The organism is Nocardioides sp. NPDC000445 (assembly GCF_040300245.1).
Taxonomy (GTDB): Bacteria; Actinomycetota; Actinomycetes; order Propionibacteriales; family Nocardioidaceae; genus Nocardioides.
The window spans coordinates 1-56948 of record NZ_JBEPDH010000027.1 but is presented as its reverse complement, the minus strand read 5'-3'; the positions used below and the strand labels follow the sequence as shown (position 1 = coordinate 56948).

Below are 56948 nucleotides of genomic sequence, written 5' to 3'. Positions count from 1 at the left end.
ACCGCCGGTGGGTGCGGTGGCCGGCCTCGGGCCATCGGTGTCGCGTGGCTCCGTGCTGACGGACGTCACTGTGGGTCCCCCTAGGACTATGACCGGATCTCGATCTGTGGCTCTCAGGCTAACCGCAACGGCGCCCGAGAGTGAAACACGTTCCTCCGTGAGTCTAGACTTGTAACACGTTCTACATCAGTCTCTATTCCTGAAGGCCGCGGAACCAGGCGGAAATCGTAGTAGGAGGTCCCTGTGCCGATCGGCATCACCGACGAACACCAAGCCCTCAGCGAGAGCCTGCGGGACTGGGCCAAGGGGCTGGGTGGCATCGCGATCGCCCGCGCCGCCGAGGGCACCGCCTCCGCGGACTTCGACGAGGTGTGGCGAGGTGTCGAGGAGTACGGCGTCGCCGGCATCGCGGCGCCCGAGCCGAACGGTGGCGGCGGGACGCTGCTGGACGCGGCCGTGGCGCTCGAGGCCTGCGCCCATGAGCTGCTTCCCGGCCCGCTGCTCGGCAGCACGGTCGCCGCCTTCCACGCGGGAGCGGCCGGGCTCGGCGACGTGGTGGGCGCCGTCACCGCCGGCGGCTGCGGGATCGCGCTCGACCCGGATCTCGAGGTCGGCGACAGGCTCCGGGGAACGGTCCCGGTCGTCTACGACGGTGGCGGAGCCGCCCGGCTGCTGCTCGGTGCCCGCGGCGCCGACGGCGAGGAGCGCTGGTTCTTCCTGGCGGCGGAGCAGACGGACGTACGCCCTCAGGCGGGTCCCGATCTGACCAGGAGGGTCGCCGAGGTGCGGGTCGACATCGATGCCCGCGAGGCGGTCGAGGTCGCGGGCCTGCGTGCCGAGGCGGTGCGGCGTACGGCTCTCACGCTCGCTGCCGCGGAGGCGTCCGGGATCGCGCAGTGGTGCCTGACGACGGCCGTGGAGTACGCGAAGGTGCGCGAGCAGTTCGGGGCGCCGATCGGGTCGTTCCAGGCGATCAAGCACCTGTGCGCCCAGATGCTGGAGACCGCCGAGGCGGTGGCCGCTGCCGCGTGGGATGCGGCCGCATCGGCCGAGGGCGGCGACGTCGACCAGTGGGCCTTCGCAGCCGAGGTGGCCGGCGTCACCGCGCTGGACGGAGCGGTCCGGGCGGCCCAGGACTGCATCCAGGTCCTCGGTGGCATCGGCTTCACCTTCGAGCACGACGCCCATCTCTACCTGCGCCGCGCGGTCGCCCTACGGAGCCTTCTCGGCGGTGGCGACGCCCATGCGGTCGCGCTGGCGGAGCACGCCGTGGCCGGCATCCGGCGTTCGGTCCGTGTCGACCTCGACGGCAAGGACGACGCGATCCGTCCCCGAGTGCGAGAAGCCGTGGCCGCGATCGCGGCGCTTCCCGAGGCGGAGCGCCGGGACGCGCTCGTCGACGCGGCCCTTCTCGCGCCGCACTGGCCTGCTCCGTACGGGCTCGGTGCCGGTCCGGTCGAGCAGCTCGTCATCGACGAGGAGCTCGCCGCGGCCGGGGTGTCGCGCCCCGACATCAAGATCGCCGGGTGGGCGGTGCCGACCATCCTGAAGCACGGCACCGACGCCCAGCGCGAGCAGTTCGTCGACGCCTCGCTGCGCGGCCGGATCGTCTGGTGCCAGCTCTTCAGCGAGCCCGGCGCCGGCTCCGACCTGGCCTCGCTGGCGACCCGCGCCGAGCGGGTCGAGGGCGGCTGGCGGCTCACCGGCCAGAAGGTGTGGACCTCGCTCGCGGCCGACGCCGACTGGGCGATCTGTCTGGCGCGTACGAACCCCGACGTCCCCAAGCACAAGGGCATCACCTACTTCCTGGTGGACATGCGCAGCGAGGGGATCGACGTCCGCCCGCTGCGCGAGCTGACCGGTGACGCTCTCTTCAACGAGGTCTTCCTCGACGGCGTCTTCGTGCCCGACGAGCTCGTCGTCGGGGAGGTCGACGGCGGCTGGCGCCTGGCACGTACGACGCTGGCCAACGAGCGGGTCGCGATGGCCTCGACCAACCTCGGCGGCAGCGTCGAGCGCGCGGTGGTGCTCGCCGGCGGTCGCGGTGAGGCCGATCTCGCCAGGGTCGGCCATGCGGTCGCGCTCTCCACGGTCTGCGCGCTGCTCGGTGTCCGCTCCACGCTCAAGGCGCTCGCCGGGCGCGGACCGGGCGCGGAGTCCTCGGTGGCCAAGCTCTTGACCGTACGCAACCGCCAGGACGCCTCCGAGCTCGTCGTCGACCTCCTCGGCCCGCTGGCGCTCACCGACGACCCGCAGGTCCGCGAGGATCTGCACCAGTCCCAGCTCACCCGCTGCCTCTCCATCGCCGGCGGCACCACCCAGGTGCTTCGCAACGTGGTCGCCGAGCAGATCCTGGGACTGCCACGCTGAGCGGGCGGATTTCGCCTGACGGGTGGCGCTCGAGACGCTAGGTTGCTGTCGCCGATCTCGAGGACCCAGGAGCTCACGTGCCACACGACGGCGCAGCCGCAGCACCGAACGAGGCACCAACGATCGAACGGGAGAGCCACGGGCACAGCGCCGACGGCGGTGTCGCCTCGTCGCGCGCGATCCTGCGGCGTACGAAGGAGCAGGTCGGCCCCTATCACCAGGACGCGCGCGACGCCCGGTGGGCGCTCGCCCGGGCGACGCTGCTGGCGCCGCGGAGCGAGCTCGGCGGCGCGGACGCCGACGGGAGGCAGTTCCGGGCCGAGCGGTGCGCGCAGGTGTTCGTCGAACATCTCGACGAGGCGGTGGCCGCCCACGGAGCGCCGAGCTGGCAGGCCCGGAGCGCTCGGGCGGAGCTCTCCCGGGCCTACCGGCTCCTGCTCGAGGACCCGACCAGCCAGGTCCGGGTCTACGACGACCACCTCCGGGCAGTGCTGGCCGAGGGCACGTATCGGATGATCGACCAGGTCCGGGCGCGCCAGGACCTGGCCAACGCGTACGCAGACATCCACAAGTTCGACGAGGCGATCGCGCTCTACCAGGAGAACGTCGACAACCTCGAGCGTTCGGAGCGGTTCGGGGCGCACAGCCGCTACAGCGATCACGCCCGGCGGCTGCTCGACTGGGCGCAGCAGGCGCGCCGCGACGTGGGGGCCGACAGGATGCCGGTACGCCGCCCGCGGCTGCGGCCCTCCGCCCACCGCCACGCGGTGCCGCTCGAGGACGGGCCGGCGATGGCCGACCTGCTCGGTGTCGACGGCGACGTCGACGCCCTCGGCCGAATGATCGCGGCCAGGTCGACCCAGCCGCCGCTGGCGATCGCCCTGCTGGCGCCGTGGGGCGGCGGCAAGTCGACCTTCATGCGGCTGCTCAAGCACAAGGTGGAGGTGGAGCTCCCCGCCGAGGACCCGGCCACCTTCCACACCAGTGTCGACGTGGTCGAGTTCAACCCCTGGCACTACAGCGACACCCACGTCATGGTCGGAATGTCCCGCGCGATCTTCGAGTCGCTGACCCGCTATCTGGAGCGCCGCGTCGCCGAGGGTGGGTCGACCGAGACGTCCTGGCGTGAGCAGGTCGAGGAGCGCAAGGCGCTGACGGCGACGCGGAGCCGCCTGGAACGCACCCAGGACGCCTTGCGGACCAACTCCGTGGTGCAGCGCCCGCGCGCGGCGCTGATCGCGCTGCGTACGCTGCCCGACCTCGTCCTCGGCCGCAACCACAAGGTCATGCGCATCCTGGTGATGCTCAGCGCGGCGTCGTTCGTCCTCGCCCTGGCGGCGGTGCTCGGCTGGGAGGCATGGGGCATCGATGTCGGCGCCAGGGTGCGCGCGTGGGCGGACGTCGTGCTGCGCTCGGCACCGGCGCTGCTGGTGCTCTCCACGGTCTGGGCGACGATCCTGGAGGGTGTGCCGAAGGCGGCAGCCATCCACCGGAAGGTGCGCTCCGGCGCGTCCTGGCTGGTCGGCTTCGTGGCGGCGGGTGTCGATGCCGAGATCGGTCGCATCGACGAGCGGCTGAAGCGGACCGAGGCACGCCCGACCACGGCAGCCGTGGCCGATTTGGAGACGATTCTCAGCGACCCGGAGCGGGCCGCCGAGCGCGACGTGCAACGCGGTGTGGTCGGCGTGCTCCAGACCCAGTTCGAGGAGCTGGCCGAGGCGTACGGCCTGGGCCGCGACGGCGCGCTCGGCACCCAGGTCGCCGCCGACGACCTCCGGATTCGCCGGATCGTGCTGCACGTCGACGACCTCGACCGGTGCCGTCCGGAGCGTGTCGTCGAGGTCCTGCACACCCTCAACCTGCTGCAGGCGACGCGCCTCTTCGTCGCCGTGGTCAGCGTCGACCCGCGCTGGCTGCGGCGGTCGCTGCGAGAGCTCGACCCGACCCGCCCCGGGGATCCGGACGCCTCCGAGGTGAGCGGCCGGCTTCGGGACGAGATCGGCGACCCGCTGGACTTCCTCGACAAGATCATCCAGATCCCGTACGCCCTGCGGCCGATGAACGCCGCCAACGCCGAGGAGTACTTCAGCCGCCTGGTGCGCAGCCACGACCTGGACGATCCCCGGATCGAGGAGCCCGACCCGGAGGCCGCGGTCGGCGCGGGGACCGCGCCGCCGGCCGCGCCCGAGCACCTGGACCAGCGTCGCCCGGCCCTGCAGCTGACCGTGACGCCGCGGGAGTGGGACTACCTCCGACCGCTGGCCGCCGCGCAGGAGACGCCTCGGGCGGTGAAGCGGTTCCTCAATCTCTACCAGCTGCTGCGGCTGACCTCGGGGCTCGGGATGGAGGAGGAGGAAGGCATCCTCGGTGATGACGTCCATGCCGCGCGGCGGGCCGCCGCGACCCTGCTGGCCGTGCTGGTGGGTGCGCCGCGGCAGGGCTCCGAGCTCCTGGCCGAGATGCTGTCGGTCGATGCTCCTGAGCACACGCTGGACGCCCTGGTGGACGACCTGCAGAGCAGGCACCTGCACGACCCGAGCGGGCCGCACCTACGGCGGCGGAAGGCCGGCACGGGTCGCTGCGACGTGTGTGTGGGGTGGCGCCGGATCCGTGATGTCGTGCGTCCGCCGGGCTCTTCCGATGGGGAGGCCGGGTTGACTGACGACCGTCCGCGGGTCAGCGACTTCCGGCCCTGGGTGGGTGAGGTGGCCCGGTTCAGCTTCCACTCCGAGGCGATGGGGCTTGCCGGAGTCGTCGACCGCTCGTAGTGGCGTGTCGTGGGTGGGCGTCGCCGACGCCCACCTCGGGAGGGCATGAACCGCTAGGCTGCTCGTGGGTCGAACCTTTCAGTCAGGAGGCGCGGTTGTCGGTCAGGACGATGCGCGTGAAGGCCAAGGCGCGACGTGGCTATCCCACTATCCGGGCGGCGCTCGCGGAGGCCGCTCGATCGTTCGGGGAAGCCAGGATCTTTGATCGAGCCGGGGACCTACGACGAGCAGCTGATCGTGCGCGGAGACGTCTCGCTGGTTGCCCGGACACCCGGAACGGTGACGATCCGCGCAGCTGCGGGTCAGGTTCTCGACAGCGATGGCGCGGTGAGGCTGTCCGGGCTGCGGTTCGAGGCTGATGCCGGGGAGGTCATCGTGTGCCGGGGCGGGTCGCTCGTGGCACACGACATCGACGTCGAGACCCGCGGCCACATCACCCTCTGGGCCGCGCCGGGCACCCTCGTCGAGGCTCGGGACTCCACCTTCCGTGGCGGGCGGGTGCTCTTCGCAGGGGCTTCGGGGACCGTCGAGAGCTCGGAGCTGTTCGACTCTGCGGACAACGCGATCGCGGCGATCGAGGGCGCGCGACTCGATGTCCGCGACTGCCGCATCGAGCGTCCCCGGCACAGCGCGGTGCGGGTCGAGGCAGGCTCGTCCGTGACGATCCGTGCGGGCCACTTCGCATCGAGCCACGACACGATGGTCGCCGTGATCGGTGCTGCGGCGCGGGCCGAGATCGATGGCACGAGCATCGAGGACGCGGGCACGGCGATCGGCTTCGCCGAGGGCGCGACCGGAAGCGTACGCAACGTGACGGTGCGCCACGCCCGGCATGCGTTCTCGTCGCGCTCAGGGGCGAACCCGACGGTGAGCGACTCTGCCTTCCTGGACTGCGTCGAGACCGGGATCGACATCTCCGAGCGCGGCGCCGGCACCTTCAAGAACTGTGTCATCCGCGACACCGGATCCGTCGGTGTCAACATCGTGGGAGACGGCGCCGCGGTCGGCCAATGGGGCACCGTCGACGTCAGAGGCTGCACGATCGAGGGCGCTTCGGTGGGCATCGCTCTCCTCGGCGCTGAGGGCCGCTTCCGTGACTGCCGGCTCAGCCGGCTCCGCTTCGCCGGGGTCAGGCTCCTGGGTGCCTCGGCAGCGACCTTCGACGAGTTGACCCTCACTCAGACTCCGGTCGGACTCGACGTCCGCGGAACGTCGACGGGGACCTTCACAAGGGCGAAGCTCGGCGAATGCCGCCCTCTGGCCGTATCGGCTGCGGAGGAGGCGCGCATCGTGATCGCGGAGAGCGCCTTGACGGACTCCGGCGCCGGGGCGGGCATCCAGGGCTCGGCAAGTCTGGTGATGAAGGACTCCGAGCTTCGAGATCTGGAGTCGTTCGGGGTGGTTGTCATGGCCGCAGCCACGCTTGTGCTCGAAGACAGCCGGCTGCTGGGCCCCGGTGCCATCGGCGTCATCGGGATCCACGATGCGTTCGTCGACGTCAGAGACACGACGGTGAAGGACGCGGCAGACATCGGATTCCGTCTGCTCGACACGTGCAGCGGTCAGATCGTCGGATGCATCGTGACGGCAGCGGGCGGGCTCGCGGTGGCCAAGAACGACTACGTGCGTGTCGTCGGGCTGACCTCGTCGCTTCGGACGGTCACGGACAGCTCGGCGAGCGCGAAGGACGCGACGGTCCGGCAGGTGACGACCGTCTACGGTCCGTTCGTGTTGGGGGATGCCATCGGGCCGATGGCCTGGGGAAACGGGTCTGTGACGCAGACCCAGGAAACCGAGGAGAGATCGATGAGCAGTGCTGGCGGAGACGTGCCCCATGTCGGTGGGCCGGTCGTCCATGGAGGGGTCAGCGGGCAGATGGCTTGGGGCAACAAGGAGAGCACCCAACATCAGACTCGCTCGCAGCTGACGTGGAACGAGTCGAGCGACGTCGCAACGGTCGTCGCTCAGGTGCTGCAACAGCTCGGTGCCCTCGGGCTCCCCGAGGATGAGCTGAAAGACGCAGTGGCCGAAGGTCAGCTGGTGCTCGCCGAGGTGGCCAAGGAGGAGCCTGACCGCACGGTCGTACGCCGGGGCATCAACTATCTCAAGGGAGTGGTCGCCGCGATCGCGACCGGTGCGGTCGTCGGTGTGAACCAGGGCGCCGCCGAGATCGGTCAGCAGATCGTCAAGGATCTGGGCGGCCTCGTCATCTGAAATCCGTGATCGGCTCTCGCGCCTGGAAGTAGAACACGTTACAGTTTCGGTATGGGAGACGAGACGCTCGATGCCGTACGCAGTGTGGTGGCCGAGGTCCTCGCCCGGGAGTCCGACCGCAGTGACTGGTCGGCCTGGGCGAGCGCCGGCCTGACCGCACTGCCCGTGCCGGAAGCCCTGGGCGGCGAGGGGTTCGGCCTGACCGAGATCGCCGTCCTGCTGCGGGAGACCGGGCGCCATGCGGTGCGGGTGCCGGTCTGGGAGACCCTCGTGGTCGGCGCGCTGACGGTCGCCGGCCACGGGACGCCCGAGCAGCAGGACTCGATCCTGCCCAAGGTGGCGAGCGGCGAGACGCTGCTGACCCCGGCGTGGCTCGAGCCGGGACGACCCGAGACCCCGGCCGCGACCTTCCGTGACGGCACCGTGAGCGGCCGCAAGACCGGGGTGACGTACGCCGCCGAGAGCTCGCGCCTCCTGGTCACCGCGACTGCTACCGACACCGGAGAACCGGTCGTGGTGCTCGTCGACCCGAGAGGTCCGGGCATCACGCTGGCTCCCGCGAGCGCGTCGGGCGAGGTGCCCCAGCACACCGTCGTGCTCGAGGACGCCCCGGCAGAGCCGCTGGGCCCGGGGGCCTTCGGGGCTCTGACCGGTCTCGCGACCGCCGGGTTGGCGGTGAGCGCCGCGGGCGTGCTCTCCGGCGCCCGGGACCTGACCGCCGGCTACGTGAAGAACCGGCAGCAGTTCGGCCGTGCGCTCGCCGAGTTCCAGGCGGTCGCGCTGCAGCTGGCCGACATCTACGTCACCTCGCGCACGCTCGACCTCGCAGCCGACAATGCGATCGCCGCCATCGCGGACGGGCGAGCGGCCGCGGTCGACCTGAAGGTCGCCTCCTACTGGGCCAGCCAGGTCGCGCCGTACGCCTTCCGCACCTGCCACCATCTCCACGGCGGCATGGGGGTCGATGTGACCTACCCGCTGCTCGCGTACACGACCTGGGGCACCGACATCGCCCACCTGGTCGACACCCCGGCCGAGGCGGTCCCGGTCGAGACCCCCGAGGCCAAGAACCTCGAGCTCACCGAGGCGCAGCGTTCGCTGAAGGCCGAGGTCAGGGCCTACTTCGCCGGTCTCTCGCACGAAGGCGAGCCTGGCGACCCCGGCCCCGAGGGCTCCTGGGACCGGCACGGTCCGACCTACCAGAAGCTCATCAAGCAGCTCGGCGACGACGGCTGGATGGGCGTCGGCTGGCCCAAGGAGTACGGCGGTCACGGCCTCGGCGAGGTCGAGCAGACGATCTTCGCCAACGAGGCGCAGTACGCCGACGTGCACCTGCCGGCGGTCACCCTGCAGACGGTCGGCCCGACGCTGATCCGCTACGGCACCGACAAGCAGAAGAAGATGTTCCTCAACCGGATCCTCGCCGGTGAGGTGCACTTCGCGATCGGCTACTCCGAGCCCGAGGCCGGCACCGACCTGGCCTCGCTGCGCACCACGGCCAGGCTCGACGGCGACCACTACGTCGTCAACGGCCAGAAGCTGTGGACCACCGGCGGCCATGCCGCCGACTACATCTGGCTGGCCGTGCGCACCGACCCGGACGCTCCCAAGCACAAAGGCATCTCGATCCTCATCGTCGACACCACCGACCCCGGCTTCTCCTGGACCCCGATCATCACCGCGGACGGCTCCCACCACGTCAACGCGACGTACTTCAACGACGTCCGCGTCCCCGCCGACATGCTGGTGGGGGAGGAGAACAAGGGTTGGAAGCTGATCACGACCCAGCTCAACCATGAGCGCGTCATGCTCGGCCCGGCCGGCCGGATCGAGGGTCTGCGCGACCGCGTCTTCGGCTGGGCACGGTCCCAGGGCATCACCGAGCGCCCGGACGTACGCGCGCTGATCGGGAAGACCACCGCCGTCTTCCGGGTCAACGAGCTGCTCAACTGGGAGGTTGCGCGCGCGGCCGAGAGCGGCGAGATCGAGGTCGCCGACGCGTCCTCATCGAAGGTCTTCGCCGCCGACCAGATCCAGCACCTGCTCGCCGACTTGATCGCACTCGTCCATCGCCATGGCGACCCCGGGGATCCCGCCACGAAGAGCCTGCTCGACTATCTCGACGCCCAGGCGAAGCGGAACCTCGTGCTCACCTTCGGCGGCGGCGTCCAGGAGGTCCAGCGCGAGCTGATCGCCATGTTCGGGCTCGGGATGCCGAGGGTGCCGCGATGACCGAGCGCGAGAAGCAGACGCTGGTGGACGAGGCCGTCCACGAGAAGATCATGGCCGCCGCCGAGGAGATCACGGCATGGGGCGAGGCCGCCGAGCGCGACGCCCGCGACCTGGTCAACCAGCCCACGATCAACAACTGGCTCGAGGCGATGGGCCTGGAGTCCGAGCGGTTCCACCAGGGCGAGGCGCCGCCGTCGATGGCGCAGGTGTGGACGATGTACGGGCAGGGTGGTCGTCATCCCGACCGTGATCCGCTGCATGCGATGATGAACGTGCTCACCGACGCCGGATTCCACGGCGTCCTCGGCACCAACTCCGAGCAGAGCTACGACCGCTACCTCCGCGTGGGCGAGCAGGTTCGCGTCACCACCGCGCTCGACTCCGTCGTCGGTCCGAAACAGACCGGGATGGGCGTGGGCTACTTCGTCACTTCGAAGAGCACCTGGTACGTCGGCGAGGAGCGGGTCGCCACCATGCTGTTCCGTGTCCTCAAGTTCATCCCCAAGGCGACGGCATGAGCGGCCCCGTGCGGCCGGTGATTGGCCGGGACAACGCGTACTTCTTCGAGGGCACCGCCAAGCAGGAGCTCCGCATCCAGAGCTGCAACGCCTGCGGCACCCTGCGGCACCCGCCCGGCCCAGCATGCCTGGCGTGCGACGCCTACGACCGTGGCTACGTCGTCGCGAGCGGCGAGGGGACGGTCTACTCGTTCACCGTCGTCCATGCCCCGAAGCTGCCCGGCAAAGAGCTGCCGCTGGTGGTCGCCCTGCTGGACCTGCCCGAGGGCGTACGCCTCGTGGCGGAGGTGACCGGCGTGCCACCTGAGGGCGAGGAGAGCCTGAGGATCGGCGAACGCCTGGTCGTGGACTGGAACATCATCGACGAGGAGCTGACGCTCCCGATCTGGAGGCGACCGTGACGCTGCGGACCGGAGAGAAGCTGCCCGCCTGGGAGCTCCCGATCACCCCGACCCTGGTCGTCTCGACCGCGCTCGCGACCCGGGACTTCCAGGACGTGCACCACGACCGCGACCGTGCCCAGGCGGCCGGCTCGAAGGACATCTTCATGAACATCCTGACCTCGACGGCGCTGTGCGAGCGCTACGTCACCGACTGGGCGGGCACCGACGTCCAGATCAAGGGCATCGCGATCCGGCTGGGCGCCCCGGCCTACCCCTACGACACGCTGTCGTTCTCCGGCGAGGTCACCGAGGTGGCGGACGGTGTCGCCACCATCAAGGTCACCGGATCGGTCTCCCTCGGTGCCCATGTGACCGGGACCGTGAGGGTCGCCGCATGAGCCTGAGCGGGAAGGCGGCGATCGTCGGTATCGGGGCGACCGAGTTCTCCAAGAAGTCCGGGCGATCCGAGCTGCAGCTGAGCGTCGAGGCGACCAGGGCCGCGCTCGCGGACGCCGGCCTCACGCCTGCGGACGTCGACGGGCTGACCACGTTCACCATGGACACCAGCTCCGAGATCGCGCTGGCCCGCGAGCTCGGGATGAGCGACCTGAGGTTCTTCTCGCGGATCAACTACGGCGGCGGAGCGGCCTGCGCGACGATCCAGCAGGCCGCGATGGCGGTCGCGACCGGCGTCGCCGACGTCGTGGTCGCCTACCGTGGCTTCAACGAGCGCTCGGGCCAGCGGTTCGGCCAGGTGCAGCCCTGGGCTGCCCAGCAGGTCAACACGAACGGCATCGACAACGCCTGGACCTACCCGCTCGGTCTCTCGACCCCTGCGGCGACGGTCGCCATGCAGGCGCGCCGCTACATGCACGACTACGGCGTGACCAGCGAAGACTTCGGCGCCGTGGCCGTCGCCGACCGGCGCCACGCCGCGACCAACCCCGCCGCGTTCTTCTACCAGAAGCCGATCACCCTCGAGGACCACCAGGCCTCCCGGATGATCGCCGACCCGCTCCACCTGCTCGACTGCTGCCAGGAGTCCGACGGCGCCGTCGCGATCGTCGTCACCAGCCCCGAGCGGGCCCGCGACCTGCCGAACCCGCCGGTCACCATCGCCGCGGCCGCCCAGGGCAGCGCCGCCGACCAGTACGTGATGACGTCCTACTACCGCGACGAGATCGGCATCCCCGAGATGGGCGTGGTCGCCAAGGATCTCTGGCGCCAGTCCGGCGTCACTCCGGCCGACATCGACACCGCGGTGCTCTACGACCACTTCACCCCCTACGTCCTCATGCAGCTCGAGGAGCTCGGCTTCTGCGGCAGGGGAGAGGCGAAGGACTTCGTACGCGACGGAGCCATCGAGCTCGGCGGACGGCTCCCCGTCAACACTCACGGCGGTCAGCTCGGCGAGGCCTACCTGCACGGCATGAACGGCATCGCCGAGGGCGTACGCCAGGTGCGCGGCACCTCGGTGAACCAGGTCGCCGGCGCCGCCCATGTGCTCGTCACCGCGGGCACCGGCGTGCCCACGAGCGGGCTGGTGCTCTCCCGCTAATCGGTGATGTCGCCGGAATAGCCGTACGTCGTGTCGTGCCAGGTGCCGTTGGCTGCACTGGTGGCGTGGAACTCGGACCACGTGATGTTGGCGTTGGTGATGGGCGAGAAGTACATGGCGGGCGATGGCCGTGGCCCGGTGCAGGTGCCTGTTGCGTCGCACTGCCAGTCGAAGTCTGCGACGTGGCCGCTGAGCGGGTATTGGGGATTGAACTCGCCGGTCAACCGGAGGATGCGCAGGCCGTGGAAGGTGCCGGTGAGGCCCGCGCTGATCGTTCCGGTGCCGCCCGGGCTGACCCCCGCGAAGCTGGTCCAGGTGCCGTCGTACTCGATGCGGAAGCAGTAGTGCTTCTGACCGATCTTCCACACCTGGACATGCTGGAGATAGGAGTCGAGGGCCCAGACGTGGCCGTCGCTGGCGATGTCCGCCACGTTCGTGTTGCCGATGGTCACGTCGTACAGCGTCGGCCTGTCGGTCGGGCATGAGTCCAGGTCGGTGGGGACCGCCGAGGCAGGTGAGATGCCGGCGGCCAGCAGGCCGACGCAGAGAGCCAGTGCGATGAGAATCCGGCGCATGGCGCCACCCCCCGTTCTTCACGGGCATGCGCCGGGGACATTCCTGGGCGTGTCGTGAGTTCTTTCCAACATAGGTCTCGCTGGCGACGCCGTCGATACGCCATGTTGACGATTCGGTGGTGCTGGTCAGTCTCCCGACTGCGCTGAAATTTTGCGCAAGCTCTTGCAGCGAGATGGGCCAGCGGGTTGACGTGTGACGGCGATCACCCTACGGTCGTGCTGCAAGATCTTGCAGCAAGATTCATATCCCCTACGCAGGAGGAACCATGGCCAGAAAGTCCATGGCTGCCGCACTTGCCCTCTCGGCGGGAGCTGCTGTCGCGCTCACGATCCCGGTCTCGGCCCCGGCACAGGCCGCGCCACCGGGAGACAAGGACGTCACCGCGGTGATGTTCGAATGGAACTTCGCCTCGGTGGCCCGCGAATGCACCAGCACGCTGGGCCCGGGCGGCTACGGCTACGTCCAGGTGTCCCCACCCCAGGAGCACATCCAAGGCTCGCAGTGGTGGACGTCCTACCAGCCCGTCAGCTACAAGATCGCGAGCCGACTGGGTGACCGCACCGCCTTCAAGAACATGATCGACACCTGCCACGCCGCCGGCGTGAAGGTCGTCGCCGACGCCGTCATCAACCACATGTCCGCGGGCTCCGGCACCGGCACCGGCGGCTCGTCCTACAGCAAGTACGACTACCCGGGCCTCTACTCGTCGTTCGACCTGGACAATTGCACCGCACAGATCAGCAACTACCAGGACCGCACCAACGTCCAGGAGTGCGAGCTGGTCGGCCTCGCAGATCTCGACACCGGCGAGGAGTACGTCCGCGGCAAGATCGCCGGCTACCTGAACGATCTGCTCTCGCTCGGCGTCGACGGCTTCCGGATCGACGCCGCCAAGCACATGGCCGCCTCCGACCTGGCCAACATCAAGTCCCGCCTCAGCAACCCCAACGTCTACTGGAAGCAGGAGGCGATCTACGGCGCGGGGGAGGCGGTCTCGCCCAGCGAGTACCTGGGCAACGGCGACGTCCAGGAGTTCCGCTACGCCCGCGATCTGAAGCGGGTCTTCAACAACGAGAACCTCGCCTACCTGAAGAACTACGGCGAGGGCTGGGGCTACATGTCCTCGGGCAGCTCGGCCGTCTTCGTCGACAACCACGACACCGAGCGCGGCGGCGACACGCTCAACTACAAGGACGGCGCCAACTACACCCTGGCCAACGTCTTCATGCTGGCCTGGCCCTACGGCTCGCCCGACATCCACTCCGGCTACGAGTGGAGTGACAAGGACGCCGGCCCGCCCAACGCCGGCGCCGTCAACGCCTGCTGGCAGGACGGCTGGAAGTGCCAGCACGCCTGGTCCGAGATCAAGAAGATGGTCGCCTTCCGCAACACCGCCCGCGGTCAGGCGGTCACCAACTGGTGGGACAACGGCGGTGATGCGATCGCCTTCGGGCGAGGCAGCAAGGCGTACGTCGCGATCAACCACGAGTCCTCGTCGCTGACCCGCACCTTCCAGACGTCGCTGGCAGCTGGCACCTACTGCGACGTACAGAGCGGCACCAACGTCACCGTGAACGGCTCCGGCCAGTTCACCGCCACCCTCGGGTCCAACACCGCCCTCGCGCTGCACGTCGGCGCGATGACCTGCGGCTGACCCACATCGTCCGGCCGTCCGGCGCCGCCCCCATAGCCGCCGGACGGCCGGTCTCCATCGCACGCCCCCCCGCACAGCCCAGAGAGGCCCTCAAGGTGATTCGAAGAAGTGGCGCACACGGCGCGCCCCGCATGGCAGCGACCGTGCTCGCGACCGCACTGCTCGCCACGGTGCTGCAGACGGCCACGACGGAGTCGGCGACCGCCGCTGCTCCGAAGCCGCCGTCGGACGCGAAGCTGGCCGCCGAGCCGGCCCGTCACGAGGCGACGAAGGAGCAGTTCTACTTCGTGCTGCCCGACCGGTTCGCCAACGGTGAGACCGCCAACGACAAGGGCGGCCTGACCGGCAGCCGTACCGAGACCGGGTTCGACCCGGCCGACAAGGGCTTCTACCAGGGTGGCGACCTCCAGGGCCTCACCGATCGGCTCGACTACATCAAGGGCCTTGGCACCACAGCGATCTGGATGGCGCCGATCTTCAAGAACAAGCCCGTCCAGGGCGAGGGCGCGAACGCCTCGGCCGGCTACCACGGCTACTGGATCACCGACTTCACCCAGGTCGACCCGCACTTCGGCACCAACGAGGACCTCGAGACGCTCATCGACGCGGCTCATGCCAAGGGCATGAAGGTCTTCTTCGACGTCATCACCAACCACACCGCCGACACCGTCGACTACGCCGAGAAGAAGTACGGCTACCGCCCCAAGGGCGCCTTCCCCTACCTGGACACCGAGGGCCGTCCCTTCGACGACGCAGACCCGTCCTCGGACGACGCGAAGGTCGACGAGGACTCGTTCCCCTACACCCCGGCCAACACCGGCGAGATGGTGCCGTCCTGGCTCAACGACCCCACGCTCTACCACAACCGCGGCGACTCCACCTGGGAGGGCGAGTCGACCACGTACGGCGACTTCAGCGGCCTGGACGACCTGTGGACCGAGCGCCCCGAGGTGGTCGAAGGGGTGACGAAGATCTACCAGCGGTGGGTCCGCGACTTCGACATCGACGGATTCCGCATCGACACCGTCAAGCACGTCGACCTCGACTTCTGGACCGAGTGGGCGACCGCTCTGGACGCGTACGCCGCCAAGCAGGGTCGCGAGGACTTCTTCATGTTCGGCGAGGTCTACTCCGCCGACAGCGACGTCACCTCGCCGTACGTCACCCGCGGCCGCCTGGATGCCACCTTGGACTTCCCGTTCCAGGACGCGGCCCGTGCCTACGCCTCGTTGGGCGCTCCGGCCGACCGGATCGCCGGAGTCTTCGCGGACGACTACAAGTACGCCACGGACAAGGCGAACGCCTACGAGCAGGTCACCTTCCTCGGCAACCATGACATGGGCCGGATCGGCACCTTCCTCGCCGCCGACCACCCCGACGCCACCGACGCCGAGCTCGTCCAGCGCGCCCGGCTCGCGAACGAGCTGATGTTCCTCTCCCGCGGCAACCCGGTCGTCTACTACGGCGACGAGCAGGGCTTCACCGGCGCCGGCGGCGACAAGGACGCCCGCCAGACGCTGTTCGGCTCGAAGGTCGCCGACTATCTCGACGACGACCAGATCGGCACCGACCGCACGCATGCCGACGACGCGTACGACACCAACCACCCGCTCTACAGCGCAATCGCCGCCCTGGCGAAGCTGCGTAAGGACCACCCGGCGCTGACCGACGGCACCCAGCACGAGCTCTACGCCCAGGACCCCGTCTACGCGTTCTCGCGCACCGGAGAGGACCGCGAGTACGTGGTCGCGGTCAACAACGCCGCCGAGGCGAAGACCGTCACCCTGCCCGTGGAGTCGGTCGCCTTCACGACGATCTACGGCGGCGACGCCACCGAGACCGCCGCCGACGGCGCGATCGAGGTGACCGTCCCGGCGCTCTCCTCGGTCGTCCTGCGCGCCGACGCGGAGCTCCCGAAGGCCACCGCGAAGCCCACCCTGTCGCTGACCGCGCCGGACCCCGGCGCCACCGGCACGGTCACCCTCTCCGCGGACCCGGGGGAGACCGACGGAGCCCGCGTCGTCTTCGCCGCCCAGGTCGGCAACGGCACGTGGCGCACGCTCGGCTCGGTCGACCACGCCCCGTACAAGATCACCCAGTACGTCCCCGAGACCGTCGCCGCCGGCACCGCGCTGCGCTACAAGGCGGTGGTGGTCGACCGCGACGGGCGCACCGCGAGCGACCTGGCCGAGACCACGGCCGGACAGGCGCCCGAGGCCGAGAACCCGAGCGCCGTCGACCGTGACTACGCGGTCGTGCACTACCGGCGGGCCGACGGCGACTACGCCGGCTGGACCCTACGGGCCGGGGACCAGAGCGGCGGGTTCGTCGGCCGCGACGCCTACGGCGCCTTCGCCTGGGTCAAGCTCCCCGACGGCGCGTCCTCGGTGACGTACACGGTCGAGAAGGACGGCACCGCCGACGGCGGCGAGCGGACGATCGATCTCGCCGAGACCGGCGAGGTCTGGGTCGAGGCCGGCGGCGACGCCCAGCAGACCACCAGGCCCGACGGCGTCTACCCGGCGCCCGACACGTCCAAAGCGGTCATCCACCTGCACCGCGCCGACGGGAACTACGACGGCTGGGGCCTGCACACCTGGACCGGCGCCGCTCAGCCGACCGAATGGTCCAAGCCGCTGCAGCCCACCGGCAAGGACGCCTACGGCGTCACCTTCGAGGTGCCGCTGGTCGACGGGGCCACCTCGCTCAACTACATCGTCCACAAGGGCGACGAGAAGGACATCCCCAACGACCGCTCGCTCGACCTGACCACCTACGGCCACGAGGTGTGGCTCAACTCCGGCGACACCGGCTACCTGCTGCCGTCGGTCGGCTCGGCACCCGAGCTCGACCTGGCCAAGGCGCACGCACAGTGGATCGACGAGACAACTGTGGTGCTGCCCAAGGAGATGGCGAGCGGCTCGGCGCTGTCCACGCAGCTGGTCTACGACCGTGACGGCGGCATCACCGTCGAGGACGGTGCGCTGAGCAGCGAGGGCCACTGGCTGCGGCTGCAGAACGCGTCGTTGACCGAGGAGCAGAAGGCGGAGTTCCCGCACCTGCGGGACTACGCCGCCTTCACCGTGGATCCCCGCGATCGTGACCGGATCCGGGAAGCGCTCGAGGGCCAGCTGCTGCTCACCCAGCGCATCGGCAACGGCGCCCTGGTCACGGGCACCGGTGTGCAGACGCAGGGGATCCTCGACGACCTCTACGCCGCGAAGGCCGAGAGGGCGTCGCTCGGACCGGTGTTCAAGGACGGCAGGGTCACCCTGTCGGTGTGGGCGCCGACCGCCCACGACGTGAAGCTCGAGCTCGGTACGAAGAAGGTCTCGATGCGCCGTGACGACGCCAGCGGCGTCTGGTCGGCGACCGGCTCCGCCACGGCCTGGCGCGACAAGGAGTACCGCTATGCCGTGACCGTGTGGGCGCCGAGCGTGCAGAAGCTCGTCACGAACAAGGTCACCGACCCCTACTCGGTCGCGCTCACCGCCGACTCCGAGCGCAGCCTCGTCGTCGACCTCGGAGACAGATCGCTCGCGCCGAAGGGCTGGACGACCCTGAAGAAGCCGAAGGCCGTGGCGATGAAGGACGCCCAGATCCAGGAGCTCCACATCCGCGACTTCTCCGTCGAGGACGAGACCAGCGAGCATCCCGGTGGCTACCTCGCCTTCGCCGACGAGGACAGCGACGGAGTGAGGCACCTGCGCAAGCTGGCCGAGGCCGGTACGTCGTACGTCCACCTGCTGCCGGCCTTCGACATCGCCACGATCCCGGAGAGGAGGAGCGACCAGACCACGCCCGACTGCGACCTGGCGTCCTACGCGCCGGACAGTGACGAGCAGCAGGAGTGTGTCGCCGCGGCAGCGGCGAAGGATGCGTACAACTGGGGCTACGACCCCTACCACTACACGGTCCCGGAGGGCTCCTACGCCACCGATCCGGACGGCACCGACCGGACGGTCGAGTTCCGGCAGATGGTGAAGTCGCTCAACGAGGACGGTCTGCGCGTCGTCATGGACGTGGTCTACAACCACACCACCAGCAGCGGCCAGGCGAAGACGTCGGTGCTCGACAAGATCGTGCCCGGCTATTACCAGCGGCTCCTCGCCGACGGTTCCGTCGCCAACTCCACCTGCTGCTCCAACACCGCCCCCGAGAACACGATGATGGGCAAGCTGGTCGTCGACTCGATCGTGACCTGGGCCAAAGAGTACAAGGTCGACGGCTTCCGCTTCGACCTGATGGGGCACCACCCAAAGGCCAACATCCTGGCCGTCCGCAAGGCCCTCGACACGCTTACGCTCGAGAAGGACGGTGTCGACGGGAAGAAGATCATCCTCTACGGCGAGGGCTGGAACTTCGGCGAGATCGCCGACGACGCCCGCTTCGTGCAGGCCACCCAGAAGAACATGGCCGGCACCGGCATCGCCACCTTCAGTGACCGCGCCAGAGATGCCGTACGCGGTGGCGGCCCGTTCGACGCCGACCCGGGCGTCCAGGGCTTCGCGAGCGGCCTCTACACCGACCCCAACTCCTCGGCCGCCAACGGCACCGAGGCGGAGCAGCGGGCGCGGCTGCTGCACTACCAGGACCTGATCAAGGTCGGGCTGTCCGGCAACCTCGCCGACTACGCGTTCACCGACACCGCGGGCAACCAGGTGAAGGGATCGCAGGTCGACTACAACGGCTCGCCGGCCGGCTACGCGGAGGCGCCCGGAGACGCGCTCGCCTACGCCGACGCCCACGACAACGAGTCGCTCTACGACGCGCTCACCTTCAAGCTGCCCGCCTCGACCAGCGCCGCGGACCGCTCCCGGATGCAGGTGCTCGCGATGGCCACGGCCGCGCTCTCCCAGGGCCCGGCGCTGTCCCAGGCCGGCACCGACCTGTTGCGCTCGAAGTCGCTGGACCGCAACTCCTACGACTCCGGCGACTGGTTCAACGCCATCCACTGGGACTGCGACGCCGGCAACGGCTTCGGTCGCGGTCTGCCGCCGGCGGCAGACAACGAGGACAAGTGGCCCTTCGCCGAGCCGCTGCTGGCTTCGACCTCGGCGCCGGGCTGCTCGGAGATCGACGGTGCCTCGGCCGCCTACCAGGACCTGCTGAGGATCCGTACGGACGAGCCGGCCTTCCACCTGTCCACCACCGGTCAGGTCCAGGAGAAGCTCGCGTTCCCGCTCTCGGGGAAGGACGAGACGCCGGGTGTGATCACCATGCGCCTCGGTGACCTCGTGGTCGTCTTCAACGCGACCACGACGGCGCGGCAGCAGACGGTGAAGGACGCCGAGGGCGCCGGCTACCGCCTGCACCCGATCCAGGCCGAGGGCTCAGACGAGGTCGTGAAGACGGCCACGTTCGAGGCGGGCTCGGGCACCTTCACGGTGCCTGCCCGGACGGTGGCGGTCTTCACCCGCTGAGCGGGACGATCGACCCGTGGAACGTACGCGGCCCCGGCTCATCGAGCCGGGGCCTGCGGCTTCCTGGTCGGGAAGCTCGGCGTCAGGATCAGGAAGGGCTGTTGCCGGCGATTGCGCCGACCACCACGAGCGTGATGACAACCAGGGCGGCGATGACCATGAGGCCGGCCGGGCTCCGGAAGTCGAACATGGGGATTCCTTTCGGCTAGTTCGGCGACAGGCGTCGAGTGGGGACGATGGCCTGCGGACGCGTCGGGAGAGCCAACACCGGCGATGCCCGTGGCGTCGCGTATACATAACCAGCCCGGCTCATGACGCGCGTAGGGTACAAAGGCCCAATTTTTACCGAAGCCATTCACCTCTGGTGAGATATGTGATATGGCAACAGTCCGCCTGATGCGCGTCTGTAAAGACTAGTCGTAACCCGGCGCCGCTCGGCGACCGGTCTCGCCGGGCGCGCCGAGGTTGTGAGGCCCGTCACCCGTGCCGGTCAGTCCAGTCCGGCGGCATGCCGCCCGGCGCGCCGGCCGAAGTAGGAGCCGTCGCCGAGCTGCATGCCGGAGGCGTAGCCCTTGGCGTCCTGGGCGAGGTTGGCCGCACAGGCGCCGGCGGCGTACAGGCCGGTGATCGCGGAGCCGTCCTCGCGGCGTACCTCTCCTTCGACGGTGGTCGCCAGGCCACCCATGGTGAACCCGGCGTACATCGCCTTGCCGAGGGAGAGGTCGTAGGCGCCCCATGGGCCGGTGTCCTGCGGCTCGGTCCACTCCGGCGCCTTGTGGAGCTCGGGATCGACGCTGTCGGCGGCATGGGTGTTGTAGGAGGTCAGCGTCGCGTTCAGGGTGTCGAAGGGTACGCCCAGGCCGGCCGCCATCTCCTCGACCGTCTCCCAGCCGTCGATGAACGGGCACAGCGGCATCTTCGGGTGCTCGATGTGCGCCGAGTCGACGATCAGGAACGCCGCCGAATCCGGCTGCTCCATGACGAAGGCGGCCGTACGCGCGTGGTAGGAGTCCTCGGCCACGAACCGCTTGCCGTGCTTGTTGACGATGATCCCGGTCAGCAGGATCGAGGGCGGGTAGAACGGCGCGGTCTGGAACGGCTCGTCCATGAACCGCCAGCGGCCGCCCGCGGAGGCGCCCAGGCGCAGTCCGAGGCCGTCGTCGTAGGTGGAGGCCAGCGGGAAGAGCTTCTCGCCGAGCCGGGGCGTGTGCTCGGCGACCATGTCGGCGTTGCCGACGAAGCCGCCGGCGGCGAGGATCACCGCCTTGGCCCGGATCGCGCCACGCTCCTCGAACCGGCGCCAGGCCAGGCCGACGACACGGCCGCCCTCCATCACCAGGTTGGTGGCACCGGCCTCGTAGCGGACCACCGCCGACGTCTCGGCCAGTCGGTCGGCCATCCGGTCGACCACCAGCTTGGCGCCGCCGGTGTCACCCGGGACCGGCACCTTGTGGCCGCGCGGCGCCGGGACGGCGAGGTCGCGGAACGGGTGGACCTTCTCGTTGCCGGTATACATCAGCCCCTCGGTGCCGGGCTGGATGACGGCCTTGCCCGGCCAGAAGGTGCGCTCGAACTCGAAGCCGAGCGCCTCGAGCCAGTCGAAGTGCTCCACCGAGTCGTCGCAGTAGGCCCGGATCTTGTCGTCCTCGGGCTCCTTGGAGACGGCGTGGATGTACTTGAACATCTCCTCGGCGGAGTCCTCGATCCCGGTCGCCTTCTGCACCGCGGTGCCACCGCCGAGGTAGAAGTGGCCACCGGCCATCGCCGAGGTGCCACCGGGCTCTGCGGCCCGCTCCAGGAGGATCGTGCGGGCGCCCGCCCGGACCGCCTCCAGCGCCGCGGCCCCGCCGGCCACGCCGAAGCCGACCACGATCACGTCGGTCTCCTCCGACCAGCCACCGAAGCGCTCCTCGACGTCGGCAGGGGAGAGTACGTCGGGGAGGGTGGTGCCGTTGCTCATCGGACTTGCCTTCCGCTGGTTGAGCCGCCGGAGCCGCCAGGCGGAGGCGTGTCGAAACCAACACAGTCCCCTTGGCGCTCGAATCGACCGTGTTGGTCTCGACACGGATTCGCTCGTTCCTCACGAATCCGGCTCGACCGACGTACGCGGCTCATCGTGCCTCCAGGAAGCAGTCGGCGAGCACCGGGGCGCCGTCACGGGCCGGATCTGTCGACGAGATCGTCGCTTTGACCAGGATCCTCGGCTCTTCGTCCCACGCCTCGATGGAGATCGTGTCGCCGGGGAAGACGATCCCGGCGAAGCGGGCGCCGAACCCGGCGACCCTGGAGGCGTCCCCGTCCAGGAGCAGTGCGGTCGCCTCGCGCAGCACGATCCCGTAGGAGCACAGCCCGTGCAGGATCGGTTTCGGGAAGCCGGCCTTCGCGGCGAAGGCGGGGTCGGCGTGCAGCGGGTTGCGGTCGCCGCACAGCCGGTAGAGCAGCGCCTGCTGCTCGGTGACGTCGTACGCCCCCACGGCATCCGGCGCGCGGTCGGGAACCGGCAGCGACGTCGACGGCCCGCGCTCGCCGCCGAAGCCACCCCCGCCGCGTACGAAGATCGAGCTCCTGACGGTCCACAGCGGATCGCCGGACGGGGTCGTGGCGACGCCCTCCTGGACGATGACGGCGGCCTTGCCCTTGTCCCAGACCTCGGCGATCCGGGTCGAGACGACGGCCTCTCCCGACGTGGGGATCGGGCCGTCGACGTGGATCTCCTGGGAGCCGTGGAGCACCGAGGCAAGGTCGATGTCGCAGCCCGGCAGGTCGAGCGAGGGCGGCTCGGTGACGTGGAAGGTCGGCGCCACGACACCGAAGGACGGCAGCACCGTCAGGGCGTCGGAGTCCAGCGTGTAGCGCAGTGCTGCCGGGTCGGTCGCGTCGCCGGGACGTGATCCGGCGCCGATGCCGAGGTGGTAGAGCAGCACGTCGGACGAGGTCCACGAGAACGACTGGGACGGCAGCGAGGCGCCGACGGCCTTGGTCGGGTCGATGGGCATCAGTTTGTCTCCTTGAGGGCGCAGTCCTCGGCGGCCAGATAGCCGAAGACCAGGGCGGGGCCGATGGTGGCGCCGGGGCCGGCGTAGGTGCGGCCCATCACGGCGGACGAGACGTTGCCGGCGGCGTACAGGCCTTCGATGACGGAGCCGTCGGGTCGCAGGACCCGGGCGCGTCTGTCGGTGACCAGGCCGCCCTTGGTGCCGAGGTCGCCGGGAGCCATCTTGACGGCGTAGAACGGCGCCTGGTCGATGACGTGGAGCGAGCAGTTCGGCTTGACGGTGGGGTCGGAGTAGTACTTGTCGTAGGTCGACTCGCCGCGGTGGAAGTCCTCGTCGACGCCGGACTCGGCGAAGCCGTTGAACCGGGCCAGCGTCTCGCGCAGGCCGTCGACCGGAACCTCGATCTTCTCGGCCAGCGCCCCCACCGTGGCGGCCTTCACCACGACGCCGCTCTTGAGCCAGCGGCCCGGGAACGGCTGCCCGGGTCCGAGGCCCGCGAAGATGTAGCGGTTGCGGTAGCGCTGGTCGAAGACCAGCCAGGCCGGGACGTGCGAGATGCCGGTCTCCTGGCCCTTGTAGATCTCGTGGACGGCCTCGACATAGGGGAGCGCCTCGTTCATGAACCGCTTGCCGGCGCCGTTGACGATGATCGACCCCGGCAGGTTGCGCTCGGCGAGCGCGAACCACGGCCGCCCGGGGAACGGGATCGTCGGACCCCACCAGGACTCGTCCATCAGGTCGGTGTCAGCACCGGCCGCGATCCCGGCCAGGATCCCGCCGCCGGTGTTGGAGAAGGCACCGGTGGTCCACTCGACCGAGGTCGGCGCGGGCAGGTACTTCTCCCGCATCTCCAGGTTGCGCTCGAACCCGCCCGAGCCGAGGATCACGCCGCGCCGGGCCCGGATCACCGTCGTCGGACCGTCCTCGCCGCGGCGCACCTCGACGCCGACGACCCGGCCGCCCTCGGTGACAAGCCCGACCAGCTCGGTCTCGTAGCGGACCTCGACGCCGGCATCGATGAGCCCCTTGCGCAGCCCGATCGCGAGCGCCGCGCCCATGGCGTACATCTTCTTCCCGAGGAGTCCGGCGAGGATCCGCGCGACCGCGATCTTGACCATCGTGATCGGACCCTTGATCGTGCGCATGCCGAGGCTGATCTTGCGGAAGTCGGCCTGGGTGACGACCATGTTGGCTGGCGACTTCGTATAGGGCGGATGCAGCCGCGAGAGCTCCTCGCCGATCACACGGGCATCGAGTGGGGCCGGCTCGACGGAGCGGCCGGCGCCGCGACCGCCGGGTGCCTCGGGGTGGTAGTCGGCGTAGTCGGGGACCCAGTTGAACCGCACCGGCGTCTTCTCGCAGACGAAGGAGAGCACCTCCGGGCCGCGGTCCAGGAACGTCTCGCGCCGGTCGCTGGGCACGACGTCGCCGACGATCGACTCGAGGTAGAGGCTGGCGGCCTCGGGGGAGTCCTTCTGGTGGGCCGCCTCGAGGGCGTGGTTGCGCGGGATCCAGACCCCGCCGCCGGAGCGCGACGTCGACCCGCCGAAGTAGGCGCTCTTCTCGATGACGACGGTCTCGAGCCCGTGGCGGCGGGCGGCCGCGAGCGCCGCGGTCATCCCGGCGCCTCCGGCGCCTACGACCACGACGTCGTACGTCTCGTCGGTCTGTCCCATGGTGCTCCCTCAGCTTCGACTGTCCCAGAACTGAAACACGTTCTACCATAGACGACAGGCAACGAAACACGCCCGGGGACTCGACAAAACTGAAACGTGTTCTAGTATTGATCCATCGGCAGCGCACGAACCGCGCCGTCCGAGGACATTGGGACACCATGCAGGAAGGCAGAGCGGTGAGCGAACCGACACAGCGCCCCCACAAGGACGCACAGACCGTCAGGGACGGGGTGCAGGACCTGCTGCCCACGATCAGGGAGCGCGCCGAGGAGACCGAGCGTCTCCGGGTCGTGCCCGAGTCGAGCGTCAAGGAGCTGGAGGAGGTCGGCTTCTTCAAGCTGCTGCAGCCGGCCCGGTTCGGCGGTCTCGAGGCGGACCCGGTCGACTTCTACACCTGTGTGCGCGACATCGCCTCGGCGTGCGGATCGACGGGCTGGGTCTCCAGCGTCCTGGGTGTCCACCCCTGGCAGATCGCGCTCTTCGACGACGAGGCCCAGCAGGCGGTCTGGGGCTCGGACCCTGACACGCGGGTGTCCTCCTCGTATGCGCCTGTGGGCAAGGCGGCGATCACCGAGGGTGGCTTCAACCTCTCCGGTCGCTGGTCGTTCTCCTCCGGCTGTGCGCACGCCACCTGGGTGCTGCTCGGTGGCCTCGTCTTCAACGACGAGGGTCAGGTGGTCGACTTCCGTACGTTCCTGGTGCCGCGCGAGCGCTACGAGATCGTCGATGTCTGGAACGTCGTCGGCCTGGCCGGCACCGGCTCCAACGACATCGTGGTCGAGGACGTCTTCATCCCGGAGACCTTCACGCTCTCGATGGCCGAGACCGGACGCTGCAAGGGTCCCGGGCAGGCGGTCAACACCGGTGACCTCTACAAGCTGCAGTTCCACTCGCTCTTCACCACCACGATCACCACGCCGATCATCGGCATGGCTCGCGGCGCCTACGAGGAGCACGTGACCATGCAGCAGAACCGGGTCCGCGCCTCCTACGGTGAGAAGGCGTCCCTCGATCCCTTCGCCGCGGTGCGCGTGGCGACCGCCTCCTCCGACATCGATGCCGCCTGGGCGCTGCTGATGGGAAACATCCGTGAGCAGCAGGCCTACGTCGCCCGTGGGGAGAAGATCCCGATCACCCAGCGGCTGCGGATCCGCCGCGACCAGGTCCTCGGCACCCAGCGCGCGATCGACGCGATCGACCTGCTCTTCGAGGCCTCCGGTGGCCGGGCGCTGGCCAACGGCACTCCGCTCCAACGCGCCTGGCGCGACGCCCACGCGGGCCGTGTCCACGCCGCCAACGATCCCGAGCGGGCGCTGCAGATGTACGGCGCCTCCGAGTTCGGGCACAAGGTCGACCCGGGGATGTACTGATGGCGCTGGTGAAAGAGGACGTCGCCCACGACGTCGCGATCAAGACCGAGGCCGCGGGCGAGATCTCGCTGCGCTACTACGACCTGGGTGCAGGTGGCGACGACCGGCTACCGCTGGTGATGCTTCACGGCGGGGGTCCCGGGGCCTCGTCGTGGTCCAACTTCGGCTCGGCGCTCGAGGGCTTCGCGGCCGACTTCCGCACGATCCTGGTCGACCAGCCGGGTTTCGGCGCCTCCGACAAACCGGAGGTGGTGGGCAACTACTACCGCTTCGCCGGCGATGCGGTGATCGCCCTGCTCGACGAGCTGGGGTTGGAGAAGGTGCACCTGCTGGGCAACTCGCTCGGCGGCGGGACGGCCATGCGGATCGCGCTGACCTATCCCGACCGGGTGGGGCGGCTGGTGCTGATGGGACCGGGCGGGCTCTCGCTCAACCTCTTCCATGCCGATCCCACCGAAGGCGTACAGCGCCTGATGGACTTCTCCGGCGACCCGACCCGGGAGGCGCTCAAGGCGTTCATCTCCACCATGGTCGTCGATCAGAAGCTGGTCACCGACGAGCTGGTCGAGGAGCGGTTCGCGGACGCGACCGCACCCGGCGCGCGCGAGGCGATGGCGTCGATGGGGTGGTCGTTCTACAACCCCGAGACCGCCGAGGACGGCATGCTGTGGCGCGAGGCGCACCGGCTCAAGCACCACACCCTGCTCACCTGGGGTCGTGAGGACCGGGTCAACCCGCTCGACGGAGCGTTCCCCGCCCTGAAGCTGATTCCGAAGGCGCAGCTGCATGTCTTTCCGCGTTGCGGGCACTGGGCACAGATCGAGGCCGCCGACGAGTTCCGCGAGATCGCGGTCGCGTTTCTCAAACGGCACAGCCTGGAGAGGCACAAGGAGCGTACGAAGTGATCGACATCAAGTCCATGGGCTACGTACGCGTCACCAGCACCGACCTGGAGGCGTGGCGTACGTTCGCCGGCAAGGTCCTCGGTCTGATCGAGGCGAAGGGCCCGAACCAGGAGCACCTCTACTACCGCATCGACGAGGTCTCGGCCCGGCTGGTGATCGAGCCGGGCGAGGTGGACCAGCTCAGCTGCGTCGGCTGGGAGGTCGCCGACCACACCGCGCTGGCGCAGGCCCGGGAGCACCTGGAGAAGTCCGGTGTCGAGGTGGAGGAGGGCGCGCCCGAGGAGCTCGCCGAGCGGCGGGTGCAGGAGATGCTGCGCTTCCGTGACCCGTTCGACAACGTCTTCGAGCTCTTCCACGGCATCACCTACGAGCGACGCCCTGCGGTCTCGCCCTACGGCCACACCTTCGTGACCGGCGAGCAGGGGATGGGCCACGTGGTGATCCCGGTCTCCGACGACGTCGAGGCGCTGGAGTTCTACCGCGACACGCTCGGGTTCCGGCTGCGCGACTCGATGAGCATGCCCGGTGAGTTCGCCGGCAAGGAGCCCGGCACCAAGATCTGGCTGCGCTTCCTCGGGATCAACCCGCGTCACCACTCGCTGGCGTTCCTGCCGTTCCCCAACGACTCCAAGTGCGTCCACATCATGCTCGAGGTCGACAAGCTCGACGACGTCGGCCGGGCGCTGGAACGGGTGAAGAAGTACGGCGCGAAGCTCTCGGCGACGCTCGGGCGGCACATGAACGACGAGATGGTCTCCTTCTACGTGAAGTCGCCGGGTGGCTTCGACATCGAGTTCGGCACCGAGGGACTGCAGGTCGACGACCAGAAGTGGGTCGCCCGGGAGTCCACGGCCGTCTCGTACTGGGGTCACGACTTCGGCGTAGGCCAGTGATCGGGTATGCGTATAGAGGTGCCTGATGGGATGTCTCCCGATGCCGCCGAGAGCTGGCCGCATCCGGAGCTGATCGAGTCCTTCCACGGTCGCTTCGACTTCGAAGCGCCACCGTCGCCACCGGAGACCCCTGCCGACGCGGAGGCGGACGCCCGGTTCCGTACGGTGCTGGGCCGGTTCGCCTCCGGGGTCACCGTGATCGCGGCGCAGACCGCGGAAGGCCCGGTCGGGATGACCTGCCAGTCGTTCTCCTCGGTGTCGCTGCGGCCGCCGCTGATCCTCTTCGCGCCGACCAAGTCATCCCGGGCCTGGGCCCGGATCCGTCGCGCGGGGCACTTCTCGGTCAACATCCTCGCCGCCGGCCAGGAGGCCGTCTCGAACCAGTTCGCCTCGCGTGCCGCGGACAAGTACGCCGACATCTCCTGGACCCCGTCGGCCCACCACGGCGACCCGCATCTCGACGGGGCCGTCGGCTATCTCGACTGCGCGGTCCACTCGGTCCACGAGGAGGGCGACCACTATCTCGTCGTCGGCCGCGTCCTGGACCTCGAGGAGGGCGCCGCCACCGAGCCGCTGCTGTTCTTCCGCAGCAACTACCGGGAGCTGGACTGACCGGTCCCGACATGGTTCAGCTTTTGCTGAATACATGTTGCGATGTACTGTCGCGGCATGGTCACCGCCACCGCCTCGTCCCTGGACGCGCTCGCCCGCTTCGGGCACGCCCTCTCCGACGCCACCCGAGCCCGGGTCCTGATGCAGCTGCGCGAGGGGCCGGCCTATCCGGCCGAGCTGTCCGAGTCGCTGGGCGTGACCCGTCAGTCGATGTCGAACCACCTGGCCTGCCTGCGCGGCTGCGGCCTGGTCGTCGCCGTCCCCGAGGGCAGGCGGACCCGCTACGAGCTCGCCGACGGTCGCCTCGCGCATGCGCTGGCTGACCTGCACGACCTGATCCTGGTCACCGACCCGGAAGCGTGCCGCGACTCCGCCGAGCAGGGCTGCTGCTGATGGGCCACGGACACGGACATGGCGCCGCTGTGGGCCACGCCGGCGGCAGGCACCGCTGGCGACTGGCCGTCACGTTCGCCATGGTGGCGGCGTTCCTGATCGTCGAGCTCGTCGCCGGCCTGTGGTCGGGGTCGTTGGCACTGATCTCCGACGCCGGCCACATGACCGCGGACGTCGTCGCACTGGGTGCGGCGCTGGTCGCGACCCGGATCGCCACCCGCGCCGACACCACCGGTCGCCGCACCTACGGCTCCTACCGGGTCGAGGTGTTCGCCTCCGGCCTGACGGTCCTGGTGATGCTCGGGGTCGCGATCTACGTCGTGCTCGAGGCGATCGGCCGCATCGGCGAGGGATCCGAGGTCCAGACCGGTGCGATGCTCGTGGTCGGCGCTATCGGCCTGGCCATCAACCTGGTCTCGATGCTGCTCCTGCGCGCGGGCGCCAGCGAGTCGCTCAACCTCAAGGGCGCCTATTTCGAGGTCGTCGCCGACGCCGCCGGAAGCGTCGGCGTCATCGCGGCCGGGCTGCTGGTCGCCGCTACTGGGCAGCCGTTGTGGGACACCGCCGTCGCCGTCGCGATCGGGGTCTTCGTCGCCGTACGCGCCGTCGCACTGGGCCGTCAGGTCCTGGCGGTCCTCGGCCAGCACGTCCCCGAGGGCATGGAGGTCGACCAGGTCGTCGCCGACCTCGAAGCGGTCCCGGGCGTGGACAACGTCCACGACCTGCACGTGTGGACGTTGACCTCCGGGATGCACGTCGCCACCGCGCATCTCGTCCTGGATGCGGGCACCGATGGCCAAACCGTGCTGGCCGAGGCGCAGACCGCGCTCGCAACCCGGCACCAGATCGAGCACGCCACCCTGCAGACCGAGACCGCCCCGACCCGGCAGTGCCATGAGGTGACCTGGTGAGCTCCGAGCTGCCGATCCATGTCATCGGCCGACGCGAGGACGTGCCGCCGCCGGTCCCGGGCCCCGATTCGTCCCGGCGGGCTGTCCTGGTGCGACGGGTCCGCCTCCTGGTCGCCTTCACCATCGCCTACAACGTGATCGAGGCGGTGGTGGCGATCGCGGCCGGAGCGATCGCCGGCTCGGCGGCGCTGCTCGGCTTCGGTCTCGACTCGGTCATCGAGGTCTCGTCCGCCCTCGCGGTCGCCTGGCAGTTCGCCGGCCGCGATCCCGAGGCCCGCGAGAAGACCGCGCTGCGGATCATCGCCTTCTCCTTCTTCGGGCTGGCCGCGTTCGTCTCCTACGACGCGGTCACCGCACTGGTGACCGGCCATGCCGCCGACCACTCCGGTCTCGGCATCGGCATCGCCGCGCTGAGCCTGCTCGTCATGCCCGCCGCCTCCTGGATCCAGCGCCGTACCGGCAACGAGCTCGGTTCCCACTCCGCCGTGGCCGACTCCAAGCAGACGCTGCTGTGCACCTACATGTCCGCCGCACTGCTTCTGGGGCTGCTCGCCAACAGCGCCCTGGGCTGGTGGTGGGCGGATTCGGCAGCCGCGCTCGTCATCGCCGCCCTGGCGGTGGGGGAGGGCGTCAACGCCTGGCGCGGCGACGTCTGCTGCTCACCGGCGGGGGCGCGCCTCGACGACCACGAGGGTTGCGACGGCGGCTGCGCCTGCTGCTGACCGAGTGTCCGAAGCGGCGCTCACAGCTCGCCGAGACGTCTGATCGCGGCGGCTTCGTCGGGATCCGGCTCGGTCTCGTCGAGGAATGCCCGGGCGACCTCGACGGCGACGTCGGGGGCGAGGCGCTTGAGGCTCATCGCCAAGACGTTGGCGTCGTTCCACAGGCGCGCGTTGCGGGCGATCCAGGGCTCCCAGGCGAGGGCGGCGCGTACGCCGGGGACCTTGTTGGCGGCGATCGCCGTGCCGGTGCCGGTCCAGCACATCACCACGCCGACGTCGGCGCGGCCCTCGACGACCGCCCGGCCGATGCCGGCGCCGAGGTCGGGCCAGGAGTCGGTCTCGATGATCTCGACGTCCCCGCGCTCCCGCAGCTCGGCGAGCACGGCCCTGGTCGTCTCGTTCTCGTCGTCGCTTCCGAAGGCGATCCGCATATAAAGAACCTACGGGGACCTTGGCATGCGTGGTGGGTCTTCTGGGGCACTTCGATCTCGACCCGCTTCGCGGCTTCGCAGGCTCAGCCGCTGCGCTCGCTCGATCTCCTCGCGTAATGACTCTGCTCGTTCCTCGCAGAGTCATAGGCTCGGAGCCTCGCGCTGGGCTGGTCTTTCAAGCTGGTGGTGAGCTCCCAGGTGCGCTGATAGCCGGTGTGGGCGATGCGCCAGCCGAGCGGCGTACGGATGTAGCGGTCCTCGTAGAAGGCGGCGCCCTCGAGGGCGAACTCGTAGGCGGGGGCGAAGACCTTGTCGTAGAGATACCAGCGGCCGGTGGCCGCGTCGCCGTCGACCGCGATCTCGGGGTGATGGAGGTGGTGCATCGTGATGATCTCCGCGGGCAGGTTGGTCCGCATGTAGTCGACCAGCTCGGCGGGCGAGGTGAACGAGAGCCCGGCGTAGTCGGCGGTGGCGTCATCGCTGAAGCAGGCGGCGAACTCGTCCCACTGCTTGGTGTCGAGGAGGCGTACGTAGCGGTACTTGAGCTGCTCGATCTCGCTGATGTCACTCATGGGCCGATCATAGTAGAACGTGTTCTATTTTGGATGGCGTCTGCGTGAGCTGTGCGGTGACGTTCGACCACCGGTCGGCCGTACGTCATGACGAAGACCGCCGCCGAGGTGCAGGATCGCGGTGTGGACGGGATGGTCGAGCTGCGCGAGCGGCGGGCGGCGCTGTTGGCGAACCGCCACCTGACCTGGGTGTTCGGAGCCGACGACCCGGGCGTGGTGGTGCACGAGGCGTGGGCCGGCGAGGTCCGGCTCCGGGTCCATGTCCCGCGAGCGCGCTCGGCCGGGCTGCGGCCGATCGTGCTGGCCTTCCATGGTGGCGGCTGGTGCTGGGGATCGCCCGAGCAGTCGCGCTGGATGGCCGGCCGGATCGCGGCCCGCACCGGGGCGATCGTGGTCGCGCCGGCCTACCGGCTCGCCCCGGAGCATCCCTATCCGGCGGCGGTCGATGACTGCTGGGCCGTGCTGGCGTGGGTTGTCGCGAACGCCGACGTGCTCGGCGCCGACGCGACGAGGATCGCCGTGCTGGGCGACAGCGCCGGCGGCACCCTGGCCGCGGTCCTGGCACTGCGCGCCCGGGACGAGGGTGAGTCTCGGATCCGCGGCCAGGTGCTGATCTATCCGCTGGTCGATCTCGTCGGTCTGCGTGGCCCGGGACTGGGCGAGATCGTGGAGCACTACCTCGGCAACGACGTGTCGCTCGCCGAGGAGTGGTCGGTCTCACCGCTGCGGGCGCGGTCCCATGCGGGTCTGCCGCCCGCCCTGGTGCTCACCGCGCGGTTCGACCCGATGCGCTCGCACGCCGAGCGCTACGCCGACGCGCTGCGTACGGCTGGGGTGGAGGTCGCCGTTCACTGCCCGCGGCTGGCGACCCATGCCTATCTCACCCTGCCGGGCATCTCTCCGGCCTCGCGATCCGGCCTGGCGCGGATCGTCGGCTTCCTGCGCGAGCGGCTGGGCTGATCAGCCGAGGTCGAGCCTGCCCGCGAGCTTGTCGAGGTAGGTGAGCACGCCGACCGGCTCGGTGTCGGGGACGCCCCAGATCAGCTCGTCGGCCACCGACCACTCGGCCAGGTCGTCGGGTGTGGGTCGCTTCGCGACGAGGACGCGGACCTCGGGCTTGCCCTCGCGGCCCGCCGACTCCCACTCGTCCTGCAGCGTCTTCACCTTGTCGCCGATGCCGGCCTCGGTCGGGGTCGACATCCAGCCCTCGGCGTTGCGGGCGATCCAGCGCAGCGTCTTGGGGCCGCCGCCGGCGCCGACGATCGTCGGGATCCGGCCCTGTGGCGGCTTCGGGTAGGCCCACGAGGGGCCGAAGGAGACGAACTCGCCCGCATAGGCCGCCTCCTCCTCGGTCCACAGCGCTCGCATCGCCTCCAGGTACTCCTTCAGTGCGGTGCGCTTGCGGTCGCCCGGGATGCCGTGGTCGGCGAGCTCGTCGGTGTTCCAGCCGAACCCGACCCCCAGCGAGACCCGGCCGCCGGAGAGGTGGTCGAGGGTCGCGATCGTCTTGGCGAGCGTGATCGGGTCGGACTCGACCGGCAGCGCGACGGCGGTGGAGAGCCCGATCCGCGAGGTCACCGCGGCGCAGGTCCCGAGCGTGACCCAGGGGTCGAGCGTACGCAGGTAGCGGTCGTCGGGGAGCTCGGTGCCGCCGGTGGGGTGCAGGGCGTCGCGGCGCACCGGGATGTGGGTGTGCTCGGGCACGTAGAACGTTTCGAAGCCGCGCTCCTCGGCGGCGGAGGCGAGCTCGGCGGGCGCGATGCCGCGGTCCGAGGTGAACAGGACGATGCCGTGGCGCATGACACAACAGTAGAACGTGTTCTAGTCTTTGCGGAAGGGATCGCCGGGAGAGAGAAGTGAACATGGAAGCCGACTACATCGTCGTAGGCGCCGGGAGTGCGGGCTGCGCCACCGCTCGCAGGCTGGCCGAGAGCGGTGCCAGCGTGATCGTGATCGAGGCGGGCACCAAGGACACCGCCTTCGGGATCAAGAACCTCCTCGAGCTCCCCGGCGCGGTCGCCGCCATGCTCTCCACGCCACAGCTGAAGAAGCTGGTCGACTGGGGCTACAAGTCGGTCCCGCAGAGCGCCGCCCTCGACCGGGTCATCCCGATGACCCGCGGCAAGGTGCTGGGCGGCTCGTCCTCGATCAACGGCATGCTCTGGGTGCGCGGCAACCGCCAGAACTTCGACGACTGGGCGGCCGACGGCGCGACCGGATGGTCCTACGACGACGTGCTGCCGGCGTTCAAGCGGATGGAGGACTTCGAGGGCGGCAGCGACGAGTTCCGCGGCCAGGGCGGGCCGGTGAAGGTGCGCTACCAGAAGGACCTCACGCCGGCGACGCAGAGCTGGCTCGACGAGGCACCCAAGCGGCTCGGGGTCAGCGCCCTCGACGACTACAACGGCAAGGAGCAGGAGGGTGTCGGCGTCGTCCAGCTCAGCGCCTCCGAGGGGCGCCGCTACTCGGCCTCGAAGGCCTACCTGCGCGAGCAGCCGCTGGACAACCTGCTGATCCTGACCAAGGCCCAGGTCACCCGCGTACGCATCGAGGGCTCACGCGCCACCGGCGTCGAGGTCGTCGGCGCCGATGGCGACAAGCAGACCATCCGGGCGAGCCGCGAGGTCATCGTCGCTGCCGGCGTCTACGGCTCGCCGCACCTGCTGATGCTCTCCGGAATCGGTCATTCCGACCACCTCCGCGACCACGGCATCCAGGTCCACGCCGACCTTCCCGTCGGCGACAACTTCCACGACCACCTCTTCGTGCCGGTCTCGTTCCGGATGGATTCGGCCCTGCGACGGCCCACACCCGCCTACTTCGCCGCCGGGTTCGCGAAGTCACGGCTCACCCGCAAGGGCTGGGCGGCCGGCTCGCAGTTCGAGGCCTTCGGCTTCGTACGCAGCGCCCTGGCCGGCCAGGTCCCCGACCTGCAGCTGCACGTCCTCTACTGGGTCTACCCATTCCCGAACCAGGACGGTGAGAAGGCCATCCGGCCGCCGACGAGCAAGCCCGGCCTGTGCATCCTGCCGACGCTGATCTACCCCGAGAGCCGGGGCACCGTACGCCTGGCCAGCGCCGACCCGCTCGCGCACCCGCTGCTCGACCCGGCCTACCTGACCTCGGGCAAGGACACCGAGGTGCTCCTCGACGGGATCGCGAAGGTGCGCGAGATGATGGTGGGTCTCGGGGACAACCAGGGCGAGATCTCGCCCGGCCCGTCGTACGCCACCCCGGAGGCGACCCGTGAGCTGCTGCCCAACATCGTGCACAGCGTCTATCACGGCGTCGGCACCTGCCGGATGGGGTCGGACGAGCGCGCCGTGGTCGACCCGTCGCTGCGGGTGCTGGGCATCGACGGCCTGCGCGTCGCCGACGCGAGCGTGATGCCCTCGATCACCGGCGGCAACACCAACGCGCCTTCGATCATGATCGGCGAGCGTGCCGCCCACCTGATCCTGGGCCGATAGGAGACCCCCGCATGTCCGACCTGCTGCTGAGCCAGGACCGCGACCGCGTCCGTACGCTCACCCTCAACCGTCCCGACCAGCTCAACGCGTTCAGCCAGGCGCTCTACGTCGCCCTGGCCGAGGCGCTGCGCGAGGCCGACGAGGACCCGGAGGTGGCCGTCGTGCTGCTGACCGGGAACGGCCGCGCCTTCTCGGCGGGCACCGATCTCGTCGAGATGAAGGAGACCGCCTCGGGTGGCGACGAGGGCGCCGCCCACGGGTTCATCGGCCTGGTCGACTCGCTGGCGGCGTTCTCCAAGCCGCTGGTCGTCGCCGTCAACGGACTGGGTCTGGGTATCGGCGTGACGCTCCTGGGGTTCGCCGACCTCGTCCTCGCCTCGACGAAGGCGAGGTTCAAGACACCGTTCACCACGCTCGGGGTCGCGCCGGAGGCCGCCTCCAGCTTCCTGTTCCCGCGGCTGATCGGACGCCAGAACGCCGCCTGGATGCTGATGTCGGGGGAGTGGTTCAGTGCCGAGGAGGCGCGCGAGATGGGGCTCGTGTGGCGGGTCACCGAGCCCGAGGAGCTCCTCGAGGTCGCCTGGGACCACGCCGCCACGCTCGCCGCGAGACCGATCAGCAGCCTGGTCGCGGTCAAGGAGACGATGACCGCGTCGCTGCGCCCCGGCATCGAGGCCGCCCGGGAGCTCGAGAACGCGAAGTTCGCCGAGCTGCTCGGCGGGCCTGCCAACATCGAGGCGCTCGTCGCCTTCGCCGAGGGCCGCGAGCCCGACTTCACCAGGCTTCCGCCCGGGGCCTGAGCAGGCTCAGCGCGCTCGGTGGGCTCCGGGGGCTCGCTGGTCGAAGCTCCCGTACCGGTCGCTGCCGTCGAGATGGTACCTGCGCTCCATCTCGGTCAGGTCGTTCTCGATCTGGCGGCCGCGGCGCCGGTCGAGGAGCGCGGCGATGAGGGTCAGGACGCTCCAGAACAGGATCATCCCGATCACGACCGCGACGATGGTGCCGTTCATCTGGGTTTCAGCTCCTTCGTGGGTCTATCTGCTCGTGCTGCGGTCCGCCCGGCCCGGGCTCGGCGCTGAGCACGATGTAGTCGACGATGTCGATCCCGGGGCCGTGCTCCCTGATGACCTCGAGGACCGTCGCGCGACGCTCCTCGGAGGCCACCTCGCCGGAGACGACGAGGTGGTCACCGCGTACCTGGAGCCGGATGCCCAGCTCGTGCGTGCGCGGGTCGGTCGCGATCGCGCGCTCGAGATCTCGCGTGTGCTGCTCGTTCATGCCGACCTCCTGGGGATGACGTCGTAGACACGGAACGCCGCCTGGATGACGGGCTGGGCGACGTTGCGTACGGGCACCCCGGCCGGGGTGAGACCCTTCTCGCGTCCGGCGTGGGCATGGCCGTGGAGCGCCAGGTCCACTCCCGTCTCGTCGATCGCCTCGCCGAGCCGGTAGTTGCCGAGGAACGGCCAGATCTCCTTCGGCTCGCCGACGAGGGTGTCGTCGACGGGCGCGAAGTGGGACAGCGCGACGGTCACGTCGGGCCCGTCGCCGAGGTCGTCGAGGGCCTTGCGCAGCACATCTGCGGTCTCGATGCCGTGGCCCGTGAACGCCTTCATCTGCGGCTCTCCGAAGTCAGCGGCGGAGCGGCCGAGGAAGCCGAGACAGAAGCCCTTGACGCCGGCGACGCCGAGCAGGCCGGCACTGGTCTCGATGGTGGTCGAGGTGCCCTCGAGCACCGTTATCCCGCGATCCTCCAGGAGTCGCGTGATGTCCTCTTCGGCTCCAGAGTGATAGTCGTGGTTGCCGAGCACGACGAGGACCGGCACGTCGGCGGCGTCGAACTCGTCGGCGAACGCCTCTGCCTCCTCGACCGTCCCGTGCTGGGTGAGGTCTCCGGCGACCAGCAGCGCATCGGCTTCCTCGGAGATGCCCGTGAGCAGCGGCGCGTAGCGGCCGCGCAGGTCGTCGGCCAGATGTACGTCACCGACTGCTGCCACGCGAATCGGGTCAGCCATCGTCGCCTCCCATACTGCTTCCGTCCATGATGGCGAGCGCGTCGAGCAGACAGATCGCGGTCTGCGCGAAGGGGCTCCGCTTCGCCTCCTGTCGCACCAGCCGCCAGTCGATCTGCTCGCGCAGGGCGCGGGCGGCACCGAGAATCGGGGAGAGGTCGCAGGCGTGCTCGCTCAGGGCCAGCATCCGCGAGATGAGCAGGTCGGTCCCGGACATCACGGGCATGGTGACGGAGTCGACCGGCAGGTCGGTGCACCGAGCCAGCAGCTCCTCGTCGACGGGGCCGGTCGGGAGTCGGTGGATCAGGTCGACGACCACGGTGTCGCGCCCGACCTTCACCAGCCAGTCCTCCGGGGCGCCGACCGGATCCATCCCGTTCAGGACCAGTGCGCGCACGGCGTCCTCGACGCACTCTTCAGGGAGTACGAAGTCCACGTCGTGGGTGCTCTCCGGCCCGCCTCGGGTCCAGACCGCGTACCCGCCGGCGAGTGCGAACGGGATCTCGGCGGCCTTCAAGGTCGCACCGACCAGCTTGAGGACGTCGCGTTGTCGCTGGAGCTCCACGCCCAGCACGTCTGTTCTCGACATGTTGGTGCGGTACCCCGATTCGGTCGCCTTCACCCCTTGCCCGAAACGAGAACGTGTTCTAATCTGGACACGTGTCCAGCGCAACGAGCACCCGCCAGGCGGAGACGGTCGAGCGAGTGTTCGCGGCAGGTCTGGCGGAGCTGCGGGAGGTCGGGCACGAGGCACTGACCGTCCGTTCGGTCGCCGCCCGGGCCGGGGTCTCCCCGGCCACTGCCTACACCTACCTCGCCTCGAAGAACCATCTCTTCGCCGAGCTCTTCTGGCGCCACCTGGCCGTGACGCCGGCGGTGGAGGAGACCGGGTCCCGCGCGGAGCGGGTGCAGGCAGCCGTACGCAGCCTGACGACCCGGATCGCTGAGGAGCCGGCGCTCGCCGCGGCGGTCACGCCGGCGCTGCTGGGCAGCGATGCCGATGTCGAGCGGCTGCGGCTGCGGATCGGAGCCGAGTTCGCTGCCCGCTTCGAGGCGGCGCTCGGCGACGGTGCGGCCGAGGCCGAGCGGGAAGCTCTGCTGCTCGCCTTCTCCGGGGCGCTGCTGCAGGCGGGCATGGGCCTGATGACCTACGACGAGATGGCCGACCGGCTCGCCCCGGTCGTCGCCGTGATCGTCGGGAGAGAGTGAGATGACCAGCGCCACGACCGAGATCTTCGACCCCTACGACTACGACTTCCACGAGGACCCCTACCCGGTCTATGCCCGGCTGCGGGACGAGGCGCCGCTCTACTACAACGCCTCCGACGACTTCTGGGCACTCTCCCGGCATGCCGACGTGCACGCCGCCATCAAGGACGACGTCACCTTCTCCAACCGGATGGGCGTCTCGCTCGACGCCAGCGCCTGGAACGCCGACGCCCACCGGGTGATGTCCTTCCTGGCCCTGGACGGCAAGGAGCAGACCCGGCTGCGCAAGCTGGTCTCGGCCGGCTTCACGCCGCGCCGCGTACGCGAGCTCACCCCGCAGATCCAGGCGCTCGCCGACCACTACCTCGACGCGCTGGTCGCGGCCTGCGCCGAGACCGGTGAGGCGGACTGGATCTCGGAGCTCGCCGGCAAGCTCCCGATGGACGTCATCTCGGAGATGATGGGCGTCCCCGTCGCGGACCGGGACGAGGTGCGCCGCCTGGCCGACCTGGTGGTGCACCGGGAGGACGGCGTACGCGACGTGCCGGAGGCCGGGATGACGGCCGCGCTCGAGCTGATCGGCTACTACGCCGAGATGGTCGCGCAGCGGCGCAAGCAGCCCAGCGACGACCTCACCTCGGCACTCGTCGAGGCCGAGGTCGACGGCGACCGGCTGCTCGACCACGAGGTGATCGCGTTCCTGTTCCTGATGGTCGTGGCCGGCAACGAGACCACCACCAAGCTGCTCGGCAACGCGCTCTTCCACCTCGGCGCCCACCCCTCGCAGCTCGCCGAGGTCTTCGCCGACCCGGAGGACACCGCGCCGGTGGGATCGTGGATCGAGGAGACCCTGCGGCATGACACGTCCAGCCAGATGCTGGCGCGCTATGTCGCCGAGGACGTCGAGCTCCACGGCCAGGTCGTCCCGGCCGGGTCGAAGCTGCTCGTCCTGCTCGGCTCGGCCAACCGCGACGAGCGCGTCTTCACCGCCCCGGACGTCTTCGACATCCATCGACCGTCCGACGAGCTCGGCCGGATCATGAGCTTCGGCGTCGGCCGGCACTTCTGCCTCGGCGCCAATCTGGCCCGGCTCGAGGCCCGGGTCGTGCTCGCGGAGCTGGTGCAGCGTACGACCGGCTTCGAGGTCCATCGCGAGCGCGCGGTCCGGGTCCATTCGACCAGCGTGCGTGGGTTCGCCGAGCTGCCTGTCACGTTCACCTGGAGGGCGCGATGAGCGGGGCGGATGCTCACCGAGGCAACTCGGTCGGTAGCCACCGACTTCGTGGAGTTCCGCGAGGTCAGCACGCATTCGCCGAGCTACCTCGGTCAGCATCCCTGGAGGACGCATGAAGTACGCACAGCCCGACCGCCGTCCGGCGGTGATCACCGGCGCCTCCTCCGGGATCGGCGCGGAGACCGCGAAGGCGCTGGCGACCGCGGGTCTCCCGGTTGCGCTCGGCGCCCGGCGGCTCGACCGGGTCGAGGAGATCGCGGCCGCGATCCGCGCTGACGGGGGAGAGGCGGTCGCCCACCCGCTCGACGTGACCTCGGACGAGTCGGTCGCCGGGTTCGCCGCGAAGGCGGTCGCCGACCTGGGCGAGATCGAGGTCGTGGTCAGCAACGCAGGCGTCACCCATCCCGGGGCAACCGTCGACGTCTCCACGGAGACCTTCGGCGGCCAGGTCGACATCAACCTGCTCGGCGCCCACCGAATCCTGCGCGCCTTCGGGCCGGGGATGATCGAGCGGCAGCGCGGCGACCTGGTCTTCCTCTCCTCCGACGTGGCGGTCAGGCCGCGACCGTTCATGGGGGCGTACGCAGCCTCCAAGTGGGGTCTGGAAGGCATGGTCAACGCGCTCCAGATGGAGCTCGAGGGCACCGGGGTCCGGGCGTCGATCGTGCGACCCGGCCCCACCCACTCCGACATCGGCAACGAGTGGCCCGCCGAGCTCGGCGGGTTCGTGCTGGAGCAGTGGGTCAGGTGGGGCCTTGCCCGCCATCCGCACTTCCTCAAGGCCCGGGCGCTGGCCGACGCGATCACGTCGGTCGTGACCGCCAAGCGCGGGGTCCACATCAGCACCATCGACGTCAACCCCGAAGCCCCTGTGCAGGAGCCACGATGACGATCCCCACCGTCTCCACCGTCCTGGACGCCCAGGACCCGAGCGTCCCCGAGATCATCCGCGGCACCGGGCACCTGCCCGAGATGCGGGTCGACCCGATTTCGCTGTTCTCCCGCGTCCGCGAGGAGTGCGGTGACCTCGGGCGCTTTCGCCTCGCCGACAAGGACGTCGTCCTGGTCACCGGTGCCGAGGCCAACGAGGCGTTCTTCCGGGCGCCCGACGACGTGCTCGACCAGGCGGCGGCGTACCCGTTCATGACGCCGATCTTCGGCAAGGGCGTCGTCTTCGACGCCTCGCCGGAGGAGCGGCAGCAGATGCTGAAGAACCAGGCGCTGCGCGGCGACATGATGCGCGGGCACGCACAGACGATCGAGGCCGAGATCCGCCGGATGATCGCCGGCTGGGGCGAGGAGGGGGAGATCGACCTGCTCGACTTCTTCGCCGAGCTGACCATCTACACCACCTCGGCGTGCCTGGTCGGGAAGCCGTTCCGCGAGGAGCTCGACTCGTCCTTCGCCCAGCACTATCACGAGCTGGAGCACGGCACGGACGCGATCGCGTACGTCGACGCCTACGCCGACATCGAGAGCTTCCGGATGCGCGATGCCGCCCGCGACAAGCTCGTCGCGCTGGTCCAGGCGATCATCGACAAGCGGGTCGCGCACGGCAAGGTCGCTCGCGAGGAGCGCGACCTGCTCGACGTCCTCATCTCGATCGACATGGACACCGACACCATCACCGGCGTCTTCATCTCGATGATGTTCGCCGGCCACCACACCTCCTCCGGCACCGCGTCGTGGGCGATGATCGAGCTGCTGCGGAACCCGTCGGTGATGGCGGACGTCGTCGGCGAGCTGGACGAGCTCTACGCGGACGGCAGCGAGGTGTCCTTCCAGGCGCTGCGCTCGATCCCGGTGCTCGAGGCCGCCTTGAAGGAGACGCTGCGGCTGCACCCTCCGTTGATCATCCTGATGCGGCTGGTGCGCGAGGACTTCGAGCTGCTCGGCGAGACCATCCCGGCCGGCACCCTGCTCGCCGCCTCGCCACGGGTCTCCAACCGGATCGAGGCCGACTTCCCGAAGGCGGACTCCTTCGACCCGAGCCGCTACATCGACCCGCGCCAGGAGGACATGCAGAACCGCTGGACCTGGATCCCGTTCGGCGCCGGCAAGCACCGCTGCGTCGGAAACGCGTTCGCGATGATGCAGATGAAGGCCATCTTCTCGGTCATCCTGCGCGACTACTCGTTCGAGGCGGCGCAGCCGCTGGAGTCGTACGCCGACGACTTCACCAAGATGGTGATCCAGCTCCAGCAGCCATGCCGTGTGCGCTACCGGCGGCGGCCCGTGGGTGGTGGCAGAGCATGAGGCTGACAGCCGACCTCGGGCTCTGCCAGGGACATCAGGAGTGTCTCGCCGAGGCCCCGGAGCTCTTCGCCTTCGACGAGGACAGCTACCAGGTCGTCGTACGCATCACCGAACCGTCCGAGGAGCAGCTCCCCGCCGCGCGTGCGGCCGTGAAGTACTGCCCCGCTTTCGCTCTCACCCTGGAGGACTGAATGGACCGCGCCGAGATCGAGGGGTTCTGGGCCCACTGGCTCGACCTCAACCGGAAGGCGGAGGCCGACGGTAACTGGTCGCCGCTCGCCGACGTGTACGCCGAGGACGCGACGTACGGCTGGATGTACACCCCCGACGAGCACTTCATGGCCGTGGGCCGCGAGCAGATCCGGGAGTGGGCGCTCGGTACCGAGATGGCCGGGCTCGAGGGCTGGCACTACGACTACCAGGCGACGGTCATCGACGACGTCAACGCGATGGTGATCGGCTTCTGGCGGCAGCGGGCCGGGATCGTCGACGACGCGACCGGTGACGAGTACGAGATCCTCGGCATCGGTGGCTCCTGGTTCGGGGTCGCACCGCGGCCCGACGGTGGCGGGCTGCAGTTCGCCTGGCAGCGGGACTGGTTCGACCTGGGGTCCACCGCGACCACCTTCCTCGACATCGTCAAGGCCAAGAAGGCCACCGCCGGGCTGCTGGAGCGGATGTCGCTGAACGGCATGGAGCAGCCCGGCCACTACCGCCTCGCCGACCTGCCCTCGACCGTCTGGCCGCCGCCAGTCGCGGCCGGGAACTTCGTGACCCAGGAGCCCGTGTGACGACCCGAAACCCCACCAACCCGCCCGCCCAGCAGCTCGTCGACGGCAAGCTCGGCGCGGCCGCATCCGGTGAGACGTACGCGATCCTCAACCCCGCCACGGGGCAGGAGATCGGGCGCGCGCCCGACTCGACGGCCGGGGACATGGACGCCGCCATCGCCGCTGCCCGGAAGGCCTTCGACGAGACCGACTGGTCGACCGACGTGGCGCTGCGGATCCGGTGCCTGCGCCAGCTCCACCAGGCGCTCCTCGACAACGCCGAGGCACTGCGCGAGCTGACCACCGCCGAGGTCGGCGCGCCCGCGTTCCTGGTCGCCGGGCCGCAGTTCGACACCCCGGTCGAGACGTTGAAGTGGACCATCGACCTGGCCGAGTCCTTCGAGTGGGAACGCGACCTCGGGGTCGGGGTGACGATGGGCATCTCCTCGCGGCGGACCGTGCGGCGTGAGGCCGTCGGCGTCGTCGCCGCGATCACGCCGTGGAACTTCCCCAACCAGATCAACCTGGCCAAGATCGGCCCGGCGCTGGCGGCGGGCAACACGGTGATCCTCAAGCCCGCCCCGGACACGCCTTGGCTGGCCGCGGAGCTGGGCCGGCTGGCGGCCGAGCACACCGATCTCCCGCCGGGCGTCTTCAACGTCGTCACCCCGCGCGACAACCGGGTGGCCGCGATGCTGGCCGAGGACCCTCGGGTCGACCTGGTCTCCTTCACCGGGTCGACGGCCACCGGCCGGGCGATCATGGCGGCCGCCGCGCCCAGCCTGAAGAAGGTCTTCCTCGAGCTCGGTGGCAAGTCCGCGGCCATCGTCCTCGACGACGCCGACATCGCCTCGGCCGCCTCGATGGCGGCCTTCTCGGTGGCCGTGCACGCAGGCCAGGGCTGTGCCCTGACCACCCGGCTGCTGGTGCCTCGGGAGTCCTACGACGCGGCCGTCGAGGCGGCCGCCGCGACGATGTCGTCGCTCGGCGCGGGCGACCCGGCCGATGCCGGCACGATCTGCGGACCGGTGATCTCCGCGGTCCAGCGTGACCGGATCCTCGGCTACCTCGCGCTCGCCGAGGAGGAGGGTGGCCGCATCGCCACCGGCGGAGCCGTCGCGGTCCAGGACGGCGACCTCGCCGGCGGCTTCTGGATCCAGCCCACCGTCGTCGCCGGCCTCGACAACACCGCCCGCGTCGCCCGCGAGGAGATCTTCGGCCCCGTGCTCACGGTGATCCCGCACGACGGCGACGACGATGCCGTACGCATCGCCAACGACTCGCCCTACGGCCTCTCCGGCTCCGTGGAGTCCGGGTCGCTGGAGCGCGCGAAGTCGGTGGCCGCGCGGATCCGCACCGGCACCATCGGCGTCAACGGCGGCCAGTGGTTCGGCCCCGACGCGCCGTTCGGCGGCTACAAGCAGTCCGGCCTCGGCCGGGAGATGGGCGTCGAAGGCTTCGAGGAGTACCTCGAGACGAAGCTGATCGCGGAGCCCGCATGACCGGAACCGTGTTGGTCATCTCGACAAGCTCGATACACCGCTCGACACGCCTCCGCCTAGCGGCTCCGGCGGCTCGACCAGCGTTTCGCTGGTCGAGCCGGGCGAGCGCCAGCGAGCCCGTGTCGAGACCAACACAGTCGCGTGCAGACCAGATCGAGAGGTAGCAGCATGAGGTTCAAGGACAAGGTCATCGTCGTCACCGGGGCGGCGCAGGGGATCGGCGAGGCGTACGCCAAGGGGTTCGCCGCCGAGGGCGCCGCCGTCGTCGTCGCCGACCTGAACGAGGAGAAGGCGCAGCAGGTCGCCAAGGAGATCGAGGCGGCCGGCGGCGTCGCCCGGTTCGTACGCTGTGACGTCTCCGACCACGCGTCGGCGGCCGCGCTGGTGGCCGAGACGACCGAGGCGTACGGCGGGATCGACGGGCTGGTCAACAACGCCGCGATCTACGGCGACATGGCCTTCGACCTGCTGATCACCGTCGACTGGGACTACTACGAGAAGTTCATGAGCGTGAACCTCAACGGCGCGCTGGTGATGACCCGCGCCGTCTACCCGGCGATGCAGAAGCGGGGCGGCGGCGCGATCGTCAACCAGTCCTCCACCGCCGCCTACCTCTACTCCGGCTTCTACGGGCTGGCCAAGGTCGGCATCAACGGGCTGACCCAGCAGCTCGCCCACGAGCTCGGCGGGATGAACATCCGGGTCAACGCGATCGCGCCGGGGCCGACCGACACCGAGGCGACGCGGGTCCAGGCCGGCGACGCGGCGCGAGAGATGACGAAGGGCATGGCGATCAAGCGCCTCGGCACCACCGAGGACATGGTCGGGACCGCGAAGTTCCTCCTCTCCGAGGACTCCGCGTGGATCTCCGGCCAGATCATCGCCGTCGACGGCGGCGGGACGTTCCGGCTGTGACCGCGGCGCCCAGGACACGTGCGGGGTTCGTCGGCCTCGGCAACATCGGCAAGCCGATGGCGCTCCAGCTCGCCCGCACGGACGGGATCGAGCTGTGGGTGCACGACATCGCCGAGGAGCCCGTCGCCGACCTCGGGGCGGCCGGGGCGAAGGTGGCGGGTCTGAACGGAGTGGCCCCGGTCGCCGAGCTGGCCTCGGCCGTCGAGGTGCTCAGCGTGATGGTGCGCGACGACGACCAGGTGCGCGAGGTGCTCGCCGAGGTGCTCACGTCGGTCGGTGACCGTCCTGGGCGCGACCCGCTGACGGTCCTGGTGCACTCGACCGTCGCCCCGGATACGCCGGCCGAGCTGGCCGCGACCGCCGAGCCGCACGGGGTGAACGTGCTCGACGCCCCCGTCTCCGGCGGCCCGATGGGAGCCGCCAAAGGCACCCTGGCCATCCTCGTGGGCGGCACCCCGGAGGCGTACGCAGCGGCCGGCCCGGTCCTGACCGCGATGGGCTCCAAGGTGGTCCATGCCGGCCCGGTCGGGGCCGGGACGCGGTTCAAGCTGGCCCGCAACCTGCTCCACTTCGCCTCCTTCACCGCCGCCACCGAGGCCCAGCGGCTCGCCGAGGCGGCGGGGCTCGACCTGGTGGCGCTCGGTGACGTCGTCCGCCACACCGACGCGATCACGGGTGGCCCGGGCGCGATCATGCACCGCGACACCACCGCGCCGATCGAGGAGACCGACTTCTGGCGCGGCGTCTTCGGCCACGTCGTGGCGCTGGGGGAGAAGGATCTCGGCTTCGCGATCGAGCTCGCCGAGGAGCTCGGCGTCGAGGTGCCGCTCGCCCGACTCGCCCTCGACCGGCTGGCACCCGGGCTCGGGCTCCCCAAGGACTGAACGAGGAAACACGGAATCATGAACGACGACACCGACAAGTTCGCCGACCTCCCCGAGCAGCGCGCCCGGGGCCTGCGCAAGATGGAGGAGGTCTACGGCTTCGACATGGCCGACGGCGAGGGCGACTTCTTCGGCTACACCGCCGACCATCTCTTCGGGGACATCTGGCAGCGCCCGGGCCTGACCACCCGCGACCGCCGGCTCCTGCTGATCGGCCTGCTCGCCGGCCAGGGTGCCGCGGACGTGCTCGGGATCCAGATCCCCGCGGCGTACGCCAACGGCGAGCTCTCCGAGGACGAGCTGCGCGAGATCGTGGTGTTCCTGAGTCACTACGCGGGCTGGCCGAACGGTGCCAGGATGAACACGGTGGTCGAGGAGACCATCGGGAAGGCCCGGAGGAAGGCCCAGGGAAAGGCTCAGCGCTCATGACGTACGTCATCACCCAGTCGTGCTGCAACGACGCCTCCTGCGTGGAGGTCTGTCCCGTCGACTGCATCCATCCCGCGCCCGACGAGCCGGGCTTCGGTGCCGCCGAGATGCTCTACGTCCACCCTGACGAATGCATCGACTGCGGAGCCTGCGAGGACGCCTGCCCGGTCAACGCGATCTACCCGGACTACGAGGTCCCGGACGCGTTCGCGCCCTACGTCGACATCAACGCCGCCTTCTTCGAGTTCACCGGCGAGCAGGAGGAGCCCGCGCCGCTGCCGCCGCTGGGACCGAAGATCCCGGGCGGGCCGCTCAAGGTGGCCGTGGTCGGCGCCGGCCCGGCCGGTTGGTACGTCGCGGAAGAGCTCGCCGCCACCCGCCGCTGCGACGTCGAGATCACCGTCATCGACCGGCTCGCGACCCCTTACGGCCTGGTCCGCTACGGTGTCGCGCCGGACCACCTGGACACCAAGGAGATCGTCTCCGGCTTCGCGAAGACGGCACGCCACCGCCGGGTACGGACGCGCTACAACGTCGAGATCGGGCGCGACGTCACCCACGAGGAGCTGCTCGGCGCCCACCACGCGGTCGTCTACACCACCGGGGCCGGCGAGGGCCGCAGCCTCGGCCTGCCGGGGGAGGGCCTGCCGGGCTCGACCTCCGCGGCGGAGCTCGTCGGCTGGTACAACGGCCATCCCGACCGAGCCGACCTCACCTTCCCGCTCGCGCACGAGCGGGCCGTCGTCATCGGCAACGGCAACGTCGCCCTCGACCTGGCCCGGCTGCTGCTGGCCGACGAGGCGGCCCTGACCGCCTCCGACCTGGCTCCGGTCGCGCTCTCGGCTCTGGCGGCCAGCGGTATCCGCGAGGTCGTCGTGACCGCCCGCCGTGGTGCCGAGCACGCCGCCTTCACCAGCCCCGAGCTGCGGGCACTGGCCGACGACCCGGGCATCGAGGTCGTCGTCGACGAGGCGGACCTGTCCGCCCTGCCGACCGAGGCGGACACCACCGAACGCAACGCCGCCACCTTCGGGGCGGTCCAGAAGGCCGACCTCCTCCGCGACCTGGCCACCCGGCCGCGTCCCGACGCCGCGAAGCGGCTCGTCCTCCGCTTCGGCCTCACGCCCACCGAGATCCTCGGCACGGAGACCGTCGCAGGGGTGCGCTTCGACAGCGGCGAGGAGATCGAGGCCGGACTGGTGGTCCGGGCCACGGGCTACCGCTCCGCAGGGGTCGACGGCGTCCCGAAGGAGGCGGGCACCGGCCGCTTCCCGAACGAGGCCGGCCGGGTGATCGGGGCCGAGGCCACCTACACCGCGGGCTGGGCGAAGCGTGGTCCCAGCGGCGTGATCGGCACCAACCGAGCCTGCGCCGCCGAGACCGTACGCACCCTCCTGGACGACTACGCCGCCGGCGCGCTCACCGACCCCGCGCGCGAGTCCCTCGACGACCTCCTGGCGGCGCGCGGCGTGATCGTGGTCGACCAGACCGGCTGGAACACGCTCGACACCCACGAGTGCGAGTCCGGCAAGGAGATCGGCCGACCGCGCGCGAAGGTGACCGACCGGGAGGAGCAGGTCCGCATCGCGGCTCTGGCCCGCGTCTGACCTCGCCCCAACCCGGCGCGACTGTCCCGGACTCTGGTGTCGAGTCGGCGTAACTGCCCCGGATTTTGGTGTCGAGTCGGCGTGACTGTCCCAGCCGAGACCGAGCGGCGCTTGGGACAGATGCGCCGAGTGGACGTTGTGGGATGGGGCAGTTGCGCCGACTCGGCGTTGTGGGGTGGGGCAGTTGCGCCAAGTCGGCGTTTTCCGGTGTGCGTTGGGGAGGTCTGCGAGAGTGGGTGAAAACCGATTCCTCGGGGGAAAGGCACTCCATGTCAGGCAGCGACTACAAGGACTGGAACCAGTCGATCATCGACGAGTTCCGCTCGAACGACGGCAACGTCACCTCGGTGCCGTTCGGGCGCGGGCTCGTGCTCGTCCACCACACCGGCGCCAAGACCGGCACCGAGAGGGTATCGCCGGTGGCCAACCTCCACCCGGATCCCGACACCTGGCTGATCGCCGCCTCCAAGGCCGGCGCGCCCGAGAACCCGGCGTGGTACCACAACCTCCTGGCCCACCCGGAGACCAAGATCGAGACGCCCGACGAAGGGGTCGTCGAGGTCGAGGTGACCGAGTTGACCGGTGCCGAGCGCGACGCCGCCTGGGAGCGTTTCAAGGCGTTGAGCCCCGGTTTCGGCGAGTACGAGGCGAGGACCGACCGGGTCATCCCGGTCCTCGCGCTCCACCGCCGCTGAACTTCAGACCGGTGTGATCGGCAGCGACCGGCGCGGCTCGAAGGCGAAGTCCGCGCCGGTGCTGAACCTCACCACCGCGACCTCGTCGGCCTCGGGAGCGGGGTCCGTGCGGCGTACGGTCTCGACCCGCCATCCGCCCTCGACCGCACCTACCTCGACGTCGAGGTGAGGGTCGAGCGCCTGCACCGCGACGCGGAGCGGAACGAACCATTCCGGTCCGATCAGCGAGACCCAGGCGCCGTCCTCGTCGGCTGCCGAAGGGCGGATGGTCAGCGCGCCGGCCTCCACCTCGACCGAGACGTACGCAGCGGGGTTGAGCATCGGATGGAGCGCGAGCAGCCGCAGGGCGCCCTTGGTGTCCGGCGGCAGCGAGAGCGCCCGGGCGAGGCGGGCACCGGCGATGCCGGCGACCCCGACCAGCTGCTTGCGGCGGATCTCGACGAGCTGCTCGGGCGAGGTGACCCGGGACTCCAGCGCGAGGGTGAAGCCGCGGTCGAGCAGCGCCATCTGCAGGCACACCTCGTCGGCGATGCGGACCAGCGCCGAGTGGGAGAAACCGGCCAGGTCGAGGTCGGAGACCAGCGGCCCGGCGTAGTCGGCCGCGCCGTCCTCGGTCGGATCGATCGGCGCGAGCTCGAGCCCGGCCGCGCGGGAGCGCTCGTTGACGGCCAGCTCGGGGATCGCCACCGCCTCGGGATGGGCGTCGTCGATGGTCACCGTCCAGCGGCAGTGGGGCATCCGGTCGGCCGGCGTCCGCGGCGGCCGGTGGACCGGGCGCACCTGGGCCCGGGGGTGGGTCGCGATGGCGGTGGCGTCGAACGTCGGATCCTCGATGTCGTGGCACATGCCGCGGACGTACTCCTCGCCCATCGGCTCCACGTCCATCAGCGCGCCGCAGTGGTCGAGGTGGAACTCGCCGTGGCGGGCGTCGTGGACGGTGTAGCGGAAGTCCATGAACTGCGGGGGCGCGCCGATGTCGAGCTGGAGGCCCTTGAAGATCGTCGGTACGTCACCCTGCCCGGCCACCGTCGGCGCGTAGCCCAGCGCGGCCTGCATCCGCCGGGTGTAGATCGGCGAGGCTGCGGCCCACTCGACGATCGCGATCCGGAGCATCTCCTCGCGCCCGAAGGCGGAGATGCACCACGCCATCCCGGAACGGTCGATCAGCTGGCCGATCAGGAGGAGTTCGCGGACGACCTCGGCGAGCTCCTCCCGGGTCAGCTCGGCATAGCGGGAGACGGGCGTCAACGGATGTGGAGCTTCCGCATCCAGCGCAGCGACGCCTGCATCTGCTTGGCGTAGTCGTCGAAGGTCTGCTTGCCCTGCGGCCCCATGACCTGCTTCTTCAGCGTGGCGACGTTCTGGGTCTCGGTGTACTTCAGCAGTCCCTGGTCGCCGTGACGAGCCCCGACACCGGACTGCTTCATGCCGCCCGACGGGGTCGACTTCGAGGCGTACGCGGTGGCGAGGCCGTCGTTGATGTTGACGTTGCCCGACTCGATCCGCGCCGCGACCTCTTGGGCGCGCTTGAAGTTCGTGGTCCACACCGAGGCGTTGAGCCCGTAGTCGGTGTCGTTGGCCAGCTCGATCGCCTCCTCCAGGGTCGAGTAGCGGTGCAGCGAGACCACCGGCCCGAACGTCTCGGTCACCCCGTGGAGCATCTCCTTCGTGGTGCCCTCCAAGATGGTGGGCTCGAAGAAGGTCGGCCCGATGTCGGGACGCGCCTTGCCGCCGGTGAGCACGGTGGCGCCCTTGGCGACCGCGTCCTCGACGTGCGACTGCACCCGCGCCAGGTGGTCGGGGGAGACCAGCGCCCCGAGGTCGGGCCCGAAGGCGTACGCCGCCTCGATCCGCATCCCCTCGACGGCGGCCACGAACTTGTCGCGGAACTCGTCGTACATCGCCTCGGGGATGTAGATCCGCTCGATGTGCATGCAGATCTGGCCGGTGTTGCCGAAGACGGCGAACATCGAGCCGCCGACGGTCTCGTCGATGTCGGCGTCGTCGAGGACGATCATCGGGTTTTTGCCGCCGAGCTCAAGACAGGCGCCGATGAGGTTGCGCCCTGCCTGCTCGCCGATCACCCGGCCGGTCGCGGTCGAGCCGGTGAACATCGCGTAGTCGACGTTGTCCAGCATCGTCGGGCCCACGTCCGGACCCTCGCCGCAGACCACCTGGAACAGGCCCTTCGGCAGGCCCGCCTCCTCGAGCAGCGAGATCCCGAACAGCGGCGAGAGCGCCGTCTTGTTGTCCGGCTTGAGCAGCACCGCGTTGCCGGCCATGAGTGCCGGGATCGCGTCGGAGAGCCCGGTCGCGAACGGGAAGTTCCACGGCGCGATGATCCCGACCAGGCCCCGCGGCGGGTGGCGCTCGATCGAGCTGGACAGCACCGGCATCACGCCCGGACGCTTCTTGTCCTTGAGCAGCTTCGGCGCCCGCTTGAGGTAGTGCGAGATCACCATCGGCGGGTCGCAGACCTCCTCGAACGCGATCCTGCGGGCCTTGCCCGACTCGGCCTGGATGAGGTCGGCGATCTTGTGCTGGTTGCGCAGGATCAGCTCGTGGGCGCGCTTGAAGACGGCCAGCCGCTCCCGGAGCGGCGTCGCCGCCCACGCCTGCTGGGCAGCCCGGCCGGCTTCGGCGGCCCGCTCCACGTCCGCCGGTGAGGACTGCGGCAGCGCCACCAGCACCTCGCCGGTGTAGACCTCGGTCAGCTTCCAGGACGCACCCGTCGAGGACGGGACCCGGGAGACCAGCTCGGCCAGCAGCTCCTCGGTGATCCAGTCGGGGCGGCGTACGTCTGCTGTCTTCGCGGTGTCAGTGCTCATGTCTGCTTCCGATCAGCGGTTGTCGAGGACGGCTCTACAGATTTTCGTCGAGGATGAAGGTTGCGCAACGGTCACCGATCATGACCGCGGGAGCGTTGGTGTTGCCGCCGATGATCGACGGCATGATCGAGGCGTCGGCGACGCGGAGGCCGTCGATGCCGCGTACGCGCAGCTGCGGGTCGACCACGGCCCGCTCGTCCACGCCCATCCGGCAGGAACCCACACCGTGGTAGATCGAGGTCGCCCGGTTGGTGACCTCGTCCTTCATCGCCTCGGCGTCGATCGCCTTGCCGGGGTGGATCTCCGACTTGACCTGGTCGCCGAAGGCCGGGGAGGCCATGATCTCGCGGATCATCTCCACGCCCTCGAGCAGGACGCGCTTGTCGTCGGGCTCGGCGAGGTAGTTGAAGTCGATCAGCGGCTCGGCAGTCGGGTCCGCGTTACGCAGCCGCAGCGTCCCGCGCGAGCGCGGGTAGATGAGCGACGACATCACCGTCAGGGCCGCCCGCGGGTCGACCTCGTGGCGGATCGGCGCGTCCTGGTTGGGGGAGGGGTAGGCCCAGGGGAGCACGTGCAGCTGCAGGTCGGGTACGTCGGTGGCCAGCGAGGTGCGGACGAAGCCGACCGTCTCGAAGACGGTGTGGCCGAGGATCGACCTGCCGACCGTCTGCTCCTTGAGGACCGCCTTGCCGAAGTAGCCGGCGGTGCCGTGGTGCAGCGCGGTCGGCATCTCCCAGGTGGTCGGCACGAACATGTGGTCGTGCAGGTTGTCGCCGACCGGGAGCTCGTGGATCGCGGTGATCCCGTGCTCGGCGAGGTGGGCGGAATGACCGATTCCGGAGAGCATCAGCAGCTGCGCGGAACCGAAGACGCCCGCGGAGACGATGACCTCCTGGGTGGCCGAGATCGTCTGCGGACCCCGCTTGGTGAGGATCTCGACGCCCCTCGCCCGGCCGTTCTCGATCACGATCCGCGAGACGTGCACCTGGGTCAGGGTGGTCAGGCTCGGCAGCTCCTGGTCGTGGAGGTAGCCCCGCGAGGCCGAGTAGCGCAGCCCGTCGATGGCGCTCTGCTGGAACGTCGCGACGCCCTCCTGCTCGGCGCCGTTGTAGTCGTCGAGCACCTTCACGTCGAGGGTCTCGGCGGCGGCGCGCTGGAAGGAGAGCGACGCCTCGGTCGGCCGCGGGTGCTTCATGACCTTGATCGGCCCGCCCGTGCCGCGGTAGTCGGAGCCACCGCCCTCGTAGTCTTCGACCCGCCGGTACGCCTCGTTGACCGAGTCCGCGTCCCAGCCGGTGTTGCCCTCGGCCGCCCAGGCGTCGTAGTTGGCCCGGTTGCCCCGGACCCACAGCAGGCCGTTGATGGACGAGGAGCCGCCGAGCACCTTGCCGCGGGGCTGGGGGAGCTCGCGGTTGCGGGCGTGCTGCTGGGGGACCGTGTGGTAGCCCCAGTCGACGAGCTTCTTCAGCCGTGGCTCGGCGTGGAGGGGGCCGATCATGCCTGGCTTGGTCACCAGGTAGTTGCGCCTGTCGTTCTTCCCGGCCTCGAGCAGGATGACCGACTTTCCCGCCGCCGCCAGGCGGCCGGCGACGGCACAGCCGGCCGAACCGGCGCCGACGACGACGTACTCGGCCTCGGTGACCTTCTCCCGAGCCATAGGTCAGATCCTCTCGATGATCGTGGCGGTGGCCTGAGCGCCACCGGCGCACATCGAGACCAGGGCGGTACTGGCGTCGCGACGCTCGAGCTCGTGCAGCGCGGCAGTGAGCAGCCGGGTGCCGGTGGAGCCGACGGGGTGGCCGAGCGCGATCGCGCCGCCGTTGACGTTGATCTTCTCCTCGGGGACCTGGTGCACCGCGGCCCACGACATGACCACGCCGGCGAAGGCCTCGTTGACCTCGGCGATGTCGATGTCGCCGATCGTCATCCCGGTGTCCTCGAGCGCCTTCTCGGTCGCCTGGACGGGGCCGTCGAGGTGGTAGTAGGGATCCGAGCCGACCAGGTTGGACGTCACGATCCGTGCCCGAGCCTTCAGGCCCAGCGAGGCGGCGACCGCGGAGTCCATGAGCAGCAGCGCCGAGGCGCCGTCGGAGATCTGCGAGGAGGTGCCGGCGGTGTGGGTGCCGCCTTCGAGCACCGGGCTGAGCCCGGCCAGCTTCTCGAGCGAGGTGTCGCGGATGCCCTGGTCCTCGGTGACGGTGCGAATCTCTCCGGTGGGCTTGCCCTCGTCGTCGAGCATGGGGGCTTCGACGGCGAAGATCTGGCTCTTGAAGTGCCCGGCGTCGCGGGCCTGGCGCGCCTTGACCTGCGACCACAGGCCGAACTCGTCGACCTCGTTGCGGGAGAACCCGCGGTTCTTCACGATCCGGTCGGCGCCCTCGAACTGGTTGGGCAGATCGATGTTCCAGTCTTCGGGACGTGGATCGCCGGCGCCCTTGGGTACGTTGGCGCCCAGCGGGATGCGTGACATCGACTCGATGCCGCAGGCGATGCCGACCTTGATCTGGTCGGAGGCGATCATCGCGTTGATCAGGTGGGTGGCCTGCTGGGCCGAGGAGCACTGCGCGTCGATGACGGTGGAGCCGGTGTGGATCGGCAGGCCCGCGTGGAGCCAGGCGCGGCGGACCATGTTGTTGGACTGCTCGCCGGCCTGGGAGACGCAGCCGCCGATGACCTGATCCACCAGGTCAGGGTCGAGACCGGCGCGCTTGAGCACCTCGACCTGGGCGGCGCCGAGCAGGACGCCCGGGTGCAGGCCCGCGAGCCAGCCCTTGCGCTTGCCGATGGGGGTACGGACGGCTTCGACGATGACGGGCGTGCCCATGGAACCTCGCTCTTCGGGGGTTTCGACAAGTCGCTGGTGCGCGGGCGCGCACCGTCACGCCTGATGACGTGACACCGGTTACACTCGATTGTTCCAAATTAGAACGTGTTCTCGTTTGGCGCAACCCTTGTGTGATCCGGGGCACTGTGTGAACATAAACTAGAACGTGTTACAGAAAAGACCTCGAAGGAGCACACCCGTGACCGCTCTCCCCGTGGATTTCGATCCGACTGATCCCGTGCTCAACGAGGAGCGCGTCCCGCTCCAGGAGTTCATGGAGCTGCGGCGTACGGCTCCGGTCTTCTGGATCGAGCAGAAGCCCGAGGCGCGAGCCGGGTTCCTCGACACCGGCTTCTGGGCGGTCAGCAAGCACGAGGACATCCTCGCCGTCTCCAAGGACAGCGAGAACTTCAGCACCAACGAGAACGGCGTCATCATCAGGTTCGCGCCGGACATGACCCGCGAGCAGGTCGAGCTGCAGCGCGCCATGCTGATCCACCATGACGCTCCCGACCACACCAAGCTGCGTCAGATCATCAGCCGTGGCTTCACCCCGCGTGCGATCAACGCTCTCAAGGACCGTCTGGTCGAGCGGGCCAACAGCATCGTCGACGACGCGCTGGCCAAGGGGGAGGGCGACTTCGTCGCCGAGGTCGCCGCCGAGCTCCCGCTCCAGGCGATCGCCGAGCTGCTCGGTGTCCCGCAGGAGGACCGGCGCAAGCTCTTCGACTGGTCCAACCAGATGCTCGCCTACGACGACCCGGACTACAACGCGGACCCCGAGGCCGCCTCCATCGAGATCCTGACGTACGCCATGACGCTGGCCGCCGAGCGCAAGGCGGACCCCAAGGACGACATCATCTCCAAGCTCGTCAACGCCGAGCTGGAGGGCGGCGCGCTGGGCGATGACGAGTTCGGCTTCTTCGTCATCCTGCTCGCCGTCGCCGGCAACGAGACCACCCGCAACGCGATCTCCCACGGCATGCAGGCCTTCTTCGAGAACCCGGACCAGTGGGAGCTGTGGAAGAACGAGCGCCCCGACACGATGGTCGACGAGGTGATCCGCTGGGCGACCCCGGTGACCGTCTTCCACCGCACCGCGATCAACGACGTCGAGGTCGGCGGGCAGCTCGTCAAGGCCGGGCAGCGCGTCGGGCTCTACTACGCCTCGGGCAACCACGACGAGGACGTCTTCGACGACCCCGACACCTTCGACATCACTCGCGAGCACAACCCCCACCTCGCCTTCGGCGGCCACGGCGCCCACTACTGCATCGGCGCCAACCTGGCCCGGATGGAGGTGCGGATCATGTTCGACGTGATCGCCGACCGGATGCCCGACCTGAAGCCGAACGGCGCCCCGCGCCGGCTGCGTCACGCCTGGATCAACGGCATCAAGGAGCTCCCGGTCACCTACGCCTGAGCGCCAGGCACGACGACATTGGAGAAGTGGGGCCGGCGGAACGGATAATCCGCCGGCACCCACTTCTTCAGCGCTTCGTAGACCATCTCGTAGAGCCCCTGCTCGTACGCCTCGGTGGTCACCCACCAGCTGACGTCGACGTCGTACGCGGCCAGCTCCTCGGTCAGCTCCTGGCGTACGCCGAGCGGGTAGAGATAGGCGCACCCGACGTAGCCGAGCCCGGGCGTCTCCAGGACATAGGAGAACGACTTGTTCTCCTTCCACTCACCCTCGTGCCAGACCAGGTCGATGTAGTCGTCCTCCTCCGACGTCGGCCCCTCCGGCCACCCGCCACCCCGGGTCGCGTTGATGAGCTCCCGGTCGGCGTTGATGGCGCGTACGTCATCGGCCAGGCACTCCCGAGTCAGCGGCCGCGCCGTCAGCTCGCCGTGGGTGAGCACCTTCGGCGCCTCGAACCCGTCCGGGACGACGAGCAACTTGCTCAGTCCTGAGTAGCTCATGTCTGGCACTCCATGGCACCGCACGCTATCGGAGGCCGTGGTTGAGATGGACGGAACGGGAGTGGCGCGTCAGCGCATCGTCACGACGATCTTGCCCTGGTTGTCGCCGCTCGCGAGACGTGCGTACGCCGCCAACGCCTCGCTCAGCGGGAACGTGCTGTCGATGACGGGCGGGACGACGTCGCTCGTCACCAGCGCGGTGATCGCCTCGAGGTCTGCACGCGACTGGGGCACGACGAGTACGCCGACGTCCTTGCCGGTCCGTGCTTTGACGAGCGGGTGGGCGAGCAGGGCGGCGAGCAGGAGCCGGGTCGAGCCGCCGACCATCCGATAGGTGCCGCCCGGGCGCAGGGCGCGGTGGACGCGGAAGGGGGAGCGGCGAGCGACCAGGTCGACGATCAGGTCGTAGCGTTCGCGGTGGTCGGCGTGATCGGCCCAGTCCTCGGCCTCGAAGTCGACGGTGGTGCTCGCGCCGATCCGGTGCATGAAGTCGGCCTTGTCGGCCCGGTCGACGGCGGTGACCTCGGCGCCCCTGGCTTTGGCCAGCCCGACGACGAGCGGTCCGCCCGCACCGCCTGCGCCGTTGACCAGCACCCGATCGCCCGGATGCACGCGTCCTTCGATGGCGTGCCAGGCGATGCAACCGGCCTGCGGGATGGAGGCGGCTTCGACGTACGTCAGACCGGCCGGCTTGCGCGCGAGCAGCCGCGGCTTCGTGGCGACGTACTCGGCCAGCCCGCCGCGGTAGCCTGCCAGCTCCCCGAAGACCTCGTCGCCGACGGCGAACTCGCTCACCTCATGCCCAACCGCTGAGACCACACCCGCGATGTCGGATCCCGGCACCGGTCGCCGGGGTCTGCGCAGGCCGCCGACGCGCGAGTAGAACGGCGAACCGGCGAGGTTCTCCCGGTCGGACCCGTTCAGTGAGCAGGCATGGACCTCGACGAGCACCTCGTCGGCAGTCGGCTCGGGCACCGGGAGATCAGCCATCTCGACCGCGTCGAGCCCACCGTACGTTCTCTGGGTCAGCGCCAGCATCGCTGCCTCCTGTCTCGCGGGGCAACGCTAGCGCTCCGGCTGGAGGCCGACATCCGGTTTCGTCGATCCCCGTGGCGGGGGGCGGGGGGGTGAGAGCGGCCACCCGCGGGTGGGGTGATGAGAAAGGACCACACAGATAAAAAACTAAGAACACCAGGGGATGCAGGTCTCGGGG

51 protein-coding genes (1 of these 51 running past the window's edge) are annotated in these 56948 nt (G+C 69.8%); 33 read left to right on the top strand and 18 right to left on the bottom strand.

All coding sequences use genetic code 11. The features are described from left to right. A protein-coding gene (locus ABT304_RS27645; protein WP_160023234.1) for a TetR family transcriptional regulator crosses the window boundary here: on the bottom strand, positions 1-69 show its 5' end (the start). The gene continues 567 nt to the left of window position 1, outside the view; only the first 69 of its 636 coding nucleotides appear in the window; its start codon is at positions 67-69; its stop codon lies off the left edge, out of view. A 174-nt stretch (positions 70-243) separates the two neighbouring features. Here ABT304_RS27645 and ABT304_RS27640 point away from each other — a divergent pair, with 174 nt between their 5' ends. The 8 genes from ABT304_RS27640 to ABT304_RS27605 all read left to right on the top strand — a co-directional run bounded on the left by ABT304_RS27640 (position 244) and on the right by ABT304_RS27605 (position 12043). Further along, complete coding sequence (locus ABT304_RS27640) at positions 244-2370, top strand: acyl-CoA dehydrogenase family protein (RefSeq protein WP_350720204.1); 2127 nt, start codon at positions 244-246, stop codon at positions 2368-2370. A 77-nt stretch (positions 2371-2447) separates the two neighbouring features. After that, the gene (locus tag ABT304_RS27635; protein ID WP_350720203.1) at positions 2448-5138 is read left to right on the top strand and encodes a P-loop NTPase fold protein; all 2691 of its coding nucleotides are present in this window, start codon (positions 2448-2450) and stop codon (positions 5136-5138) included. Positions 5139-5339: 201 nt separating this feature from the next. Beyond that, on the top strand, positions 5340-7352 hold the full coding sequence (locus tag ABT304_RS27630) for a right-handed parallel beta-helix repeat-containing protein (protein ID WP_350720201.1): 2013 nt from the start codon (positions 5340-5342) through the stop codon (positions 7350-7352). 51 nt (positions 7353-7403) lie between these two features. Next, positions 7404-9584 carry an acyl-CoA dehydrogenase family protein gene (locus ABT304_RS27625; RefSeq protein WP_350720199.1) on the top strand — a complete coding sequence of 727 codons (2181 nt, stop codon included), beginning with the start codon at positions 7404-7406 and terminating at the stop codon, positions 9582-9584. Further along, positions 9581-10102: an FAS1-like dehydratase domain-containing protein gene (locus tag ABT304_RS27620; RefSeq protein ID WP_350720197.1), complete on the top strand. Its 522-nt coding sequence runs from the start codon at positions 9581-9583 to the stop codon at positions 10100-10102. The genes ABT304_RS27625 and ABT304_RS27620 overlap by 4 nt, the downstream gene beginning before the upstream one ends. Next, the gene (locus ABT304_RS27615; protein WP_350720195.1) at positions 10099-10503 is read left to right on the top strand and encodes a Zn-ribbon domain-containing OB-fold protein; all 405 of its coding nucleotides are present in this window, start codon (positions 10099-10101) and stop codon (positions 10501-10503) included. Before ABT304_RS27620 ends, ABT304_RS27615 begins: the two co-directional genes overlap by 4 nt. Continuing rightward, complete coding sequence (locus ABT304_RS27610; RefSeq protein ID WP_350720193.1) at positions 10500-10883, top strand: MaoC family dehydratase; 384 nt, start codon at positions 10500-10502, stop codon at positions 10881-10883. Before ABT304_RS27615 ends, ABT304_RS27610 begins: the two co-directional genes overlap by 4 nt. Beyond that, entirely contained in the window at positions 10880-12043 is a 1164-nt protein-coding gene (locus ABT304_RS27605) for a lipid-transfer protein (RefSeq protein ID WP_350720191.1), read from the top strand. The genes ABT304_RS27610 and ABT304_RS27605 overlap by 4 nt, the downstream gene beginning before the upstream one ends. Here the strand turns inward: ABT304_RS27605 and ABT304_RS27600 are convergent. Further along, on the bottom strand, positions 12040-12618 hold the full coding sequence (locus ABT304_RS27600) for a hypothetical protein (RefSeq protein ID WP_350720189.1): 579 nt from the start codon (positions 12616-12618) through the stop codon (positions 12040-12042). The two genes, ABT304_RS27605 and ABT304_RS27600, sit on opposite strands and share 4 nt — an antisense overlap. Positions 12619-12884: 266 nt before the next feature. Between ABT304_RS27600 and ABT304_RS27595 the strand changes: the two genes are divergently transcribed. Next, the gene (locus ABT304_RS27595) at positions 12885-14273 is read left to right on the top strand and encodes an alpha-amylase (RefSeq protein WP_350720187.1); all 1389 of its coding nucleotides are present in this window, start codon (positions 12885-12887) and stop codon (positions 14271-14273) included. Positions 14274-14404: 131 nt separating this feature from the next. Further along, a complete protein-coding gene (pulA, locus tag ABT304_RS27590) occupies positions 14405-19696 on the top strand; it encodes a pullulanase-type alpha-1,6-glucosidase (RefSeq protein ID WP_350720185.1) in 5292 nt (1763 codons plus the stop codon). Positions 19697-20186: 490 nt separating this feature from the next. Here pulA and ABT304_RS27585 read toward each other — a convergent pair whose 3' ends face one another. The 3 genes from ABT304_RS27585 to kstD form a co-directional block, all read right to left on the bottom strand. Then, the gene (locus ABT304_RS27585; RefSeq protein ID WP_350720183.1) at positions 20187-21656 is read right to left on the bottom strand and encodes an FAD-binding protein; all 1470 of its coding nucleotides are present in this window, start codon (positions 21654-21656) and stop codon (positions 20187-20189) included. Positions 21657-21807: 151 nt separating this feature from the next. After that, positions 21808-22692 carry an enoyl-CoA hydratase ChsH3 gene (gene chsH3, locus ABT304_RS27580; protein WP_350720181.1) on the bottom strand — a complete coding sequence of 295 codons (885 nt, stop codon included), beginning with the start codon at positions 22690-22692 and terminating at the stop codon, positions 21808-21810. Next, positions 22692-24368: a 3-oxosteroid 1-dehydrogenase gene (gene kstD / locus ABT304_RS27575; RefSeq protein WP_350720179.1), complete on the bottom strand. Its 1677-nt coding sequence runs from the start codon at positions 24366-24368 to the stop codon at positions 22692-22694. The genes chsH3 and kstD overlap by 1 nt, the downstream gene beginning before the upstream one ends. 176 nt (positions 24369-24544) lie before the next feature. Between kstD and hsaA the strand changes: the two genes are divergently transcribed. Genes hsaA through ABT304_RS27540 form a run of 7 tightly spaced genes read left to right on the top strand, consistent with a single transcriptional unit; the run spans position 24545 to position 30174 of the window. Continuing rightward, positions 24545-25738 carry a 3-hydroxy-9,10-secoandrosta-1,3,5(10)-triene-9,17-dione monooxygenase oxygenase subunit gene (gene hsaA / locus ABT304_RS27570; RefSeq protein WP_350720177.1) on the top strand — a complete coding sequence of 398 codons (1194 nt, stop codon included), beginning with the start codon at positions 24545-24547 and terminating at the stop codon, positions 25736-25738. Continuing rightward, entirely contained in the window at positions 25738-26643 is a 906-nt protein-coding gene (hsaD, locus tag ABT304_RS27565; RefSeq protein WP_350720175.1) for a 4,5:9,10-diseco-3-hydroxy-5,9,17-trioxoandrosta-1(10),2-diene-4-oate hydrolase, read from the top strand. Before hsaA ends, hsaD begins: the two co-directional genes overlap by 1 nt. Continuing rightward, positions 26640-27536 carry an iron-dependent extradiol dioxygenase HsaC gene (gene hsaC, locus ABT304_RS27560; RefSeq protein ID WP_350720173.1) on the top strand — a complete coding sequence of 299 codons (897 nt, stop codon included), beginning with the start codon at positions 26640-26642 and terminating at the stop codon, positions 27534-27536. Before hsaD ends, hsaC begins: the two co-directional genes overlap by 4 nt. Before the next feature lie 30 nt (positions 27537-27566). Beyond that, positions 27567-28148 (top strand): flavin reductase family protein, encoded by a 582-nt coding sequence (locus ABT304_RS27555; protein ID WP_350720171.1) that lies wholly within the window; start codon positions 27567-27569, stop codon positions 28146-28148. Between the two features lie 57 nt (positions 28149-28205). After that, complete coding sequence (locus ABT304_RS27550) at positions 28206-28541, top strand: ArsR/SmtB family transcription factor (protein ID WP_160023262.1); 336 nt, start codon at positions 28206-28208, stop codon at positions 28539-28541. Next, entirely contained in the window at positions 28541-29452 is a 912-nt protein-coding gene (locus tag ABT304_RS27545) for a cation diffusion facilitator family transporter (protein ID WP_350720169.1), read from the top strand. Before ABT304_RS27550 ends, ABT304_RS27545 begins: the two co-directional genes overlap by 1 nt. Then, positions 29449-30174 carry a cation efflux transmembrane domain-containing protein gene (locus tag ABT304_RS27540; protein ID WP_350720167.1) on the top strand — a complete coding sequence of 242 codons (726 nt, stop codon included), beginning with the start codon at positions 29449-29451 and terminating at the stop codon, positions 30172-30174. Before ABT304_RS27545 ends, ABT304_RS27540 begins: the two co-directional genes overlap by 4 nt. A gap of 20 nt (positions 30175-30194) precedes the next feature. On the opposite strand, the gene ABT304_RS27535 is transcribed toward ABT304_RS27540, so the two are convergent. Both ABT304_RS27535 and ABT304_RS27530 read right to left on the bottom strand, forming a co-directional pair. After that, positions 30195-30605, bottom strand: a complete 411-nt coding sequence (locus ABT304_RS27535) for an RpiB/LacA/LacB family sugar-phosphate isomerase (protein ID WP_350720165.1) — start codon at positions 30603-30605, stop codon at positions 30195-30197. An 83-nt stretch (positions 30606-30688) separates the two neighbouring features. Next, positions 30689-31177 carry a nuclear transport factor 2 family protein gene (locus ABT304_RS27530; RefSeq protein ID WP_350720163.1) on the bottom strand — a complete coding sequence of 163 codons (489 nt, stop codon included), beginning with the start codon at positions 31175-31177 and terminating at the stop codon, positions 30689-30691. A gap of 87 nt (positions 31178-31264) precedes the next feature. Between ABT304_RS27530 and ABT304_RS27525 the strand changes: the two genes are divergently transcribed. Then, the gene (locus ABT304_RS27525; RefSeq protein ID WP_350720161.1) at positions 31265-32137 is read left to right on the top strand and encodes an alpha/beta hydrolase; all 873 of its coding nucleotides are present in this window, start codon (positions 31265-31267) and stop codon (positions 32135-32137) included. Here the strand turns inward: ABT304_RS27525 and ABT304_RS27520 are convergent, their stop codons facing one another. Next, entirely contained in the window at positions 32138-32977 is an 840-nt protein-coding gene (locus tag ABT304_RS27520; protein ID WP_350720159.1) for an LLM class F420-dependent oxidoreductase, read from the bottom strand. Between the two features lie 62 nt (positions 32978-33039). Here ABT304_RS27520 and ABT304_RS27515 point away from each other — a divergent pair, with 62 nt between their 5' ends. Together ABT304_RS27515 and ABT304_RS27510 are read left to right on the top strand one after the other, a co-directional pair. Then, entirely contained in the window at positions 33040-34647 is a 1608-nt protein-coding gene (locus tag ABT304_RS27515) for a GMC family oxidoreductase (RefSeq protein ID WP_350720157.1), read from the top strand. A gap of 11 nt (positions 34648-34658) precedes the next feature. Next, positions 34659-35447 carry an enoyl-CoA hydratase/isomerase family protein gene (locus ABT304_RS27510; protein ID WP_350720155.1) on the top strand — a complete coding sequence of 263 codons (789 nt, stop codon included), beginning with the start codon at positions 34659-34661 and terminating at the stop codon, positions 35445-35447. A gap of 6 nt (positions 35448-35453) precedes the next feature. On the opposite strand, the gene ABT304_RS27505 is transcribed toward ABT304_RS27510, so the two are convergent. The 4 genes from ABT304_RS27505 to ABT304_RS27490 are packed head-to-tail and all read right to left on the bottom strand — an operon-like array spanning position 35454 to position 37248. Then, complete coding sequence (locus ABT304_RS27505) at positions 35454-35657, bottom strand: hypothetical protein (protein WP_350720153.1); 204 nt, start codon at positions 35655-35657, stop codon at positions 35454-35456. A 7-nt stretch (positions 35658-35664) separates the two neighbouring features. After that, the gene (locus tag ABT304_RS27500) at positions 35665-35925 is read right to left on the bottom strand and encodes a hypothetical protein (RefSeq protein ID WP_350720151.1); all 261 of its coding nucleotides are present in this window, start codon (positions 35923-35925) and stop codon (positions 35665-35667) included. Beyond that, positions 35922-36662 (bottom strand): metallophosphoesterase family protein, encoded by a 741-nt coding sequence (locus ABT304_RS27495; RefSeq protein WP_350720149.1) that lies wholly within the window; start codon positions 36660-36662, stop codon positions 35922-35924. Before ABT304_RS27495 ends, ABT304_RS27500 begins: the two co-directional genes overlap by 4 nt. Then, positions 36655-37248 (bottom strand): nucleotidyltransferase family protein, encoded by a 594-nt coding sequence (locus ABT304_RS27490; protein WP_160023280.1) that lies wholly within the window; start codon positions 37246-37248, stop codon positions 36655-36657. The genes ABT304_RS27495 and ABT304_RS27490 overlap by 8 nt, the downstream gene beginning before the upstream one ends. A 71-nt stretch (positions 37249-37319) precedes the next feature. Here ABT304_RS27490 and ABT304_RS27485 point away from each other — a divergent pair, with 71 nt between their 5' ends. From ABT304_RS27485 to ABT304_RS27430, 12 genes are all read left to right on the top strand, one after another. After that, on the top strand, positions 37320-37868 hold the full coding sequence (locus ABT304_RS27485) for a TetR/AcrR family transcriptional regulator (protein ID WP_350720147.1): 549 nt from the start codon (positions 37320-37322) through the stop codon (positions 37866-37868). Position 37869: 1 nt separating this feature from the next. Next, positions 37870-39102, top strand: a complete 1233-nt coding sequence (locus ABT304_RS27480; RefSeq protein ID WP_350720145.1) for a cytochrome P450 — start codon at positions 37870-37872, stop codon at positions 39100-39102. Positions 39103-39214: 112 nt separating this feature from the next. Then, on the top strand, positions 39215-39991 hold the full coding sequence (locus tag ABT304_RS27475) for an SDR family oxidoreductase (RefSeq protein WP_350720143.1): 777 nt from the start codon (positions 39215-39217) through the stop codon (positions 39989-39991). Beyond that, entirely contained in the window at positions 39988-41358 is a 1371-nt protein-coding gene (locus ABT304_RS27470) for a cytochrome P450 (protein ID WP_350720141.1), read from the top strand. The genes ABT304_RS27475 and ABT304_RS27470 overlap by 4 nt, the downstream gene beginning before the upstream one ends. Continuing rightward, positions 41355-41549: a ferredoxin gene (locus ABT304_RS27465; protein ID WP_350720139.1), complete on the top strand. Its 195-nt coding sequence runs from the start codon at positions 41355-41357 to the stop codon at positions 41547-41549. The genes ABT304_RS27470 and ABT304_RS27465 overlap by 4 nt, the downstream gene beginning before the upstream one ends. Beyond that, the gene (locus ABT304_RS27460) at positions 41550-42149 is read left to right on the top strand and encodes a hypothetical protein (protein ID WP_350720137.1); all 600 of its coding nucleotides are present in this window, start codon (positions 41550-41552) and stop codon (positions 42147-42149) included. Next, on the top strand, positions 42146-43630 hold the full coding sequence (locus ABT304_RS27455; protein ID WP_350720135.1) for an aldehyde dehydrogenase: 1485 nt from the start codon (positions 42146-42148) through the stop codon (positions 43628-43630). The genes ABT304_RS27460 and ABT304_RS27455 overlap by 4 nt, the downstream gene beginning before the upstream one ends. A gap of 168 nt (positions 43631-43798) precedes the next feature. Then, the gene (locus ABT304_RS27450; RefSeq protein WP_350720133.1) at positions 43799-44545 is read left to right on the top strand and encodes an SDR family oxidoreductase; all 747 of its coding nucleotides are present in this window, start codon (positions 43799-43801) and stop codon (positions 44543-44545) included. Beyond that, positions 44542-45429 (top strand): NAD(P)-dependent oxidoreductase, encoded by an 888-nt coding sequence (locus ABT304_RS27445; RefSeq protein WP_350720131.1) that lies wholly within the window; start codon positions 44542-44544, stop codon positions 45427-45429. Before ABT304_RS27450 ends, ABT304_RS27445 begins: the two co-directional genes overlap by 4 nt. A gap of 18 nt (positions 45430-45447) precedes the next feature. Then, on the top strand, positions 45448-45858 hold the full coding sequence (locus tag ABT304_RS27440; protein WP_350720129.1) for a carboxymuconolactone decarboxylase family protein: 411 nt from the start codon (positions 45448-45450) through the stop codon (positions 45856-45858). Continuing rightward, positions 45855-47465 (top strand): FAD-dependent oxidoreductase, encoded by a 1611-nt coding sequence (locus tag ABT304_RS27435; RefSeq protein WP_350720128.1) that lies wholly within the window; start codon positions 45855-45857, stop codon positions 47463-47465. Before ABT304_RS27440 ends, ABT304_RS27435 begins: the two co-directional genes overlap by 4 nt. 269 nt (positions 47466-47734) lie before the next feature. Next, positions 47735-48160 (top strand): nitroreductase/quinone reductase family protein, encoded by a 426-nt coding sequence (locus ABT304_RS27430; protein WP_350720126.1) that lies wholly within the window; start codon positions 47735-47737, stop codon positions 48158-48160. A gap of 3 nt (positions 48161-48163) precedes the next feature. Here the strand turns inward: ABT304_RS27430 and ABT304_RS27425 are convergent, their stop codons facing one another. From ABT304_RS27425 to ABT304_RS27410, 4 genes are read right to left on the bottom strand one after another with little or no spacing between them, the layout of a single operon-like run. Continuing rightward, positions 48164-49408 (bottom strand): hypothetical protein, encoded by a 1245-nt coding sequence (locus ABT304_RS27425; RefSeq protein WP_350720124.1) that lies wholly within the window; start codon positions 49406-49408, stop codon positions 48164-48166. Further along, positions 49405-50988 carry a succinic semialdehyde dehydrogenase gene (locus ABT304_RS27420; RefSeq protein WP_350720122.1) on the bottom strand — a complete coding sequence of 528 codons (1584 nt, stop codon included), beginning with the start codon at positions 50986-50988 and terminating at the stop codon, positions 49405-49407. Before ABT304_RS27420 ends, ABT304_RS27425 begins: the two co-directional genes overlap by 4 nt. Positions 50989-51022: 34 nt before the next feature. After that, positions 51023-52645, bottom strand: coding sequence for a GMC family oxidoreductase (locus tag ABT304_RS27415; protein ID WP_350720120.1), 1623 nt, complete (start codon positions 52643-52645; stop codon positions 51023-51025). Positions 52646-52648: 3 nt separating this feature from the next. Beyond that, positions 52649-53812, bottom strand: a complete 1164-nt coding sequence (locus ABT304_RS27410; protein WP_350720118.1) for a steroid 3-ketoacyl-CoA thiolase — start codon at positions 53810-53812, stop codon at positions 52649-52651. Between the two features lie 199 nt (positions 53813-54011). Here ABT304_RS27410 and ABT304_RS27405 point away from each other — a divergent pair, with 199 nt between their 5' ends. Next, positions 54012-55235: a cytochrome P450 gene (locus tag ABT304_RS27405; RefSeq protein WP_160023311.1), complete on the top strand. Its 1224-nt coding sequence runs from the start codon at positions 54012-54014 to the stop codon at positions 55233-55235. Here ABT304_RS27405 and ABT304_RS27400 read toward each other — a convergent pair. Further along, on the bottom strand, positions 55226-55735 hold the full coding sequence (locus tag ABT304_RS27400) for a GNAT family N-acetyltransferase (protein ID WP_350720116.1): 510 nt from the start codon (positions 55733-55735) through the stop codon (positions 55226-55228). The two genes, ABT304_RS27405 and ABT304_RS27400, sit on opposite strands and share 10 nt — an antisense overlap. A 69-nt stretch (positions 55736-55804) precedes the next feature. Further along, entirely contained in the window at positions 55805-56773 is a 969-nt protein-coding gene (locus tag ABT304_RS27395) for an NAD(P)-dependent alcohol dehydrogenase (protein ID WP_350720114.1), read from the bottom strand. Between the last annotated feature and the right edge of the window lie 175 nt (positions 56774-56948).

What these genes read in the sequence shown, in the direction of transcription:
- kstD (WP_350720179.1), bottom strand. Translation starts at nt 24,368, where the DNA reads ATGGGACAGACCGACGAGACGTACGACGTCGTGGTCGTAGGCGCCGGA.
- ABT304_RS27410 (WP_350720118.1), bottom strand. Translation starts at nt 53,812, where the DNA reads ATGGGCACGCCCGTCATCGTCGAAGCCGTCCGTACCCCCATCGGCAAG.
- ABT304_RS27530 (WP_350720163.1), bottom strand. Translation starts at nt 31,177, where the DNA reads ATGAGTGACATCAGCGAGATCGAGCAGCTCAAGTACCGCTACGTACGC.
- ABT304_RS27480 (WP_350720145.1), top strand. Translation starts at nt 37,870, where the DNA reads ATGACCAGCGCCACGACCGAGATCTTCGACCCCTACGACTACGACTTC.
- ABT304_RS27545 (WP_350720169.1), top strand. Translation starts at nt 28,541, where the DNA reads ATGGGCCACGGACACGGACATGGCGCCGCTGTGGGCCACGCCGGCGGC.
- ABT304_RS27535 (WP_350720165.1), bottom strand. Translation starts at nt 30,605, where the DNA reads ATGCGGATCGCCTTCGGAAGCGACGACGAGAACGAGACGACCAGGGCC.
- ABT304_RS27600 (WP_350720189.1), bottom strand. Translation starts at nt 12,618, where the DNA reads ATGCGCCGGATTCTCATCGCACTGGCTCTCTGCGTCGGCCTGCTGGCC.
- ABT304_RS27450 (WP_350720133.1), top strand. Translation starts at nt 43,799, where the DNA reads ATGAGGTTCAAGGACAAGGTCATCGTCGTCACCGGGGCGGCGCAGGGG.
- ABT304_RS27415 (WP_350720120.1), bottom strand. Translation starts at nt 52,645, where the DNA reads ATGGCTCGGGAGAAGGTCACCGAGGCCGAGTACGTCGTCGTCGGCGCC.
- ABT304_RS27490 (WP_160023280.1), bottom strand. Translation starts at nt 37,248, where the DNA reads ATGTCGAGAACAGACGTGCTGGGCGTGGAGCTCCAGCGACAACGCGAC.
- ABT304_RS27460 (WP_350720137.1), top strand. Translation starts at nt 41,550, where the DNA reads ATGGACCGCGCCGAGATCGAGGGGTTCTGGGCCCACTGGCTCGACCTC.
- ABT304_RS27585 (WP_350720183.1), bottom strand. Translation starts at nt 21,656, where the DNA reads ATGAGCAACGGCACCACCCTCCCCGACGTACTCTCCCCTGCCGACGTC.
- ABT304_RS27495 (WP_350720149.1), bottom strand. Translation starts at nt 36,662, where the DNA reads ATGGCTGACCCGATTCGCGTGGCAGCAGTCGGTGACGTACATCTGGCC.
- ABT304_RS27470 (WP_350720141.1), top strand. Translation starts at nt 39,988, where the DNA reads ATGACGATCCCCACCGTCTCCACCGTCCTGGACGCCCAGGACCCGAGC.
- ABT304_RS27520 (WP_350720159.1), bottom strand. Translation starts at nt 32,977, where the DNA reads ATGCGCCACGGCATCGTCCTGTTCACCTCGGACCGCGGCATCGCGCCC.
- chsH3 (WP_350720181.1), bottom strand. Translation starts at nt 22,692, where the DNA reads ATGCCCATCGACCCGACCAAGGCCGTCGGCGCCTCGCTGCCGTCCCAG.
- ABT304_RS27400 (WP_350720116.1), bottom strand. Translation starts at nt 55,735, where the DNA reads ATGAGCTACTCAGGACTGAGCAAGTTGCTCGTCGTCCCGGACGGGTTC.
- ABT304_RS27505 (WP_350720153.1), bottom strand. Translation starts at nt 35,657, where the DNA reads ATGAACGGCACCATCGTCGCGGTCGTGATCGGGATGATCCTGTTCTGG.
- ABT304_RS27430 (WP_350720126.1), top strand. Translation starts at nt 47,735, where the DNA reads ATGTCAGGCAGCGACTACAAGGACTGGAACCAGTCGATCATCGACGAG.
- ABT304_RS27395 (WP_350720114.1), bottom strand. Translation starts at nt 56,773, where the DNA reads ATGCTGGCGCTGACCCAGAGAACGTACGGTGGGCTCGACGCGGTCGAG.
- ABT304_RS27525 (WP_350720161.1), top strand. Translation starts at nt 31,265, where the DNA reads ATGACGAAGACCGCCGCCGAGGTGCAGGATCGCGGTGTGGACGGGATG.
- ABT304_RS27435 (WP_350720128.1), top strand. Translation starts at nt 45,855, where the DNA reads ATGACGTACGTCATCACCCAGTCGTGCTGCAACGACGCCTCCTGCGTG.
- ABT304_RS27420 (WP_350720122.1), bottom strand. Translation starts at nt 50,988, where the DNA reads ATGAGCACTGACACCGCGAAGACAGCAGACGTACGCCGCCCCGACTGG.
- hsaD (WP_350720175.1), top strand. Translation starts at nt 25,738, where the DNA reads ATGGCGCTGGTGAAAGAGGACGTCGCCCACGACGTCGCGATCAAGACC.
- ABT304_RS27475 (WP_350720143.1), top strand. Translation starts at nt 39,215, where the DNA reads ATGAAGTACGCACAGCCCGACCGCCGTCCGGCGGTGATCACCGGCGCC.
- ABT304_RS27510 (WP_350720155.1), top strand. Translation starts at nt 34,659, where the DNA reads ATGTCCGACCTGCTGCTGAGCCAGGACCGCGACCGCGTCCGTACGCTC.
- ABT304_RS27500 (WP_350720151.1), bottom strand. Translation starts at nt 35,925, where the DNA reads ATGAACGAGCAGCACACGCGAGATCTCGAGCGCGCGATCGCGACCGAC.
- ABT304_RS27595 (WP_350720187.1), top strand. Translation starts at nt 12,885, where the DNA reads ATGGCCAGAAAGTCCATGGCTGCCGCACTTGCCCTCTCGGCGGGAGCT.
- ABT304_RS27440 (WP_350720129.1), top strand. Translation starts at nt 45,448, where the DNA reads ATGAACGACGACACCGACAAGTTCGCCGACCTCCCCGAGCAGCGCGCC.
- ABT304_RS27550 (WP_160023262.1), top strand. Translation starts at nt 28,206, where the DNA reads ATGGTCACCGCCACCGCCTCGTCCCTGGACGCGCTCGCCCGCTTCGGG.
- ABT304_RS27605 (WP_350720191.1), top strand. Translation starts at nt 10,880, where the DNA reads ATGAGCCTGAGCGGGAAGGCGGCGATCGTCGGTATCGGGGCGACCGAG.
- ABT304_RS27555 (WP_350720171.1), top strand. Translation starts at nt 27,567, where the DNA reads ATGTCTCCCGATGCCGCCGAGAGCTGGCCGCATCCGGAGCTGATCGAG.
- ABT304_RS27465 (WP_350720139.1), top strand. Translation starts at nt 41,355, where the DNA reads ATGAGGCTGACAGCCGACCTCGGGCTCTGCCAGGGACATCAGGAGTGT.
- pulA (WP_350720185.1), top strand. Translation starts at nt 14,405, where the DNA reads ATGGCAGCGACCGTGCTCGCGACCGCACTGCTCGCCACGGTGCTGCAG.
- ABT304_RS27515 (WP_350720157.1), top strand. Translation starts at nt 33,040, where the DNA reads ATGGAAGCCGACTACATCGTCGTAGGCGCCGGGAGTGCGGGCTGCGCC.
- ABT304_RS27625 (WP_350720199.1), top strand. Translation starts at nt 7,404, where the DNA reads ATGGGAGACGAGACGCTCGATGCCGTACGCAGTGTGGTGGCCGAGGTC.
- ABT304_RS27615 (WP_350720195.1), top strand. Translation starts at nt 10,099, where the DNA reads ATGAGCGGCCCCGTGCGGCCGGTGATTGGCCGGGACAACGCGTACTTC.
- ABT304_RS27620 (WP_350720197.1), top strand. Translation starts at nt 9,581, where the DNA reads ATGACCGAGCGCGAGAAGCAGACGCTGGTGGACGAGGCCGTCCACGAG.